Annotated in this window: 54 protein-coding genes, 1 tRNA gene and 1 pseudogene (2 of these 56 only partly in view); 40 read left to right on the plus strand and 16 right to left on the minus strand. The window is 69.8% G+C overall.

The annotated features are described in order from the left end of the window. The 4 genes from tmk to ABZS64_RS15950 form a co-directional block, all read left to right on the plus strand. Nucleotides 1-69, plus strand: partial view of a dTMP kinase gene (gene tmk / locus ABZS64_RS15935; protein ID WP_355828963.1) — the 3' portion only. Its footprint begins 2,889 nt before the window's first position; only the last 69 of its 2,958 coding nucleotides appear in the window; its start codon lies beyond the left edge, outside the window; the stop codon is at nt 67-69. 308 nt (nt 70-377) lie between these two features. Next, a complete protein-coding gene (locus tag ABZS64_RS15940; protein WP_355828966.1) occupies nt 378-1,583 on the plus strand; it encodes a DNA polymerase III subunit delta' in 1,206 nt (401 codons plus the stop codon). A gap of 76 nt (nt 1,584-1,659) precedes the next feature. Further along, complete coding sequence (locus tag ABZS64_RS15945; RefSeq protein WP_355828969.1) at nt 1,660-3,201, plus strand: alpha/beta hydrolase; 1,542 nt, start codon at nt 1,660-1,662, stop codon at nt 3,199-3,201. A gap of 249 nt (nt 3,202-3,450) precedes the next feature. Continuing rightward, a tRNA-Thr gene (locus tag ABZS64_RS15950) sits at nt 3,451-3,524 on the plus strand. Between the two features lie 371 nt (nt 3,525-3,895). Here the strand turns inward: ABZS64_RS15950 and ABZS64_RS15955 are convergent. Further along, nucleotides 3,896-4,204 carry a helix-turn-helix domain-containing protein gene (locus ABZS64_RS15955; protein ID WP_355828972.1) on the minus strand — a complete coding sequence of 103 codons (309 nt, stop codon included), beginning with the start codon at nt 4,202-4,204 and terminating at the stop codon, nt 3,896-3,898. 168 nt (nt 4,205-4,372) lie between these two features. Between ABZS64_RS15955 and ABZS64_RS15960 the strand changes: the two genes are divergently transcribed. Genes ABZS64_RS15960 through ABZS64_RS15980 form a run of 5 tightly spaced genes read left to right on the plus strand, consistent with a single transcriptional unit; the run spans nt 4,373 to nt 8,838 of the window. Next, nucleotides 4,373-4,693 carry a hypothetical protein gene (locus tag ABZS64_RS15960; protein ID WP_355828975.1) on the plus strand — a complete coding sequence of 107 codons (321 nt, stop codon included), beginning with the start codon at nt 4,373-4,375 and terminating at the stop codon, nt 4,691-4,693. A gap of 35 nt (nt 4,694-4,728) precedes the next feature. Further along, complete coding sequence (locus ABZS64_RS15965) at nt 4,729-5,931, plus strand: acyl-CoA dehydrogenase family protein (protein ID WP_355829256.1); 1,203 nt, start codon at nt 4,729-4,731, stop codon at nt 5,929-5,931. Then, nucleotides 5,928-6,800, plus strand: coding sequence for a hypothetical protein (locus ABZS64_RS15970; protein WP_355828978.1), 873 nt, complete (start codon nt 5,928-5,930; stop codon nt 6,798-6,800). The genes ABZS64_RS15965 and ABZS64_RS15970 overlap by 4 nt, the downstream gene beginning before the upstream one ends. Continuing rightward, a complete protein-coding gene (locus ABZS64_RS15975; RefSeq protein ID WP_355828981.1) occupies nt 6,797-7,768 on the plus strand; it encodes a ThiF family adenylyltransferase in 972 nt (323 codons plus the stop codon). The genes ABZS64_RS15970 and ABZS64_RS15975 overlap by 4 nt, the downstream gene beginning before the upstream one ends. Nucleotides 7,769-7,791: 23 nt before the next feature. Next, nucleotides 7,792-8,838 carry a TauD/TfdA family dioxygenase gene (locus ABZS64_RS15980; protein ID WP_355828984.1) on the plus strand — a complete coding sequence of 349 codons (1,047 nt, stop codon included), beginning with the start codon at nt 7,792-7,794 and terminating at the stop codon, nt 8,836-8,838. Between the two features lie 51 nt (nt 8,839-8,889). Here ABZS64_RS15980 and ABZS64_RS15985 read toward each other — a convergent pair whose 3' ends face one another. After that, the gene (locus ABZS64_RS15985; protein WP_355828986.1) at nt 8,890-9,375 is read right to left on the minus strand and encodes a MarR family transcriptional regulator; all 486 of its coding nucleotides are present in this window, start codon (nt 9,373-9,375) and stop codon (nt 8,890-8,892) included. 79 nt (nt 9,376-9,454) lie between these two features. Between ABZS64_RS15985 and ABZS64_RS15990 the strand changes: the two genes are divergently transcribed. Genes ABZS64_RS15990 through ABZS64_RS16000 form a run of 3 tightly spaced genes read left to right on the plus strand, consistent with a single transcriptional unit; the run spans nt 9,455 to nt 12,451 of the window. Next, complete coding sequence (locus ABZS64_RS15990; RefSeq protein WP_355828989.1) at nt 9,455-10,891, plus strand: MFS transporter; 1,437 nt, start codon at nt 9,455-9,457, stop codon at nt 10,889-10,891. A gap of 13 nt (nt 10,892-10,904) precedes the next feature. Beyond that, nucleotides 10,905-12,290: an amidase gene (locus ABZS64_RS15995; RefSeq protein ID WP_355828991.1), complete on the plus strand. Its 1,386-nt coding sequence runs from the start codon at nt 10,905-10,907 to the stop codon at nt 12,288-12,290. Then, nucleotides 12,287-12,451 (plus strand): hypothetical protein, encoded by a 165-nt coding sequence (locus tag ABZS64_RS16000; RefSeq protein ID WP_355828994.1) that lies wholly within the window; start codon nt 12,287-12,289, stop codon nt 12,449-12,451. The genes ABZS64_RS15995 and ABZS64_RS16000 overlap by 4 nt, the downstream gene beginning before the upstream one ends. A 179-nt stretch (nt 12,452-12,630) precedes the next feature. Here ABZS64_RS16000 and ABZS64_RS16005 read toward each other — a convergent pair whose 3' ends face one another. After that, on the minus strand, nt 12,631-13,644 hold the full coding sequence (locus ABZS64_RS16005) for a DUF3800 domain-containing protein (RefSeq protein ID WP_355828997.1): 1,014 nt from the start codon (nt 13,642-13,644) through the stop codon (nt 12,631-12,633). 181 nt (nt 13,645-13,825) lie between these two features. Between ABZS64_RS16005 and ABZS64_RS16010 the strand changes: the two genes are divergently transcribed. Next, the gene (locus ABZS64_RS16010; RefSeq protein WP_355829000.1) at nt 13,826-14,170 is read left to right on the plus strand and encodes a VOC family protein; all 345 of its coding nucleotides are present in this window, start codon (nt 13,826-13,828) and stop codon (nt 14,168-14,170) included. A 114-nt stretch (nt 14,171-14,284) separates the two neighbouring features. On the opposite strand, the gene ABZS64_RS16015 is transcribed toward ABZS64_RS16010, so the two are convergent. Next, nucleotides 14,285-15,160 carry a sigma-70 family RNA polymerase sigma factor gene (locus ABZS64_RS16015; RefSeq protein WP_355829003.1) on the minus strand — a complete coding sequence of 292 codons (876 nt, stop codon included), beginning with the start codon at nt 15,158-15,160 and terminating at the stop codon, nt 14,285-14,287. 133 nt (nt 15,161-15,293) lie between these two features. Beyond that, nucleotides 15,294-16,076: a hypothetical protein gene (locus ABZS64_RS16020; protein ID WP_355829006.1), complete on the minus strand. Its 783-nt coding sequence runs from the start codon at nt 16,074-16,076 to the stop codon at nt 15,294-15,296. Between the two features lie 284 nt (nt 16,077-16,360). Between ABZS64_RS16020 and ABZS64_RS16025 the strand changes: the two genes are divergently transcribed. The 3 genes from ABZS64_RS16025 (at nt 16,361) to ABZS64_RS16035 (ending at nt 21,058) form a co-directional block, all read left to right on the plus strand. Further along, nucleotides 16,361-19,255 carry a BTAD domain-containing putative transcriptional regulator gene (locus ABZS64_RS16025; protein WP_355829009.1) on the plus strand — a complete coding sequence of 965 codons (2,895 nt, stop codon included), beginning with the start codon at nt 16,361-16,363 and terminating at the stop codon, nt 19,253-19,255. 61 nt (nt 19,256-19,316) lie between these two features. Beyond that, on the plus strand, nt 19,317-19,826 hold the full coding sequence (locus ABZS64_RS16030; RefSeq protein ID WP_355829012.1) for a SigE family RNA polymerase sigma factor: 510 nt from the start codon (nt 19,317-19,319) through the stop codon (nt 19,824-19,826). A gap of 41 nt (nt 19,827-19,867) precedes the next feature. Further along, on the plus strand, nt 19,868-21,058 hold the full coding sequence (locus ABZS64_RS16035) for a hypothetical protein (RefSeq protein ID WP_355829015.1): 1,191 nt from the start codon (nt 19,868-19,870) through the stop codon (nt 21,056-21,058). A 15-nt stretch (nt 21,059-21,073) separates the two neighbouring features. On the opposite strand, the gene ABZS64_RS16040 is transcribed toward ABZS64_RS16035, so the two are convergent. Next, nucleotides 21,074-22,756, minus strand: coding sequence for a bifunctional 3'-5' exonuclease/DNA polymerase (locus ABZS64_RS16040; RefSeq protein WP_355829018.1), 1,683 nt, complete (start codon nt 22,754-22,756; stop codon nt 21,074-21,076). Nucleotides 22,757-22,804: 48 nt separating this feature from the next. Continuing rightward, nucleotides 22,805-24,082, minus strand: a complete 1,278-nt coding sequence (locus tag ABZS64_RS16045; protein ID WP_355829021.1) for a LuxR C-terminal-related transcriptional regulator — start codon at nt 24,080-24,082, stop codon at nt 22,805-22,807. A 145-nt stretch (nt 24,083-24,227) separates the two neighbouring features. On the opposite strand from ABZS64_RS16045, the gene ABZS64_RS16050 reads away from it, so the two are divergent. From ABZS64_RS16050 to ABZS64_RS16065, 4 genes are read left to right on the plus strand one after another with little or no spacing between them, the layout of a single operon-like run. Then, the gene (locus ABZS64_RS16050; RefSeq protein WP_355829259.1) at nt 24,228-25,136 is read left to right on the plus strand and encodes an NADP-dependent oxidoreductase; all 909 of its coding nucleotides are present in this window, start codon (nt 24,228-24,230) and stop codon (nt 25,134-25,136) included. Nucleotides 25,137-25,190: 54 nt separating this feature from the next. After that, the gene (locus ABZS64_RS16055) at nt 25,191-25,835 is read left to right on the plus strand and encodes a lipoprotein (RefSeq protein WP_355829024.1); all 645 of its coding nucleotides are present in this window, start codon (nt 25,191-25,193) and stop codon (nt 25,833-25,835) included. A 60-nt stretch (nt 25,836-25,895) separates the two neighbouring features. Further along, nucleotides 25,896-26,735, plus strand: a complete 840-nt coding sequence (locus ABZS64_RS16060) for a nitrilase-related carbon-nitrogen hydrolase (RefSeq protein WP_355829026.1) — start codon at nt 25,896-25,898, stop codon at nt 26,733-26,735. Nucleotides 26,736-26,767: 32 nt separating this feature from the next. Beyond that, on the plus strand, nt 26,768-27,898 hold the full coding sequence (locus ABZS64_RS16065) for a DUF2786 domain-containing protein (RefSeq protein WP_355829029.1): 1,131 nt from the start codon (nt 26,768-26,770) through the stop codon (nt 27,896-27,898). Between the two features lie 87 nt (nt 27,899-27,985). On the opposite strand, the gene ABZS64_RS16070 is transcribed toward ABZS64_RS16065, so the two are convergent. After that, nucleotides 27,986-28,453 (minus strand): hypothetical protein, encoded by a 468-nt coding sequence (locus ABZS64_RS16070; protein WP_355829031.1) that lies wholly within the window; start codon nt 28,451-28,453, stop codon nt 27,986-27,988. 166 nt (nt 28,454-28,619) lie between these two features. On the opposite strand from ABZS64_RS16070, the pseudogene ABZS64_RS16075 reads away from it, so the two are divergent. Then, nucleotides 28,620-29,018, plus strand: a pseudogene (locus tag ABZS64_RS16075) (SRPBCC domain-containing protein); the annotation flags it as partial. Between the two features lie 156 nt (nt 29,019-29,174). Then, on the plus strand, nt 29,175-29,411 hold the full coding sequence (locus ABZS64_RS16080) for a DUF397 domain-containing protein (protein ID WP_355829034.1): 237 nt from the start codon (nt 29,175-29,177) through the stop codon (nt 29,409-29,411). On the opposite strand, the gene ABZS64_RS16085 is transcribed toward ABZS64_RS16080, so the two are convergent. Further along, nucleotides 29,408-29,917: an ATP-binding protein gene (locus ABZS64_RS16085; RefSeq protein WP_355829037.1), complete on the minus strand. Its 510-nt coding sequence runs from the start codon at nt 29,915-29,917 to the stop codon at nt 29,408-29,410. The genes ABZS64_RS16080 and ABZS64_RS16085 overlap by 4 nt on opposite strands. 335 nt (nt 29,918-30,252) lie before the next feature. Here ABZS64_RS16085 and ABZS64_RS16090 point away from each other — a divergent pair, with 335 nt between their 5' ends. The 3 genes from ABZS64_RS16090 to ABZS64_RS16100 all read left to right on the plus strand — a co-directional run bounded on the left by ABZS64_RS16090 (nt 30,253) and on the right by ABZS64_RS16100 (nt 33,316). Continuing rightward, nucleotides 30,253-31,116 carry a helix-turn-helix transcriptional regulator gene (locus tag ABZS64_RS16090; RefSeq protein ID WP_355829040.1) on the plus strand — a complete coding sequence of 288 codons (864 nt, stop codon included), beginning with the start codon at nt 30,253-30,255 and terminating at the stop codon, nt 31,114-31,116. Between the two features lie 79 nt (nt 31,117-31,195). Continuing rightward, nucleotides 31,196-32,653 carry an aldehyde dehydrogenase family protein gene (locus tag ABZS64_RS16095; protein WP_355829043.1) on the plus strand — a complete coding sequence of 486 codons (1,458 nt, stop codon included), beginning with the start codon at nt 31,196-31,198 and terminating at the stop codon, nt 32,651-32,653. A gap of 114 nt (nt 32,654-32,767) precedes the next feature. After that, entirely contained in the window at nt 32,768-33,316 is a 549-nt protein-coding gene (locus ABZS64_RS16100; protein WP_355829046.1) for a DinB family protein, read from the plus strand. Between the two features lie 94 nt (nt 33,317-33,410). Here the strand turns inward: ABZS64_RS16100 and ABZS64_RS16105 are convergent, their stop codons facing one another. Next, a complete protein-coding gene (locus tag ABZS64_RS16105; protein ID WP_355829049.1) occupies nt 33,411-34,055 on the minus strand; it encodes a VOC family protein in 645 nt (214 codons plus the stop codon). A 40-nt stretch (nt 34,056-34,095) separates the two neighbouring features. Between ABZS64_RS16105 and ABZS64_RS16110 the strand changes: the two genes are divergently transcribed. After that, nucleotides 34,096-34,737: a PadR family transcriptional regulator gene (locus ABZS64_RS16110; protein WP_355829052.1), complete on the plus strand. Its 642-nt coding sequence runs from the start codon at nt 34,096-34,098 to the stop codon at nt 34,735-34,737. Nucleotides 34,738-34,836: 99 nt separating this feature from the next. On the opposite strand, the gene ABZS64_RS16115 is transcribed toward ABZS64_RS16110, so the two are convergent. Beyond that, nucleotides 34,837-36,264, minus strand: coding sequence for a glutamate decarboxylase (locus tag ABZS64_RS16115; protein WP_355829054.1), 1,428 nt, complete (start codon nt 36,262-36,264; stop codon nt 34,837-34,839). 153 nt (nt 36,265-36,417) lie between these two features. Here ABZS64_RS16115 and ABZS64_RS16120 point away from each other — a divergent pair, with 153 nt between their 5' ends. Continuing rightward, a complete protein-coding gene (locus tag ABZS64_RS16120) occupies nt 36,418-37,176 on the plus strand; it encodes a MerR family transcriptional regulator (RefSeq protein ID WP_355829057.1) in 759 nt (252 codons plus the stop codon). Between the two features lie 38 nt (nt 37,177-37,214). Here the strand turns inward: ABZS64_RS16120 and ABZS64_RS16125 are convergent, their stop codons facing one another. After that, entirely contained in the window at nt 37,215-37,580 is a 366-nt protein-coding gene (locus ABZS64_RS16125; protein ID WP_355829060.1) for a YbjQ family protein, read from the minus strand. Between the two features lie 196 nt (nt 37,581-37,776). Between ABZS64_RS16125 and ABZS64_RS16130 the strand changes: the two genes are divergently transcribed. Continuing rightward, the gene (locus ABZS64_RS16130) at nt 37,777-38,472 is read left to right on the plus strand and encodes a VTT domain-containing protein (RefSeq protein ID WP_355829063.1); all 696 of its coding nucleotides are present in this window, start codon (nt 37,777-37,779) and stop codon (nt 38,470-38,472) included. Nucleotides 38,473-38,506: 34 nt separating this feature from the next. Here the strand turns inward: ABZS64_RS16130 and ABZS64_RS16135 are convergent, their stop codons facing one another. Beyond that, nucleotides 38,507-40,156 carry a threonine/serine exporter family protein gene (locus ABZS64_RS16135; RefSeq protein WP_355829066.1) on the minus strand — a complete coding sequence of 550 codons (1,650 nt, stop codon included), beginning with the start codon at nt 40,154-40,156 and terminating at the stop codon, nt 38,507-38,509. A gap of 156 nt (nt 40,157-40,312) precedes the next feature. After that, nucleotides 40,313-40,807, minus strand: coding sequence for an inorganic diphosphatase (locus ABZS64_RS16140; protein ID WP_108151010.1), 495 nt, complete (start codon nt 40,805-40,807; stop codon nt 40,313-40,315). A gap of 86 nt (nt 40,808-40,893) precedes the next feature. Between ABZS64_RS16140 and dacB the strand changes: the two genes are divergently transcribed. The 6 genes from dacB (at nt 40,894) to folE (ending at nt 48,271) form a co-directional block, all read left to right on the plus strand. Then, the gene (dacB, locus tag ABZS64_RS16145; RefSeq protein ID WP_355829068.1) at nt 40,894-42,297 is read left to right on the plus strand and encodes a D-alanyl-D-alanine carboxypeptidase/D-alanyl-D-alanine-endopeptidase; all 1,404 of its coding nucleotides are present in this window, start codon (nt 40,894-40,896) and stop codon (nt 42,295-42,297) included. Between the two features lie 67 nt (nt 42,298-42,364). After that, nucleotides 42,365-43,510: a zinc-dependent metalloprotease gene (locus ABZS64_RS16150; protein ID WP_355829071.1), complete on the plus strand. Its 1,146-nt coding sequence runs from the start codon at nt 42,365-42,367 to the stop codon at nt 43,508-43,510. A 188-nt stretch (nt 43,511-43,698) separates the two neighbouring features. Further along, complete coding sequence (tilS, locus tag ABZS64_RS16155) at nt 43,699-44,772, plus strand: tRNA lysidine(34) synthetase TilS (RefSeq protein WP_355829074.1); 1,074 nt, start codon at nt 43,699-43,701, stop codon at nt 44,770-44,772. A gap of 38 nt (nt 44,773-44,810) precedes the next feature. After that, entirely contained in the window at nt 44,811-45,350 is a 540-nt protein-coding gene (hpt, locus tag ABZS64_RS16160) for a hypoxanthine phosphoribosyltransferase (RefSeq protein WP_355829262.1), read from the plus strand. A gap of 174 nt (nt 45,351-45,524) precedes the next feature. Beyond that, on the plus strand, nt 45,525-47,546 hold the full coding sequence (gene ftsH / locus ABZS64_RS16165) for an ATP-dependent zinc metalloprotease FtsH (RefSeq protein WP_355829076.1): 2,022 nt from the start codon (nt 45,525-45,527) through the stop codon (nt 47,544-47,546). Nucleotides 47,547-47,665: 119 nt separating this feature from the next. After that, the gene (gene folE, locus ABZS64_RS16170; protein WP_355829079.1) at nt 47,666-48,271 is read left to right on the plus strand and encodes a GTP cyclohydrolase I FolE; all 606 of its coding nucleotides are present in this window, start codon (nt 47,666-47,668) and stop codon (nt 48,269-48,271) included. Between the two features lie 67 nt (nt 48,272-48,338). Here folE and ABZS64_RS16175 read toward each other — a convergent pair whose 3' ends face one another. Then, complete coding sequence (locus ABZS64_RS16175) at nt 48,339-49,451, minus strand: alpha/beta hydrolase-fold protein (protein ID WP_355829082.1); 1,113 nt, start codon at nt 49,449-49,451, stop codon at nt 48,339-48,341. A gap of 147 nt (nt 49,452-49,598) precedes the next feature. Here ABZS64_RS16175 and ABZS64_RS16180 point away from each other — a divergent pair, with 147 nt between their 5' ends. From ABZS64_RS16180 to ABZS64_RS16205, 6 genes are all read left to right on the plus strand, one after another. After that, nucleotides 49,599-51,431, plus strand: a complete 1,833-nt coding sequence (locus tag ABZS64_RS16180; RefSeq protein WP_355829085.1) for a phosphatidylglycerol lysyltransferase domain-containing protein — start codon at nt 49,599-49,601, stop codon at nt 51,429-51,431. A gap of 96 nt (nt 51,432-51,527) precedes the next feature. After that, the gene (gene folP / locus ABZS64_RS16185) at nt 51,528-52,385 is read left to right on the plus strand and encodes a dihydropteroate synthase (protein ID WP_355829088.1); all 858 of its coding nucleotides are present in this window, start codon (nt 51,528-51,530) and stop codon (nt 52,383-52,385) included. Continuing rightward, a complete protein-coding gene (locus tag ABZS64_RS16190) occupies nt 52,382-52,828 on the plus strand; it encodes a nuclear transport factor 2 family protein (RefSeq protein ID WP_355829091.1) in 447 nt (148 codons plus the stop codon). The genes folP and ABZS64_RS16190 overlap by 4 nt, the downstream gene beginning before the upstream one ends. A gap of 193 nt (nt 52,829-53,021) precedes the next feature. Continuing rightward, nucleotides 53,022-53,381 (plus strand): dihydroneopterin aldolase, encoded by a 360-nt coding sequence (gene folB, locus ABZS64_RS16195; protein WP_355829093.1) that lies wholly within the window; start codon nt 53,022-53,024, stop codon nt 53,379-53,381. Further along, nucleotides 53,378-53,992, plus strand: a complete 615-nt coding sequence (gene folK, locus ABZS64_RS16200; RefSeq protein ID WP_355829096.1) for a 2-amino-4-hydroxy-6-hydroxymethyldihydropteridine diphosphokinase — start codon at nt 53,378-53,380, stop codon at nt 53,990-53,992. The genes folB and folK overlap by 4 nt, the downstream gene beginning before the upstream one ends. Nucleotides 53,993-54,040: 48 nt before the next feature. Then, on the plus strand, nt 54,041-54,529 hold the full coding sequence (locus tag ABZS64_RS16205) for a DUF3180 domain-containing protein (RefSeq protein ID WP_355829099.1): 489 nt from the start codon (nt 54,041-54,043) through the stop codon (nt 54,527-54,529). A 10-nt stretch (nt 54,530-54,539) separates the two neighbouring features. Here ABZS64_RS16205 and ABZS64_RS16210 read toward each other — a convergent pair whose 3' ends face one another. Next, nucleotides 54,540-55,246, minus strand: the 3' portion of a protein-coding gene (locus ABZS64_RS16210) for a betaine/proline/choline family ABC transporter ATP-binding protein (RefSeq protein ID WP_355829101.1). Its footprint extends 475 nt past the window's final position; the window shows 707 of its 1,182 coding nt (coding positions 476-1,182); the start codon falls outside the window, past its right edge; its stop codon occupies nt 54,540-54,542.

Consider the following 55,246-nt stretch of genomic DNA (forward strand, 5'->3'; position numbering starts at 1 on the left):
CCGACCTTGGCGGACGAACTGCTGGGCCCGCACGAGGACGACGAGAACGGCGGCCGGGGGCGGCGCTGAGGGGTGTGGGTCTGCGGGTCTTTGGGGTTGCCCGGTGCCGTGTCGGTGACCGTCTGGGGGCCGCTCCGGGGTTGCGCCGGGACTGCATGATTTACGGCGCGTCTCTGGCGTGACGGTGTGTGCGGGCGTCCCTGCGCCACAAATCACCTTTTACGTCCCGGCTCCACCCGCTGCGCGGCCCCCTTCTCGTGAACCCAGGCCGGTGCCCCGGTTCGGGAAGGGGGGAGGGGACAAACCCCAGCCTGCATCCCACTGTCAGACCCCTCCCCCACAATGGAGTCCCCATCAAGAAAGGCGGGTGACGGCCCATGACCGTATGGGACGACGTCGTCGGTCAGGAGCGCGTTCATGCGCAGCTCTCCGCCGCCGCTCGGGACGCCGACGCCCGCGTCACCGCCGAGGCTCGCGGGGAGCAGCCGCCGGACGCGTCCAAGATGACGCATGCCTGGCTGTTCACCGGGCCGCCGGGGTCGGGGCGGTCCACCGCCGCTCGGGCGTTCGCCGCGGCGTTGCAGTGCACCAGTCCCGACCGGGCTCTGGGCGGGGCGCCGGGCTGTGGGTTCTGCGACAGCTGTCACACCACCCTCGTCGGTACGCACGCCGACGTGCAAGTGATTCGTACGGACCTGCTCTCCATCGGCGTCAAGGACACCCGCGAGCTCGTCCGCCGTGCCCAGCTCTCCCCGGCCGTCGGGCGCTGGCAGGTGATCATCCTGGAGGACGCCGACCGCCTCACGGAGGGCGCGGGCAATGTCCTGCTGAAAGCCGTCGAGGAGCCCGCCCCCCGCACCGTGTGGCTGCTCTGTGCGCCCTCCATCGAGGATGTGCTGCCGACGATCCGTTCCCGCTGCCGGCATCTCGTCCTCCGTACGCCACCGGTAGCCGCCGTCGCCGACGTGCTGGTCCGGCGGGACGGGATCGAGCCCGATGTCGCCATGTCCGCGGCCCGCGCAACGCAGGGGCACATCGGCCGGGCCCGCCGCCTGGCGACGGACGAGCGGGCCCGGGCCCGTCGGGCGACCGTGCTGAAGATGCCGTTGCGTGTCGAGGACATCGGCGGTTGCCTCAAGGCCGCGCAGGAGCTGGTCGACGCCGCAGCCGAGGATGCCAAGCAGGTCGCCGAGGAGGTCGACGTCAAGGAGACGGAGGACCTGAAGGCGGCTCTCGGCGCGTCGGCCGGGGGGCGGATGCCGCGGGGGACCGCGGGGGCGATGAAGGAGCTGGAGGACAGACAGAAGCGCCGCAAGACGCGTACGCAGCGCGACAGCCTGGATCTCGCGCTCACCGATCTGACCGGCTTCTACCGCGATGTGCTCGCCCTCCAGATGGGTTCGGAGGTCGCGCTCGCCAATGTGGATGTAAGGGACTCACTCGACCGGATCGCCCGCGCCTCGACGCCCGAGGGCACCCTGCGGCGGATAGAGGCGGTGGTCGCCTGCCGTCAGGCCCTGGACAGCAATGTCGCGCCGCTGCTGGCGGTCGAGGCGATGGCTGTGGCACTGCGCGCGGGCTGAGCGGCTCAGATGTTGACCGGCTCACCCGTAAGGGCATGGGCAGGCACGGCCCCCACCCTGCGACTACGCTCCGAGGATGGACACCAGGCGCCTGCTCCGCACCTCCGCCCTCGCGCTGGCCACGGCCGGTCTACTCATCTCCGGCTGTACGGGCGGGAGTTCGTCGCCGAGTGCGTCCGCGTCCGCCGCACCCGGCCGGGCCGCCCCCGCCGCCGCGCTCAAGCCCTACTACGAACAGCAGTTGAAGTGGCGGCCGTGCGGTGTCCCCGGTTTCGACTGCGCCACGATGAAGGCCCCGCTGGACTACGCCGCGCCGGGCGACGAGTCCGTGAAACTGGCCGTCGCCCGTAAGAAGGCCTCAGGGCCCGGCAAGCGCCTCGGCACGCTGCAGGTCAACCCCGGTGGCCCCGGCGGATCCGCCGTCGACTATCTCCAGGGGTATGCGGGCATCGGCTACCCCGCCCCGGTCCGCGCCCGGTACGACATGGTCGCCGTCGACCCGCGCGGTGTGGCCCGCAGCGAGCCCGTCGAGTGCCTCAGCGGCAAGCAGATGGACGCGTACACCCAGGTCGACCAGACGCCCGACGACGCCGCCGAGACGGCTCGCCTCGCCACGTCGCTGAAGAATTTCGCTGCGGGCTGCAAGGGGCGTTCCGGCGACATCCTGCCCCATGTCTCGACCGTCGAGGCAGCCCGTGACATGGACATCCTGCGCGCCGTGATGGGCGACGAGAAGCTGTCGTACGTCGGGGCTTCCTACGGCACCTTCCTCGGCGCGACCTATGCCGAACTGTTCCCCGACCGCGTCGGCCGTCTCGTCCTCGACGGCGCGATGGACCCCTCGCTGCCGGCCCGTGAGATGAACCGCGACCAGACCGCGGGCTTCGAGACCGCGTTCCAGTCCTTCGCAGGGGACTGCGTCAAGCGGAAGGACTGCCCCCTCGGAACCACCTCTGCCGCGGACGCATCGGTCCGGCTCAAGGCCTTCTTCTCCGCGCTCGACGCCAAGCCCGTCGACACCGGCGAGAGCCGCAAGCTCGGTGAGTCGCTGGCCACGACCGGAGTGATCGCCGCGATGTACGACGAGGCCGCCTGGCCCCAGCTCCGTGAGGCCCTCGCCAACGCCCTGGCCGGGGACGGTGCTTCCCTGCTCACGCTGGCCGACAGCTACTACGAGCGCGAGGGTGACGGCACCTACGCGAACCTGATGTACGCCAACGCGGCCGTGAACTGCCTTGATTCGCCGCCCGCCTTCACCGCCCCCGAGGCGGTGGAGTCCGCACTTCCGGAGTTCGAGAAGGCCTCGCCCGTCTTCGGCAGGGGCTTCGCCTGGGCCTCGCTGAACTGCGCGTACTGGCCCACCCCCGCGACCGGCACGCCGCAACGCATCGAGGCGAAGGGCGCGGCCCCGATCGTGGTCGTCGGCACCACCCGGGACCCGGCCACCCCCTACAAGTGGGCGCAGGGGCTGGCAGGGCAGTTGTCCTCCGGGAGTCTGCTGACGTACGAGGGCGACGGCCACACGGCGTACGGGCGGGGCAGCGACTGCATCGACACGGCGATCAACACCTACCTGCTGGAAGGCACGGTTCCGCCGGAGGACAAGCGCTGCCGCTGAGCCGCTGCCAGTGGCCCGCGGTCGCCTTGAAGCCGCGGGGCACCAGCGCGTCCCTTCGGGGCAAAAAGAAACAGTATGCCGGATATGGCCCACCTGGGCCAGTATGCGGGGATCCGCTGCGAGGCATGCGCGTCGACAGAGCGTTCCGGGTGGCCCGGACGTGGTTCGGGGCACCTGAAACAACCCTGTAGACTTGGCGCCGCTGCTGATGCGAACGTGTCTTCGTCAGGACGCGTATATCCGCAGCTTGCCGCCTTAGCTCAGTTGGCCAGAGCAACGCACTCGTAATGCGTAGGTCTCGGGTTCGAATCCCGAAGGCGGCTCAGGTGAAGCCCAGGTCAGACCCATTCTGACCTGGGCTTCTGCGATTTCCGGCCTGATGGTTGGTCGCTTTGGGGGCGTTGGCCTGCGAAGGGCAGCGCAAGGGGAGCGCATGTGCGGCCACCGGTCGCCGGTTGCCTGCGTCGACAGCGTCTTGGTGGTCGGAGGAACGCAGCCGGGGCTGGGCGATATCCCAACACCGCCCAGCACGCGACCTCGAGACCCATCAGCACCGCTCCGCGACCATGATCCATCTCGCCAGGGCCGACCCCGGTCCTGCGAGGGCCGTTACCTCGGCGATGACCGGACGGCGGGTCAGGCCGGCGTCGTCGTCGCCCCCGTGCCGGCACCTGCGTTCAAGGCCGAGGCGGACTCACCTTCCGTCGAAGGAGCGATGGGCGGCCTCAATGAGAGGCGCGTACTCCACCGACCAGTCGACGATGTCCCGGACGATCTTGAGAAGGCCCTCACCTAACGGCGTCAGCAGATACGTCACCTGAGGTGGCCGGCTGTCGAGAACCCGGCGCTCGACGAGTCCGTCCCGCTCCAGCCGGACCAGGGTCTCGGAGAGGACCTTGGCCGAAACGTTTCCCACGGATGTCTTGAGGTCCGAGAAACGTGTGACCCCCGCCGCAATCTCCTGGCACGCGAGCATCGTCCAGCGTTCGCCTATGCGATCCATGATCTGACGGGCAGCGCATTCTCCTGCCACTTTCACTTGTCCCCCCGTGGGTTTGCTGAGTTACCGGAAAGTAACTATATGGCGGCGAGGTTCCTTGATCACGGTGAAGTGGCACGCGTGTTCCCCTCAGGATGGTGGCTCATCGAACGCCATTGCGAAGGGAACGCCATGCCGACCTCACCCGAGAAAGCCATCGAGTCGCTCAGCGCAGCTGCCCAGGCGACCCCGGCCTGGGGCGTCGCGGGTGCCACCGTGCGCTTCGTCATCAGCGGCCCGACGGCCGACGTGACCCTCGACCCGCAGGGGCAGGTGACCAATGCCACCCCCACCCACGTACTGCGGATCAGCTGGGCTGATCTGCAGGACATCGCCGCGGGACGGCGCAGCTTCCTCAGGTCCGTCACCGGCCGGCGCCTGTCCGCCCACGGTCCCGTGATGCAGACCTTCGCCTTCGGCCAGGCTCTGTCGACCTTCGCGCTCGAACGCTGAACTGCCGCCCCTGACGAGGAGATTCTGTGACTGCTATGCATTCCCCCGCCGACCACCCGCTGCTCGACAGCCACGAGGCGGCCGTCCTGCGGTCCGTGGTGGAGTTCGCCCGTGAGGTGATCGCTCCGGGTGCCGCCGAGCGCGACAGTATCGAGAAAGGGCAGGTGGACTGGGAGACCGTTCGTGCAGGTCAGCAGATCGGTCTGTTGCGCATGGCGATGCCCCGCGACCTTGGCGGCCTCGGCCTGAGCCAACTCGCCGTCGCTCTCGTCCTCGAAGAGCTGGCCGTCGCCGACCCCGGCATGGCGCTGGTCTTCGGTGCCACGGGTCTGTTCCAGACACCGATCCTGCTCTCCGGCAACGCCCGCCTGCAGGAGCGATACCTGCCGGCGTTCCTGGGCGACGAGCCGGTCCTTGCGTGCAACGCGGTGGCTGAGCAGCTGAACGGCACGGACCTCGTCCTGCCGCAGCATGCCCCGTTTGCGCAGAACATGACCAGCGCGAAGCTCTCGGGCGACACGTACCTCCTGAACGGCACCAAGCGTTACATCACCAACGCCCCGGTCGCCACCTACGCCACGGTCCTGGCGAACCTCAACGGTTCGCCCGGCTCGACCGGTCTGACGTGCTTCGTCGTCGACCTGGAGCAGGACGGCGTCACCCGCGGCGAGATCCACGACAAGGTCGGCTACCGCACCGCCCCGGCCGGCGAACTGGTCTTCACCGACGCCCGGGTCCCCGTGGAGAACGTCATTGGCGACGAATACGGCGGCTGGGACCTCAATGCCGCGGTCGGCAACGTGACCCGCGTGACCTGCGCGTCGGTCTCCACCGGCATAGCCCGGCACAGCTTGGAGCGCGCCATGGCGTGGTGCGGCGAGCGCAAGCAGGGCGGCAAGATGCTGTACGAGCACCAGATGTCCGCGCGCAAGCTCGCTGACATGGCCGCCCGTGTCTCCGCGTCCCGGGCGCTGTACCTCGACGCCGCCGTCAAGGCGGACAACGTCATCCCGACGCCCGCGTACGAGCCCGCGGTCGCCAAGCTGGTCGCGGACCGCGCCGCCATCGACAACGCCGACGCCGCCATGGCCCTGATCGGTGCCCAGGCGTTCCAGCGCGGCGACGGCATGGACCGTGTTCTGCGTGACGCCTACGGCCCCCGTATCTACGAAGGCACCCCCGAGGCGCTGGCGCTCGTCATCACCGGCGAGCTGTTCGACGTGTCGGAGACGCGATGACGGCAGCGGCCGCCGACCGGTACAAGGACGAGCTCCTGCGCGACCGTCACGGTCTGGAACTGCCGGACCTGGAAGGGGCGTTGACCGGCAATCCCGTCTTCCGGGCAGTCAGCCCGGAAGGGCTGCTGGTACTGACCTTACGCGGAGCGCAGCTGCCGACCCAACTGCTGGATCGGGTCTACCGGTTCCGCCTCATGCAGTACCTGCAACGCGGTTGGGCCAACGCCGCGGTCGTGGCGGAGCGTGGCCTGCGCGTCGAGCCGTACGACGAGGTGGCCCTGCGGGACTTCCACACCCTGGTCGTCGAGGCGGACACCGGGCGGCTGCGCGGCTACGGCACCCTGGCTGCTGCCCGCGATCTGGGCGAGACCGTGCTCGGCGACCCCGGCCACCGGCCGTTCGTCATTGAGCGGGACTACGGCTTCCGGCTGGCCGACCACCTGGGAGCCGCGACTTCCTCATCCCTGGTGTGGGAGGGCAAGCGCCTGGTTCGCGACTACGCGATGCCGAGGTCGCAGGCCGCGGTCTCGGTCCCCTGGTGGGTCTACCTTGCCTGGGCGGCCGCCTGCGCGGAGGTCCTCTCCCACGAGAACGGGGCGGTCGTCGGCGACGGAAAGTCGGACGGGGCCATCCATCAGCTGCGGCTGCTGGGTTTTGCCGCCCAGAGGCTGGATCTCGCGTCCCTGCCGCCGGACCCCGCTGATCTGTTCGCCCCTATGTGGAGCCAGGAGGAACGCTCGTACCCCTTCATTCTCCGGTACGCGGACACCCTGAAGCCGACGCTGGCCCACCTCGAAGAGGTGCTCATGTCGGGACAGGACGGTTCGGTGCGTGCCCGGCTCGTCGAGTTCATGGAGGCAAGGGCATGACCCTGCTGGACGTGTGCACCACAGAACAGGCGCGGGAGCTCGGCGAGGAGGCCTTCTACGCCTCTCTGACGCAGCGCAACAAGGGGCTCGTGTCCGCCGCGCTGCAGCGGAAGATCCGCGACGCCCGCCTGCTGATCGCCGGCTGCGGCTCCATCGGCGGCGCCACCGTACAGCCGCTCGGCCGCATGGGATACCGGCAGTTCGTGCTCGCGGACGTGGGGATGTACGAACTCAACAACCTCAACAGGCAGAACGCCACTGTCGACGATCTCGGCCAGAACAAGGCGTCGGTCGGTGCCCGTAACCTCCGCGCGATCAACCCGCACATCAAGGCGGAGGTCGTGCCCGAGGGGATCACCGCCGCGAACGTTGCGGCGCTGGTCGCGCAGGCGGACGTCATTGTCGACGGAGTCGACGTGACCACGGCCTCGGGTCTCGCCGCGAAGGTTCATCTGCACCGGGAGGCGTGCCGGCAGCGCAAGCCGCTGGTGACGGCCTGGGACATGGCGGGCATGCTCGCCGCTCAGTGCTTCGACTACCGGGTGGTCAGGAGCATCTTCGACGGGCAGTTGATGCCCGGTGACGAGGACCGGCTCGGTACCTGGGAAGTCATCTTCCGCATAGCCCCGCGCGGTTACATCCCCGGCGAGATGTACCGCGAGCTCAGGCGGGGGCTCAGTGCTCCGGACTACAGCGTCCCCCAACTCGTCGAGGCAGCCACTCAGTTCGGTGCGCTGGTCGCGCACATGGCCAATGTGCTGGTCGACGGGCGCACCCTGCCCCGTACCGTCGCGGTCGACATCCACCACGTCACCATGACGCGCGGGCGCCGGGTCGTCGACCACCTCGCGCGGCAGTGGGAGCGGGCCCGCTTCCTGAGGTACCTGCCCCCGGCGCAGGCGTGGAACGGGTTCGCCCCCGGCCCGGCCTATCGGGCCGGCCGCCGCTTCTCACTTCGTACGTCGTGAATGGCACAGGAGAGAAACGTTACATGAGCAAGGAGTTCACCTACGCCGATGCCCGGCTCGGGGGCATCGCGCTGACCAATGACGATTCGGAGCGCATCGCGCAGTCGGCGATGGCGGTCGCGGGGACGTACGAAGGGTGCTCCCTGCACGACACCGACCTGCTGCACGCCGTCGAGCTGGCGGCGGCCGCTCTGCCGGCGTCCGTGCGGCGGGAGTTGATCTCGTTCCGGGACAACGGCAACCCGAGCGGCTGCCTGCTGCTCACAGGTCTGCCGATCGGCGAGCTGCCGCCGACGCCCGACCGGACGGAGGACGAGCCGCCGTGGACGCGGATTCCCGTGGCGACGCTCGCCCAGCTCATGGTGATGTCCGTGCTGGGGCGCTCCATCTCGTACAGCGACGAGAAGGGCGGCGACCTGGTGCAGGACGTCTGCCCAAAGCATGGGGCGGAACGGCGCCAGGAGAACAGCGGCTCCGTCCTGCTGGAACTGCACACCGAGGACGGCTTCCACCCCTCCGCCCCCCACTTCCTGAGCCTCATCTGTCTCAGGGCAGACCACGACGGGGTCGCGGCCACCGTCACGGCCGGGATCGGCGACGTCCTGCCCTCTCTGGACGCTGAGACGGTGGCGGCGCTGCGCCGCCCCGAGTTCAGAATCCGCTTCAGCACGTCGTTCGTGCAGGACGAGTCGGCAGAGGTGCTCACGCCCCTCATGCCGGTGCTCTCCTCCGGGCCCGGATGCCCCGATCTCCGTGTCGACTTCAATGCGACGATCGCGACGACACCGCCGGCGCAAGCGGCCCTGGACCGGCTCGAAGATGCGATGCTGCTGTCGCTCAAGGGGCTGGTCCTTCAGCCGGGCGACCTCGTGGTCATCGACAACCGTCGGGCGGTGCACGGTCGCACCGACTTCACGCCGCGCTACGACGGCGACGACCGCTGGCTGCGACGGTCGTTCGTCGTCACGGACCTGCGCCCGGTCGGCGGCCGGCTTGAACAGGGCCGCAGTCACAAGCCCGTGACCCAGAAGCGCGTTCCTGCGCAGGAACGGCCGCTCACGGCCGTCTGACCTTGGCGCGCAGGCGTGATCCGGATTCCGGCGGGGCTGAGGACGATGCTCTCAGCCCCGCCGTCCGGCCCCGCTGACGACGGGGGATTTTCCGTCAGACGGGGAGTCGGGTTCGGACAGGGGATCCAGGTCGGGGAGGGGCCGGGACATCAAGGCGCGCGCGTTCGTGCTTTCTTCGGCCAGCTTCTCCAGCACGCCTTCCACCTCGGCGGCTGCCTTCTGGAACGCCTTGCGACCCGCAGGAGTGAGCCGTACCTGGGCGCCCCGGCCGTCGCCCGGTGACGGCTCGCGGTCCGCGTATCCCTCTTTGACCATCTGGGCCAGGAGCCGGGACACCTGCGGCTGGCTGCGGGAGGCCCGTGCGGTGAGCTCACCGAGGCGGATCCAGCCGTCCGTGCGCCCCATCACGTCCATGATCTCGTAGGCGCCTACGCACAGCCCGTGCCGGTCGGCCAGCGTGTGCTCGATCGCCTGGTTCATGCGCGTGCAGATGCGTACCAGGGACAGCCACTGGTCGCCGAGAGGAGTGTTCGCCACGCCTCGCAGTCTAGGATGGCGAACCGGCCTTGTCTATACATTCGCATGAATATAAATTGCTCACCGAAAGGAGACAACGATGACTGAGGCGATCTCCTCTATGGAGACAGAACAGAAGCAGGCTCAGGCGTCCTGGACGCCGATGGCCGTGGTGGGTGTGGCCCAGCTGATGGTCATGCTGGACTCGACGGTGGTGAACGTCGCGCTGCCGTCGATCGGTGCGCAGCTCCCGGCGGACGCATCGGCCCTGCAGTGGACGATCAGCGCGTACGTCCTGATGTACGGAAGCCTGCTGCTCTTCGGCGGCCGGGTGGCTGACGTGCTGGGACGGCGCCGGTCCTTCCTGACCGGACTGGTGGTCTTCGCGGCCGCGTCGGCCCTGTGCGGGCTGGCGGGTAGTCAGAACATGCTCGTCGCCGGGCGTGCGATTCAGGGCGTGGGCGCGGCACTGCTCTCCGCGTCGGCGCTGTCGATCGTGCTGGCGGTGTATCAGATCCCGCAGCAGCGGAAGATCGCACTGACGGCCTGGAGCGGACTGGGCGTGCTCGGCGCGACCATTGGCGTCGTCCTGGGCGGACTCATCGTGACGGCGGTCAGCTGGCGATGGGCGTTCCTCATCAACATCCCGGTCAGCTTGGCCGCCGGCGTCGCGGCGCTGCGTTCCCTGCCCGCCTTGTCCGCCACCGGAACCCGCAGCCTGCGCGTCCCCACGGCCGCGCTCGCCACAGCGGGCCTGGCCTCCCTGTCCTTCGGCCTGATCCGATTCCAGGACGGCACGACCACAACCGCGTGGGCCAGCATCGGACTGTCTGTGGTTCTCCTCGGCGTACTGACCGCGCTGGAACTCGGCAAGTCCGACCCGCTGCTGCCGCTGCACCTGCTGCGCATCCCGACGTACTGGCTCAGCAGCATCGGCCTGCTGCTCGCCGCCGCTGTGATGATCAGCAGCTCCTACCTGGCGAGCATCTTCTTCCAGCGCGCCCACGACATGAGCGCCTTCGCCGCCGGCCTCGCACTGCTGCCGATGGGACTGGCGTCGCTGGTGGTCGCCTTCGTCGTACCCAAGCTCGTCGGCGCCTTCGGCCCCGGCGGTGTGTATCTGATGGGAGCCACCGCCCAGCTCATCGGCACCGGGGTGCTCGCCACCGGGACGTCGAGCACCGCGCTGACCATCGTCGCGCTCGCCGTCATCGGAGCGGGCCTGCCGAGCTGCTTCGCCCCCCTGTACGGCATCGGCAGCTCCCACGTCCGCATGGAGGAGTCGGGCGTCGGCTCCGGGCTGCTGAACACCTTCAACCAGACCGGCTCGGCCCTGGGCATCGCAGTGATCGGCACGATCCTTGCGACCGTCGCGACCGACCGGAGCGAGGCGGGCTCGTCCGCCGCTGACGCGACCACCGCGGGTGTCGGCCAGGGCTTCCTCGCCCTCGCGGTCTGCGCGGTCCTCGCCGTCGGGGTCGCGCTCCTCCTGCGCGGACTCACCCGCGCGCCCAAGCCGGCCACCCAGCAGTCCTGAAGGGACCTTCATCATGACCACGACCAGCAGCCCGTCGGCCGCTCCCGGAGCGGTCGCATCCGATCCGGTCGAGGAGGCCATCGAGCGCTCGCGCAGCAGGGCAGACGATGTCTCCAAGCAACTGGGGATCTTCGTCACCCCGCTGCACGACGAAGCCTTGCGCGCCCACCGCGAGAATCCTCGCCGGGGTCCCCTGACCGGGGTGACCCTCGGGGTGAAGGACATCGTCTTCGAGTCCTCGGCCCCCACCACGGGCGGCAGCCACGTGTCCCTGGCCGACTGGCCGCAGGGGCAGTCTGAGGCCACTGCGGTGACCCGGCTCAAGGATGCAGGGGCGGTCGTGGTCGGCAAGACCGCCACCCTGGAGTACGCCCTCGGTATCCAGGACGGCACTGGCGCCGGGCCCGTCAGCCGCAACCCCTGGTCGCCCGACCGCTGGGCCGGCGGCTCCAGCGCCGGATCCGGCAGCGGCGTGGTGACCGGCTGCTTCGACGCCGCCATCGCCACCGACACCACAGGCAGCCTGCGCATCCCCGCCGCGTACACCGGCACGACCGGCCTCAAGGCCACCCGGGGGCGCGTGCCGACCTCGGGCGTCTACCCGCTGGCGTCGTCCCTCGACACGGTCGGGCCCGTCGCCGGGTCGGCCGACCTGTGCGCCCGGCTGCTCCAGGCCATGGCCGGGCCCGACCCGCGAGACCCGTGGGCTTCGTCCACCCCGGTCGGGGACTACGTCGCGGCCCTGGACGCGGACGTGTCCGGATTCCGGATCGGCGTGGACATGCTTGCCGAGCACGCGGACGGTGGCGTGGACCCGGCCCAGCCGGGCGTCTTCGAGCAGGCGCTGAAGGACCTGGAGTCCCTCGTGCTGAGCCGCTCCTCGGTGACCGTCCCCGCGTACCCCATGCTCAACGTGGTGGGGAATGTGATCATGCTCGCCGAGGCCCACGAGGTGCACCACGACGCACTTGTGGAGCACTGGGCGGAGTATGGGCGAGGAGCCCGCTGGGTGTTCTCCGCCGGCGAGTCGATCTCCTCCCGTGCCTACCTCCGGGCCCAGCGCGTGCGCGACGCGCTCACCAGGCAGGTCGAGGCGATGTTCGACGAGATCGACCTGTTGGTCGCGCCGACCTGCCACCTCGGCGCGCCGCCCCTGGACAGGATCCACCCGCTGGATCCGTCCACATACCTTGCTTCCATGCACACCACGGCCTGGAGCGTTACCGGGCATCCGGTCGCCGTCGTGCCGATCGGCTTCACTGGGGAGGGCCTGCCCCTGTCCATGTCGATAGTGGGCCCGCACTGGGCGGAGGAGCGGGTCGTCGCCCTCGCCGCCGCGTTCCAGCGCGTCACCCACCACCACCAGCAGCGCCCCGCCGCGCCGAAGGAGTCACGATGAGCATCAGCCAGCTGCACGACTTGACGGAGGAGGACCACGGGGCGGTGTCCGCGGCGTCCCACGTGGCAGAGCAACTCTCGGTCGCGCTGGCCCAGTTCCCGTGCGACGTGACCCACGTGATACGAGGGGCGCTGGCCCCGCAGGACACCCCGAGAGCCTGAGGCCGAGCACAGATGCCCGGAGGGCGAGGCATTCCCGGGCATTTGTGCCGCCTCCCCTCGGCTCACGGCAAGAACGAATCGCGGCCAGGGGAGCGCAAGGGGGACCGCCGGGCACAGCTCGGCATGATCTCTGGTGGCCTCGTCATGCGTAGGTCTCGGGTTCGAATCCCGAAGGCGGCTCAGATGAAGCCCAGGTCAGTCTCCACTGACCTGGGCTTCTTGTCTGGGGCCGCCGACGCGCGAGCAGGTCCCAGCAGGGACCAGCTTCGGTCGTCGCCCCAGATCGAGGACGCGTCCACATACGGCCGCAGCAGCGCCGTCAGCTCCGTGTCGCCCCGGCCGTTGAGCTCGTCGGAGGCTATTTTTCGCGCTACTCCGGCCAGGAAGTCGGCCAGCTGTACGCGCGGATCCGAGCGGGAATCGACGAGCCTCACACTGGTCAATCGGCATTGTGGCGACCGGAGATGCTCCTTGAGCCATGCGATGCGCTCTTCCGTCAGCGCGTTCTGCTCGTCGTGGACGAGGGAGATGGGCTCTCCGCCCTCACCCCAGTAAGCGACCGTCCGGACGACGGCAGGAATGAGGGGATCCAGCGCCGGAATCATCGCCGGATTTTCCAGGGTCTGCGCCCAGAAAGAGTCGGCGCGAGGACGGGCCTCGCGAAGCAATTCCATGATGTCGCCGACTCGGTGGCCTGCGGTCGCGGGTCGCAGGGCGTCCACCAGCTGGAAGAACGACTCGACCGGCGTCCTCGCGTCCCAGCGGTTCTTCGTGCGCATCAGGTTGTTGGACGACGACAGGAAGGCCTGCCACTGTTCGGGCCCGAACGTGAGGGGTCCCTCGCGGTAGAGGGTGAGAGCCATGGCGCCTGCCGGCCGGCCGTTCTCCCCGACGAGGAGGTCGACGAGCCGGCCGACGACGAAGAATGCCTTGTCGGTCAGATGGACATTGGCATTCCCATGGATCGGCCCCGACGGGCCCAGCATCCATTCAAGGGTCGATCGATGTTTGCCCCGGAGCAGATGATTCGCCTTGTATTCCTCCGCCGGGGAGCGGATCCTGTTCCGTATTTCCTGGATGGAATCCGCCGCCGGTCCAAGGGGCAGGTGCACGCCGGCATGGGCGAACACGTCGGTGTTTCCGCCGATGAGATTCTCCCCGTCGGAACCGGACTCGTCGCAGAAGACTTCCACCCTGACCAGTGTTGGCGATCCGTGCGGCATGCACCACAGGTTTTCGTACCCCTGGTTCGGCTCGTACCCCTTCCGACGGCTTCCTCGTGTGTCCGGCGGTCACAATCCTCCGCCGCGTCGTGTCATGGCAGTGCACGTACGAACTGAGCACAAGAAGCACAGGAAGCACGAGGAGCACGTCATGAACGAAGGCATCAAGACGATCATCTACCCCGTCAAGGACATCGAGCAGGCCAAGGCCCGCTTCACCGAGCTCCTGGGGGTGCAGCCGCTGATGGACGAGCCCTATTACGTCGGCTACCGCGTGGCCGGCCAGGACGTCGGCCTGGACCCCAACGGCCACAGCCTGGGAATGACGGGTCCCGTCGCCTACTGGCACGTCGACGACCTCAACGGCAGGCTGCAGGCTCTCCTCGGCGCGGGTGCGGAAACCCTGCAGGACGTGAAGGACGTCGGCGGCGGCAAGCTGACCGCCCTGGTGAAGGACGCTGACGGCAATGTCGTCGGTCTTATCCAGGAGGCCTGACGGCGCGCGGCCCGGAGCCGCGGAACGGGCCCGCAGCCCAGAGCCGCGGAACCGGCCCCCAGGCGGCCCGGTCAGTGCACCTGTTTCGTGCCGACCGGGCCGCCTCGTCGGCCGTCAGCCGCTCAGGACCTCCAGGTCCAGCCGGCCCAGGCCCTCAGGGTCGGCCAGGATGTCGATCGCGATGATCTTTCCGTCGGCCGCGATCGTGAAGCCGAAGACCACCCGGGGCTGTCCGCCCGGGGCCCACACCAGGCCCGCGCCGCCGTTGATGAGCGCCGGCTGTGCGGCCTGCGCGCGGCCCGAGAAGGTCTCGGCCACCGCCTGGGCGCCGCGCGCCGCGCCCGCTCCCGACAGGACGGCCGCGCTGTCGGCGCGCAGGACGACATCCGGGTCGAGCAGTGTCAGCAGTGCGTCGAAGTCGCCGCCGCGCGAGGCGGCGAGAAAGGCGTCGACGACTTCGCGCTGGCGGGTGACATCGGTTTCGGGGGCTGTCTCCGCGCCCTGGACCCGGCGGCGCGCGCGGCTGGCGAGCTGGCGGGTGGCGGCGGGGGTGCGCTCCACGATGGGGGCGATCTCGTCGAAGGGCACGGCGAACATGTCGTGCAGGACGAACGCGAGCCGTTCGGCGGGCGCCAGGGTGTCCAGTACGACGAGCAGCGCCAGGCCGACAGAGTCGGCGAGCACAGCCTGGTGCTCGGGGTCGGCGATGTGCTCGCGGTCCGCAACCGGGTCGGGCCGGTGCGTGTCCCAGGGGTCCTCGCGCCTGGTCGCGCGCTTGCGCAGCATATTGAGGCACATCCGCGCGACGACCGTGGTGAGCCAGCCGCCGAGGTTCTCCACCTCGCCGGTCTCGGGGCGGCTGAGCCGCAGCCAGGCTTCCTGGACGGCGTCGTCGGCTTCGCTGGACGAGCCGAGCATGCGGTAGGCCACCGCACGCAGCCGGGGGCGGTGCTCCTCGAAGCGCTCCGCCAGAAATTCGTTCTCGTCCATGGGACACATTCCTTTGTCGCTACGTGTCACAGGAGTGACCCGTGAAACAGAGCCGATGTGACAACTATGGGCACAGGGCCCCAGCCGCGCGTGGGAGGAATCGTGAAGCAGGGGGACGATGGGCCCCGATACGTCACAGCTGGACGAGCGCCCACACTCCCGCACCGGCCACCGCCGCGACGTATGCTGCCGACGCCGCCCGCACCACCCTCTCGCGGGTCGTCCCCGGCCACGACGTGAACGCCAGCACGCGGGCCAGGACCGGCAGGACCAGGATCGCGTGGAGTGAAACCCCGTGCAGCGGCTTCAGGGCATGCGTGGAGTGATACGCCGCCTGCTGGCTGTCGGCGCGGGTCACCACGACTCCGTACGCGATCATCGCCGCGCCCGACAGCAGGCCGACGAGCAGCACGGCGAAGCCCGTACGCAGCGCGAGTGCCATGCCCGCCGGGCCCTCGGGGCGGTGCCTGAAGGAGGCGATCGCGAACGTCGTCAGGATCACCACAAGCAGCACCCCGCCGACCGCGAGTGCCGTGGCGACCGCGCTGTCGAAAGGGGTCTCGCGGTTGAAGTGCGACGGCACGCCCCGCCAGGCCTGGACGGTGATCCCGGCGACTTCGACGACGCAGTCGGCGGCGAAGAGGGCCAGCAGTACGGAGCGGACGCGGCCGCCGATCCGCAGATACGACGTCACCCAGGTGATCGCGATCAGCGTCAGGCCGAAGGAGACCCCGAAGGTGAAGGGCTTGCGCCAGGAGACCGGGCCCGTCCAGGGACCGCCGTCGACGAAGAAGACCACCAGGTGGAAGAGGCCGGCGGCGACCAGCGCGGCGCCGGTCCCGTAGCAGAGGGTTTCGGCGGTGCGCGGGCCCGTTCGCCGGGGTGTGAGGGCGTGCCGGAGGTCTGCGGTGGTCATGCGGGAAGCATCCGCCGGGACGGGGTTCGACCGCGTCGTCCCGGCGGAGACACCCCTCGTACGACCAGGGGAGTAGCGAACGGCCAAGGGCCGTGGCCTGCTGCGGATCCGGCCGCGCCGGCGACACTCCCCCGAGTGTGGCTCTCCACGCCGAGCACCAACGGGGCCGGATCCGATGCATCGATCCAAACAGCCACCTCCAACAGATCGCTAACATGTGGCCAACGCTTGGCTCATTAACGACTGGCCGGGCGGTTGGCTCAAGGACGCGCGGGAGGTAGTGGATGCGGTTCGGGCTGCTCGGCCCCCCGGCCGTGCACGACGCCGACGGTCGGCCGCGCCCCCTCAGCAGCGCCAAGGTCCGTGCCCTGCTTGCCGCGTTGCTGCTGCGGCCGAACCGCGTCGTCCCCGTCGACGAGCTCAAGACCGCGCTCTGGGCCGACGAGCCGCCCGCGTCCGCCCACGCCTCCCTCCACAACCATGTGACCCGGCTGCGCAGACTCCTCGCCGAGGACGGCCGGCTGCGGGCCGTGCCGCCCGGCTATCTCCTGCGGGTCGAGCCGGGCGAGCTGGACACCGAGGTCTTCGAGGAGCAGGCGCGCACCGCCCGCGCCGCGCACGCCCGTGGCGACTGGGACACCGTCGCCGGGGCCGCCCGGGCCGGGCTCGCGCTGTGGCGCGGCAGTCCGCTGGCCGGGCTCTACGAACCGGACGAGGGTGTGCCCGCCTTCGTGCAGCGGCTGCGGGAGTCGCAGCTGCTCATGCTGGAGTGGCGCTACGACGCAGAGCTGGAGCTCGGCCGCCATGACGGGCTCGGTCCCGAACTGGCAGCGCTGGTCGCGGAGTTCCCGCTGCGGGAGGCCTTCCACCGGCAGCTGATGCTGGTCCTGCACCGGACCGGCCGGCAGGCGGAGGCGCTGGCCGCCTACCGGTCGCTGCGCAGCACGCTCGTGGAGGAGCTGGGCGTCGACCCGGGCCCTGCGGTGCAGGAGGCCCACCAGGAGGTGCTCCGTACGCCAGCGGCCGCGCCCGTGCTGCGTGCATCCGCGGCCGCGTCCGAGTCGCGGCCGCCGCGGCCCGCCCAACTGCCGCCCGCTCCCGGCCACTTCACCGGCCGTGACACGCTCGTCGCCGAGCTGCGAGCCGCCCTCACGCAGCACGCCACAAGCCCCGCCGTCGTCTCCGGGATGGCCGGAGTCGGCAAGTCCGCCCTCGCCGTGCATGTCGCCCATGCGCTGCGCGACGAATTCCCCGACGGGCAGCTCTACTTCAACCTGCACGGCGCCACCCCGGGCGTCACCCCGCTCGACCCCGGCCAGGCACTCGCCGCGATGCTGCGCGACCTCGGCGTCGACCCGCGGCAGATTCCCGACGACATGGACGCGGCATCGGCCCTGCTGCGCTCCACCCTCGCGCCCACCCGGACCCTCCTCGTCCTCGACGACGCGGCGTCCGCCGCGCAGGTGCGGCCGCTGCTGCCCGCCGGGCCCGGCTGCGCGGTCGTCGTCACCAGCCGTTCCCCGCTGACCGCGCTCGACGGCGCCGCCCGCTTCCCGCTCGCGCCTCTGACGGCCGAGGACAGCGGGACGCTGCTGCGGTCCGTCTCGGGACGCGGCCTCGACGAGGGCCTGGAGCGGCTCGTCGAACGCTGCGGCCGGCTGCCGCTCGCGCTGCGCGTCGTCGCGGCCCGCCTCGCCGCACGGCGCGCGCTCTCCGCCGACGTGCTGGCCGGGCTGCTCGACGCGGAGGCGGGGCGCCTCGACCATCTCGAGTACGACGACCTGAGCGTGCGCGGCTCGCTCGCCGTCGCGTACGACGGGCTCGACGCGGATGCCGCGCTCGCGCTGTGCCGCCTCGGCGCGGTGGACCTGCCCGAGTACGGCGCGCCCGCCGTCGCCCGGCTGATGGACACCGACGAGCGCCGCGCCGCCGCCGCCCTGGACCGGCTCGTCGATGTGGCCCTCCTGGAGGAGGTCTCGTACGGACGCTTCGTACCGCACGACCTCGTACGGGACTTCGCCCGGGAACTCGCCGAACGGGACGAGTCCGCCCGGTGCCAGGCCACCGAACGTGTCCTGCGCTGGTATGCCGAAGCCGCCCGCCAGACAGGCGTCGCCCTGCTCCCGCGCGGACCGGAGGCCGAGTTCCGGCTTCCCCTGCCGATCGGCGAAGCCGAGCCCTTCGGCACCGCCGAGAAGGCGCTGGCCTGGGGCGATCTCGAACTCGCCAATATCGTCGCGCTCACCGAGCGGTACGCGTCCGTGCGGTACGCGCCCGTCTCCAAGACGGTCCTGCTGCTGGTCCGGGCCTGCTTCACCTACCTCCAGCACCGGGGCAGGCCGCGCGAGCTGGCCGCCCTCAACCGGACGGCCCTGGACGCCGCGCGTGCCTCCGGCGACCCGGCGGCCGAGGGGCACGCCCTCAGCGACCTCGCCGGCATGAACTTCCTCACCGGCAGGCCCGAGCGGGCCCTGCCACTCAACGAGGAGGCGATCGCCGTCTGGCGCGCCCTCGGCAACGAGCGCCGCCTCCAGCGCAGCCTCGGCAATCGCGGCATGCTGCTGGAGAGCCTCGGCCGCCACGAAGAGGCAGCGAAGGCACTGGAGCTGAGCCTCACATACGCGCGCAGGCTCAGTGACGCGCACGCCGAGGCGATCGTGCTCAGCCACTTGGGCAATCTGTACGAGCACACCGATGCCCGTGCCGCGATCGCGTACCACGAGCGCAGCCTCGCCGCGGGGGTGCGGCTGGCGAGCGAGATGCTCCAGGAGACCGCGCACTGCAATATCGGCTACGCCCATCTCACCCTCGGCGAACCGGCCGCGGCGGCAGCGCACTTCGACGAGAGCCTGCGCATCCTCGGCGACGACGGCCACTGGCACGGCCAGTCCCAGACCCGCGTCGGCCGCATCCGCGCACTGCGTGGCCTCGGCCGCACCGAGGAGGCCGCGTGCGAATGCGCGCTGCTGCTGGAACGCGCCGAGTCCCGCGCCGACGCGTACATGGTGGGCCTCGCCCGGCACCAGCGCGGCCTGCTGCTGCACGCACAGGGGCGGGTGGACGAGGCGCGCGAGCAGTGGCGGCAGGCGGTGGCGACGCTGGAGGCGTTCGACGGGGCGTACGAGTCGACGCTGGGGGAGTTGCGGGAGCTGCTGGGAAAGCGGTCCGTGTCCGCGTGAAACATTCCGCCGGTGCCATCGCGTCAGAGAGGTGAAGGTCGGGCACGAGAACGGGAGAGACATGAGACGGTCCCGCACGGAGGACTTCCGGGAGTTCGCGGCCGGGCGCACCAGTCACCTCTTCCGCTCAGCGTGCCTGCTGACCAGTGGTGACACTCATCTCTCCGAGGACCTCGTCCAGGAGACCCTCGGCCGGATGTACGCGCTGTGGGGCCGTATCTCGCGGATAGACAACCCCGCGGGCTACGCCCAGACCGTTCTCGTACGCACCTTCCTCACGCATCAGCGGCGGCGGTCCGCCACGGAACGCCCGCTCGGCGAAGTCCCAGAAAGTGCTCTGCAATCCGGTGACGACCCGGTGCTGCGCCTCGCGCTGCTCGGTGCGCTCGGGCAGCTCGCGCCCAAGGACCGTGCCGTGGTGGTGCTGCGGTACTGGGAGGACCGCAGCGTCGAGGAGACCGCCGACGCCATGAAGGTCAGCTCTGCCGCCGTACGCACCAGATCGACGCGCGCGCTCGCGAAGCTCCGGGAGCAACTGGGCGGAAGTCTTGCCGAGTTCGCCGCCCACTAAGGCTCTCTGTCCTCTTATCGACCCAGAAGTGGTGGTTCATCATGCCCTTTGAAGACGAACTGGGCGATGCGCTGCGCCGTACCGGAGAGGCCTTCCGACCGGCGGGCGGCAGCACGCTGGTGGACGGCGGCCTGGCCCGTGGCCGCCGCAGGCTCGCTCGCCGCCGTGTCTCCGCGGTGGTCGGCAGTGCGCTGACCGTGGCGCTCGTGGCCTCGAGCGCGCTGTATGCAGGCGGAGCGTTCGACGACGGCACGGCGGACCGGGCCTCCGACCCGGTGCCCCCGGCCGGTTCGGGGCACTTCAACGTCACGGCCGACGCGATGAAGAACATCCTGCAGAACGGTGTGGAACGCGCGGGGATCGGCATCGTCCGCCCGAAACTGCAGGGCAGCGGCAGTTCCAGCCAGGCCAAGGCCGCGACAGCGTCCATCGTCTTCGAGGACGGCTGGGGCGGTGCGACCGTGACGCTCTCGGTCCGCCGTGTGGACCCGGCGGACAAGTCGCTCAAGAAGCTGATCACTTGCCCGCCCAAGCAGGGCTCGCCGTACGAGGAGTGCACCACACAGCAGGGCAACCGTGCCGTGAAGGGGTACACGGAGGCGGGCCGGGCGGGAGGTGTCAAGAAGTGGGCGGTCACGATGGTCGCGACCAACGGGTACCTCATCGAGCTGGCCACCCACAATGTGAAGGGGGAGAACGGGGAGGCGCCGGTGGGCCGCAACCCGCGGCTGAACCCTGGCAAGTTGCGCCATCTCGCGCTGTTCGTGGAAGGCTCGTTCACCACAGCCGGTGAGCCGAACGCGTTCGGTGTTGTGAAGCCGGGTTCCAGAGCTGAACCGGGCGACATACTGCCCATCCTCAAGTCCCTGTTGCCCAAGCGCCTCACCGTGTACTCCGAGGGCGCCACCGGCGCCGACGGGCACGTCGTGGTGGTCGACTCGAACACCGGAGACCGCACCTACATCGAGGCGCTGCGGATGGCCGCCGAGGACGCGGTCTGGACGGAGACCCGTCCGGACGGCATGAAGGTGGCGGCCGTCAAGAAGCCGGGCGCGTATCCGGGCGTTCTGCACTGGCAGGTCGACACCTTCCGGCCGAACGGTCTCTCGATCCAGGTCTCCGCCTACAACGCCCCGACTCCCAAGTCGCTCAAGAGCGGCAAACAGCTCCTGATCACGATGGAGGAGCTGAAGGCCATCGCCACTGACCCCGTGTGGCTCACGGCCCGGTAACCCTTCCGGACGCGGTCACTTCGCGTCGGCGTAGCACCGAACCACCGCCGTCGTGAACGGAAACCGCACCGGCGTCTCCCCGAAGGCGATCCGCCCGGCCAGCTCACCGGCCTCGCGGATCGCCTTCGCGACCTCGTCCGCCTCCTCGGCCGGGCAGTGCACGATCACCTCGTCGTGCTGGAAGAAGACCAGCTCCGCGCGCAAGCCCGCGGTGGCCTGCCGCAGCGCCGCCAGCATCAGCAGCGCCCAGTCCGCCGCGCTGCCCTGCACCACGAAGTTACGGGTGAAACGACCCCGCGCCCGTGCGTTCGACGAGGCGTAGCCGGGGGTGAACTCCGTGTCCGAGGAGGGGAGTTCCTCGCTCTCCTGCGGGATCCCGGCCTCGTCGTCGTCCCCCGACCCCGCCGCCCGCGGGCTCGTGCGCCCCAGCCAGGTGCGTACGAGCCGCCCCTCCTCGCCCGCCCGCGCCGCCTCGTCGACGTACGACACCGCCAGCGGGAATCTGCGTCTGAGCATGGCCAGGTTCTTCAGGCCGTCGCCCGAGGTCTGGCCGTAGATCGCGCCGAGCAGCGCGACCTTGGCGTGGTCGCGGTCGCCGGAGAACGCGCGGTCGGACAGCGCGGAGTACAGATCACCCTCGTGACCCGCGACGTCCATCAGGCCTCGGTCGCGGGAGATCGCGGCCAGCACCCGCGGCTCCATCTGGTCGGCGTCCGCGACCACCAGGCGCCAGCCCTCGTCCGCGACGACCGCGCGCCGGATCACCTTGGGGATCTGAAGTGCCCCGCCGCCATTGGTCGTCCAGCGGCCCGAGACCGTGCCGCCAGGCAGATACTCGGGGCGGAAACGGCCCTCGCGGACCCAGTCCTGGAGCCAGCCCCAGCCGTGGGCCGTCCAGATGCGGTACAGCTTCTTGTACTGGATCAAGGGCTCGACCGCCGGATGGTCGATCTCCTTCAGCTCCCAGCGCCGGGTCGACTTCACCTTGATCCCGGCCTGCGCGAACGCCTTCACCACATCCGCCGGCAGATCCGGGCGCACCCGACGCCCGAAGGCCGCGGACACCTCGTCCGCGAGCTCCGCGAGCCGGCGCGGTTCGCCCCCGCCCGCATACCGCTCGCCCAGCAGCTCGTGCAGGACGTCCCGGTGGACGTCCGCGCGCCACGGCAGACCGGCGCGGTTCATCTCCGCGGCCACCAGCATGCCCGCGGACTCGGCGGCCGTGAGCAGCCGCATCCGCCCCGGGTGCTCGGCGGCCTCGTGTCTTCGCTGCTGGTCGGCGTAGACCTCAAGGAGCGCTTCGAGCGGTACGGACACGGGCTGCGGCTCGAACAGCGAGGACTGCGAGCCCGGTTCGGCGGCGCGCTGCGGCGGATCGGGCGGTACGGGAGCGTTGCGCAGCCGGGCCCAGGCGGCCGCCGCCGACCGGGGCTCGCCGAGCCGCCCCTCGTGGCCGAGCAGCAGGAGCTCGGCGTCCTCGATGTCGTAACACCGCTCGACGCGGACCCCGGCCGCCAGCAGGCGGGGGTAGATCTCGGCGGTGGAGCGCCAGACCCATCTGCCGACGTCAGGGCGGGAGCGGACGGCCTCGGCCAGATCGGGTTCCTCCTGGACGGGCCCGGCGGGCATGCCGTCGGCGCCGAGGGGGACGAGCCGCGCCCCGTCGCCCTCCGCCGCCAGAGCCCATCGTTCGCTCATGGGACCGAGTGTCGCAGCCGAGTCTGACAACGGACCGGAGCCGTCCTCCTACGCCACCGCGTGGAACAGCGCCGACGCCTCGCCCCGGGACGCCACACCCAGCTTGGTCAGGATGTTCGCGACATGGAACTTCACCGTCGACTCGCTGATGTGCAGCTCCTGCGCGATCATCCGGTTGCGGTGCCCGCGGGCCAGATGCGTCAGCACCTCCAGCTCCCGGGCCCCCAGTGAGCCGAGCGGATCCGCGGACGCGGCCTGCGGCGCCCCCAGCGGGATCGTCGCCGTCACCGTGGTGCCCCAGCCGGGCACGGCGTCCACGTCGAGCCGCCCGCCCAGCACATCGAGGCGTTCGCCGACCCGGTGCGGGCCGAGCGTGCAGCTGGTGATCTCGCCGGGGCCGTCGTCCCGTACCGTCGCGCGCAGTTCGCCGTCGGTGAGATGCCAGCCGACATGGACCCGGCTCACACCGTCCTGGTCGAGCACGGTCAGCAGGACGGCCCGTACGACGGCGCGCGCCGCGTGCGCCACATCGGCGGCCAGCGGACGCGCCGAATCGGGTGCGCCCAGCTCCAGGCGGACCGGGCTGTAGCGCAGCATCGGCCGCAGTGAGTCCGCGAGCCGGGCGAAGGCCTGTCCGGCGGGCTCCTCGGCGACGGCCTGGTCGCGTTCGGTCTCGGCCCGCAGCTCGACCAGCGCGTCGACCGCCAGCTCGACGGCCGCGGTGCGCGCCGCCGTGTCGTCGAGACCCCGGCTGCGCAGCACACCGAGCAGCCCCGACAGCGCGGTCGCATGGGTCTCGGTCAGCTCGGCGATCACCCGGGCCCGCTCCCCGGCCGCCGCCCGCGACTGGGCCAGCGTGCCCGGCACGGCCTCGGTGGCGAGGCGGTCGAAGTGGCTGGTGACCAGGTCCCACATGGCCTGGACGACGGCGGTGTCCGACGCGGGGACGGGACTCAGGGGGGTGCCGTTCTCACCGCGTACCAGCACCAGCAGAGACCCGCGCGGCGTGGCGTCGCTGGCCACCGCGAGCACTAGGTGCTCGGCCCCGCCGATCGTGGCCGTGCCCTGCCAGGGCTGCCCGGCGGGTACGGAGGCGACCAGCGGATGGAGCTCGGCCGCGGTGATCCGCCCGGTCAGGGTCTGCTCGCCGTACGTCTTGAAGGGGGAGTGCGCGCAGTGCGTGGACAGCTCCGTCGCGGCCAGATGCGGGACGAGCCCGTTCAGGGTCGCGGACAGCCGCGGCAGGATCCCGCCGAGCGGCTGCCGGATCACCTCGTAGGCGGCGGCCAGGGCGGACGCGGCGGGCACGGATCCGGTCAATTCCATGACGGCCAGCGTACGGCCGCGGGCACCGAACACGGCTGTCCCTTCGGCCAGGTCGAACCGTCCGAAAGACTGGCCGGTCCTGGCCTGTCGGAGACCGAAGGTTGAGCCCAGTTGATCCCGACGGCAGGAGCCAGTCATGTCAGAGATGGAAGCGATCGTCTTCGAAGAGTTCGGCGGACCCGAAGTACTGCGCCTCGTACAGGCCGATGTGCCGCGGCCCGGCCCCGGCCAGGTGCGGGTGAGGATCAAGGCGGCGGGCGTCAACCCGCTGGACTACAAGATCCGTTACGGCTGGATGGAGCAGCAGTACCCGACCACGTTCCCCCGGACCCCCGGGCTGGAGTTCGCCGGAGTCGTCGACGAGGTCGGCGAGGGCGTCACGGGCGCCCAGGCAGGCGACGAGATCGTGGGGTGGACGACCACCGGCGCGTACGCCGAGTACGCCCTGGCAGAGTCCTTCGTGCCCAAGCCCGCCGGCCTCGACTGGGCGGAGGCCGCGGCGCTGCCCGTCGCGACCGAGACCGCCCAGCGGGTGCTCGACCTGCTCGGCGTGCACAGCGGCGAGACGCTGCTGCTGCACGGCGCCACGGGCTCGGTCGGCTCGGCGGCCGTCCAGATCGCGGTGGCGGCGGGCGTGACGGTCATCGGCACGGCATCCCCGTCCGGCCACGACTATCTGCGGGAGCTGGGCGCGACGCCGGTGGCGTACGGCGAAGGCCTGGTCGAGCGTGTGCGCACGGCCGCTCCCCAGGGTGTGGACGCGGTGTTCGACGCGGCGGGCAAGGACGCGCTGCCCGCCTCGGTCGAACTGCGCGGCGGCACGACGGACCGGATCATCACCATCGCTGACCCGGGCGCTGCGGCGCACGGGGTCCGCTTCTCGGCGGGCGGCACGGAACGCCCGGAGACCGCCCTGGCCGGGCATGTCCGGCTGGCAGCGGACGGCAGGATCCGGATCCCCGTCGTGGAGGCCTTCCCGCTGGGGGAAGCGGCCAAGGCCCACGCCCTGAGCGAGACGGGCCATGTGCGGGGAAAGCTGGTGATCATTCCCTGAGGACGATCTAGGATCGACCACGTTTGCTCGGAACTGACCCAGGGGTGGGGAATCGTGGTGCGAGGTCTGATACGCGGCGTGGGTGCGGGGCTGGTGACGGTGGCGCTGACCGGCTGTTCCTCGCAGGTGGCGGTGGACCAGCCGCTGGCCGAGGAGAGCGCCAAGGGCGTGGCGAAGGGGGACGGGAAGGGGGACGCGGCCAGGACCGCCGCGAAGGGCGGCACGGTCGGGGGTGCCGGTTCGCCCTGCGCCCTGCCCGTCTCGTTCGACCTCGCGGCGGACTGGAAGCCTAAGCCCGTCAAGGAGGACAAGCAGTTCGGCCCGACCAAGCAGGGCCCCGTCACCCTCCTCTGCGAGATCGACGCGAAGCCCGCCGGGCACATCGGCTTTCTGCGCGTCTGGACCGGGGGCCGCAGCGGCGACGATGCGCGCAAGGCCCTCGAAGCGTTCGTCGCCGACGGGGCGAAGAGCCGGGACAAGGTCGTGTACGCCCCGGCCGAGGCGGGCCAGTACGCCGCCACCGAGGTGACCTACCTCAACACCAACGAGTTCCTGGACGAGCCCAAGAAGGAGCGCGCGATCGCCTTCACGACCCCCAAGGGCGTGGTCGTCGTGCACCTCGGGGGCCTGGACTCCGAGGAGCACGACGCGATGCTTCCGGCGTACGAACTGGCGAAGAAGAGCGTCCACGGCGCCTAGGCCCTGTCCGGCGGGCCCACCGGAGGTGCCCGATCGCGCGACCGCTGTCAGGCTCGTTGTATGCGAGTGGCACTGGCACAGACCGACTGCGCACTGGGCGATGTGGACGCGAATCTCGAGACGGCCCGGGAGCAGATCGAGCAGGCCGTCGCCCAGGGCGTGGATCTCGTCGTCTTCCCCGAGCTGAGCCTGCACGGCTATCACCTGGGTGCGCTGCAGCGGGACACATCGGTGCAGGCGCGCGATCCGCGGCTGCTCAAACTGGGGACGTACGGCGCGGACGTGATGGCCGGGTTCCACGAGCACACCTCCCTGCGGGCGTACAACACGGCCGCGTACTACAGCGGCGGTGAACTCCTGCACACGCACCGGAAGTTGTATCTGCCCAACTATCTGGCCTGGGAGGAGCGCAAACACGTCAGCCCCGGCCAGCTGCTGCGCGCGTACGACCTGCCGAACGGTGCCGGTCGCGCGGCCACGCTCATCTGCAATGACGCCTGGCAGCCGGTGCTGCCGTGGCTCGCCGTGCAGGACGGGGCCGAGGTCGTGATCATCCCGGCGAACAGCGCGGCCAGCCTAGATCCGGAGGCGATGGACACCGGCCTGTACTGGGACAGCCTGCTCACCTACACCGCGCGGATGCTCCAGTGCTGGGTCGTCTTCGTGAACCGGGTGGGGAGCGAGAACGGCGCCTCGTTCTGGGGCGGTTCACGGGTGGTCGACCCGCGCGGGTCGGTGGTGGCCCAGGCACCCAAGTGGGAGCCCGGGCTGGTCACCGTGGACATCGACCTCCACGAGGCCCGGCGGCAGCGGCGGGCGGTACCGCTGGTGGCGGAGGCGCGGCTGGGGCTGATCGACCGCGAGGTGCGGCGCTTGATCGACGAGGGCGGGGACAGTTAGGGGGTGTCGTGCCCCGTGGGATCATCGGATACGTGAGCACGGTCGGGACGGTCGAGAAGGCGCTTGCCGTCGCGTTGTACGCCGACGGCCACGAAGGGCTCGACACCGGCGCCTCCCTGCTCGCCGCGGACCCCGCAGCGGACGCCGAACTGAGGCTGCGCGGCGAGGAGTTCGTACGCCGGGCCTGGGAGCGCGGCTGGCAGCCCGCCGATGTCGCACGGCTCGTACGGCGCGACCTCGACGAGGCGCACGAGCGGCTGGCCGCCGGGCTGATCACGGGGGAGAGCGGGCGGTACGCGCACCTCGCCCCGCGCTGGCGCGCCCAGCTCGACGAGCTGAAGCAGCCCCCTTACACCGCGGACCGCTTCTCGTACGCAACCGCCGTGCTTGAGCTGTACCGCCTGCTGGTCCGGCTGCCCGCGATCGAACCGGTCGGCCCGGTCCCCGGCGCACCCTTCTCCGCCGAGCCCGCGCCGCACGAGCCGCGCATGCTCAGCCGGATCCGGGCGCTGCTCGCCAAGGCGGAGGCGACGGGCTATCCGCAGGAGGCGGAGGCGCTCACCGCGAAGGCCCAGGAGCTGATGGCCCGGCACAGCCTGGACGAGGCGATGCTGGCCGCGCAGACCCACAGCCCCGACGCGCCCGCGGCCTGCCGCATCGGCGTGGACGCCCCGTACGAAACGGCCAAGGCGATCCTGCTGGACGCGGTGGCCTCGGCGAACCGCTGCCGCGGCGTATGGAACAGCGCCTTCGGCTTCTCGACGGTCGTCGGCTTCGACGGCGACCTGGAGGCGGTCGAGCTGCTCTACACCTCGCTGCTCGTCCAGGGCACCACGGCGATGACCCGCGCGGAGGCGACGCAGCGCGCGGGCGGCCGCAAGCGGACGAAGACCTTCCGCCAGTCCTTCCTGATGTCGTACGCCGCCCGCCTAGGCGAACGCCTCACGGCAGCGACGGATGCGGTGACGGCCGACGGCGGAGGCGACCTGCTGCCGGTCCTGGCCGCGCGGGACGTCGCGGTCACGGACCGCACGGAGCAGATGTTCCCCGCGACGACGACCACACGTGTGCGCGGAGCGACCGACGAGGCGGGCTGGGTCCACGGCAGAGCGGCGGCGGACACCGCGCATCTGGCGCGGGAGCGTGGGAAGTTGACCCCCTGAGACCGGCGCCCCGCACGACGACGGGCCGCGAACCCGTGAAGGGTCCGCGGCCCGTGGCTGACCTCGCAGGTCAGGACGTCAGGAGCGTCAGGGAGTCGGGATGCCGGTCGGCAGCCCCGTCGGGAGTCCCTTCGGCAGCTTGCCCGCGTCGGTCTTGGTGAGCGTGTCCTTGGCGCCGGCCTCCCACGAGACGACCAGCTTCGTACCGTCGTTGGACTCGATCGAGCCCATCGTGCGGTCGGTGTTCCCGTCGGCGCACTTCAGCGTCAGCATCGGCTTGCCGTGGTCCGCCACCTCGCCCGTGCAGACATGACCGTCGGCGACGACCGCCGCGGTCTTGCCCGAGACGGACAGCGCGACCGCCTTGCCGTCGGTGACACCGGACCAGGCGCCGTCGAGGCTCCCCTGGGAGCCGCCGCCTTCCTGGCCCGCCTCCGTCGACGTGGCGGAGGGCTTGTCCTTGCTCGCGTCGTCACTGTTGCTGCCACAGCCGGTCAGCGCGAGCGCGCCGACAAGACCCGCCGCGGCGACTGACATCCGTACGCGCTTGTGCACTTATCGGTCCCCCTAGTCGGTTTCAAGACCGCGCCAAGCTACCAGGAGGACTTGCGCACTCCCGGAAGGAACCCGGCGTGCGCCTGCTCACGCACCCGCACCCGCACCCGCGACAGGCTCAAGGGCCTCGGCGTCCCCGTACGAGCCTGACGAAGACCTCGCGACGATTCGGGTCGACCAGTTCCTGGCCCATCCGCCCGCCAAGGTCTGGCGCGCGCTGACCGAGCCCGAGCTGATCGCCCAGTGGCTGATGCCCGGCGACTTCCGGCTCCAGGTGGGGCATCGGTACACGATGACGTCGGTGCCGAGGCCGAACACCAACTTCTCCGGCACGGTCGAGGCCGAGGTGCTCGCGTACGAGACCGAGCGCATGCTCCGGGTCCGGTGGGCCGACGCGAGGGTCGCTCCGAACCCCGCCGACTGGACGATTACCTGGACGTTGGAGCCAGAACGGCGCGGGACACGTCTCTTCCTCGTGCACGAAGGATTCGACCCGGACGACCCGGCCCAGATGATGGCGCACAAGATCATGGGCGGCGGCCGGCGGTCGCAGGTCCTTCAGGCGCCGGGAGACGCTGGACACGCTCAAGCCGTAGCTGTAACCGAAGGAACACCCGGCGTGCACGTGCATCTGCTCGCGCTTTCGCTCATGCATCGGCATATGAACAGAGCTATGATCCGGGATAGTTGACACCTGCACCTTGCACCCCGGGAGCGACTTGTGCCCAACGTGTACAACGGCATGGCGGCCACGGAGCTGCGCGGTGTCGTCTGGCAGAAGAGCAGGCACAGCAACTCCCAGGGCTCGTGCGTGGAGTTTGCCAAGCTGCCCGGCGGAGACGTGGCGATGCGCAACTCACGGCACCCGGACGGCCCCGCACTCGTATATACGCCCGCGGAGATAGAAGCGTTGCTTCTGGGCGTCAAGGACGGGGAGTTCGACCACCTAGTGGGCTAGCGCAGGCGGAACAGCGCCCAGACCACCTTGCCGTGCAGCGACCCGGCGAGCGGGTGCCAGCCCCAGCTGTCGCTGAAGGAGTCCACCAGGAACAGGCCCCGGCCGGACTCGGCCGCGCCGCTGGGGTCCGGAAAAGGGGCGTCGTCGCTCTCGCCGGCCGTCCCGGGGCTGTCGTGGCTGGGGTCGCGCACCGCGCACACCAGCCGGGTCGTCCAGCGCATCAAGTGCAGCCGTACGGGCGGTTCCTGGGTCTCCCGGTGAGTGTCCGTGGGCAGCGCGTGCCGCAGTGCGTTGGTGACAAGTTCGGAAACAACCAGGGCGACATCGTCGAAACGGTCGCTCAGATCCCACTGGCCGAGAGTCGTCCTGGTGAACAGCCGTGCTCCGCGCACCGCTTCATAGCGGGCGGGCAGGGCGCACGAGGCGGAGCTGGAGACCGCGGCGGGATCGATGGGGGGAAGCCCCTGCCGTAACGGCTCGAGCATGGTCGATCCATTCATCCCCATGCGAGGCACTCCCGTAAATCGCGGCTGTGACGCTACAACACGAACGAGCACGCAGGTGCGCGAGGACCATGGTTCCGAATGCGTACGGCAGATGCAAGGGCAGATGCACGTGCACGCGCCGGACCTGTCCGACCCCGTGCCGGTTCTTGCTCATTTCTTCCACGAATCTCTTTCCAGCCCTTCCCAAGGCCGTCTCATTTCCGTAATCGAATGAGTACGGGCTGAAGCGTTTTGGTGGCAGAATCCCGGGTCTCGGGGTTCGGGGGTGCTCCGGTAAGGCGTACCTGTGAGTTGAGTCGAGGCGGATCCATGAGTCGATGGGGAGGGTTGGGGTCGTGACCGCAGGCGAGTCGAGCGGTTCGGTGGTACGGCGCATCCTGTTGGGCTCGCAGCTGAGGCGGCTGCGCGAATCACGCGGCATCACGCGAGAGGCTGCCGGGTACTCGATCCGGGCATCCGAATCCAAGATCAGCCGCATGGAGTTGGGACGGGTGAGCTTCAAGGCGAGGGACGTCGAGGATCTTCTGACGCTCTACGGAGTCGCCGACGAATCGGAGCGCGGGTCCCTGCTCGGTCTCGCCAAGGAGGCCAATGTCGCCGGCTGGTGGCACAGCTTCGGCGACGTACTGCCCGGCTGGTTCCAGACATATGTCGGCCTGGAAGGCGCCGCCTCGCTCATCCGTATCTATGAAGTGCAGTTCGTGCACGGTCTGCTGCAGACCGAGTCGTACGCCCATGCCGTCGTCTCCCGCGGTATCCCCGACGCCCCCGCCGCCGAGATCGACCGCCGTGTCGCGCTCCGCCTCGAACGACAGAAAGTCCTGGTCTCCGAGCGCGCTCCCCGTTTCCACGCCGTCCTCGACGAGGCCGCGCTGCGCCGCCCCTACGGCGACCGTTCCGTGATGCAGGGCCAGTTGAGGCATCTGATCGAGATCTCCGAACAGTCGAACATCACGCTCCAGGTGATGCCCTTCAGCTTTGGCGGGCACGCGGGCGAGAGCGGCTCCTTCACGATGCTGCGGTTCCCCGAGTCGGACCTCTCCGACGTCGTCTATCTGGAGCAACTCACCAGCGCCCTGTATCTCGACAAGCGCGAGGAAGTGGCGCAGTACGAGCGGGTGATGAGGCGTCTGCAGGAGGACAGTCCGGATCCGGCCGAGACCCGGGATCTTCTTCGGGGCCTGCTTCAACTGACTTGAAACACAAGTACGATGACGTGATATCAGGCATCTGCATGCATCTGCTTCTGCAGTCTTCTGCGGTAAGGAATCGGATCACATGTCCTTCTTCACCGAGCTGGCCCACCAGTACATCGATGGCGAGTGGAGGCCGGGAAGCGGCTCCTGGGACATCATCGATTTCAACCCGTACGACGGGGAGAAGCTGGCCTCGATACCCGTCGCCACCGCCGCCGAGGTGGACCAGGCGTACCGCGCCGCCGAGCGGGCGCAGGAGACCTGGGCCGCCACCAATCCGTACGCCCGCCGGCTGGTCTTCGAGCGCGCCCTGCGCATCATCGAGGACCGCGAGCAGGAGATCACCGAGACGATCATCGTGGAGCTCGGCGGTACGCATCTGAAGGCGGCCTTCGAACTCCACCTCGCCAAAGAGTTCCTGCGGGAGGCGGTGCAGCTCTCACTGCGGCCCGAGGGCCGGATCCTGCCCTCGCCGGTCGACGGCAAGGAGAACCGCGTCTACCGGCTGCCGGTCGGCGTCGTGGGCGTCATCAGCCCCTTCAACTTCCCCTTTCTGCTCTCCATCAAGTCGGTCGCCCCGGCGCTGGCGCTGGGCAACGCCGTTGTCCTCAAGCCGCACCAGAACACCCCGATCTGCGGCGGGTCCCTGGTCGCCAAGGTCTTCGAGGAGGCGGGCCTGCCCGCCGGGCTGCTCAATGTCGTCATCACCGACATAGCCGAGATCGGCGACGCGCTGCTGGAGCACCCGGTGCCGAAGGCGATCTCCTTCACCGGCTCCGACAAGGTCGGGCGGCATGTCGCCACGGTCTGCGCGGCCAACTTCAAGCGCGCCATCCTCGAACTCGGCGGCAACAGCGCGCTGATCGTCCTTGAGGACGCGGACATCGACTACGCGGTGGACGCGGCGGTCTTCAGCCGTTACGTGCATCAGGGCCAGGTCTGCATGGCCGCCAACCGGGTTCTCGTGGACCGGTCGGTGGAGAAGGAGTTCACCGAGAAGTTCGTCGCCAAGGTCAAGAGCCTCAAGGTCGGCGACCCCTCGGACCCCGGCACCCACATCGGGCCGCTCATCAACTCCACGCAGGCGGATGCGGTCACGGCGCTGGTCGACCAGACCGTCGAGGCCGGTGCGACCGCGCTGCTGCACGGCGGCTCCGATGGCAATCTGGTGAGCCCGTCGGTACTGACCGGCATCGAGGCCGACTCGCCGGTCCTCCAGCAGGAGATCTTCGGCCCGGTGGCGCTGATCGTGCCGTTCGACGGGGAGGACGAGGCGGTCAGGATCGCCAATGACACTCCGTACGGCCTGAGCGGCGCGGTGCACACCGCTGATATCGAGCGGGGTGTACGGATCGCCCAGCGGATCAACACCGGGATGATCCACATCAACGACAGCACGGTCCACGACGAGCCGATCGTGCCCTTCGGCGGCGAGAAGCACTCCGGCAGCGGGCGGTTGAACGGCGAGTCGATGATCGAGGCGTTCACCACCCAGAAGTGGATCTCGGTGCAGCACGGGCGCTCGCAGTTCCCGTTCTGATCCCGTTCCGGGGTTTCCCGGTCGCCGCCCCTCTTGCGGACAGAAGCTGACCGCAAGGGTCCGTAGCTTGGTCGTTGTCAGGACGGCACAGCCAAGCTCGGAAGGACGGACACCATGGTTACCCACGTTCCCGCAGAGGCTCAGGGCGACGAGCGCGGCGCGCTGCTCTCCTTCGTCGAGGCGCAGCGCGCCGCGATCCGCCGCTCAGTACTCGGACTGACCGAGGAGCAGGCGGCGAGCCGCCCGAGCGCCAGCGAGCTCTCGCTCTCCGGACTGCTCAAGCACGTCGCGGAGATGGAACTGAACTGGCTGCGGATGGCGCAGCAACGGCCGAACGAGAAGCAGCGCACCGAGGACACCTGGGGCGACAGCTTCCGCCTCGTCGGCGACGAGACGGTCCCGGGGACGCTGGCCTTCTGGGACACGGTGGCCAAGGAGACCGAGGACTTCATCCACTCGGTGCCCAGCCTGAACGACACCTTCCCGCTGCCCCCCGCGCCCTGGTTCCCGAAGGACGGTGCGGTGTCCATGCGCTGGCTGCTGCTGCACCTGGTCGAGGAGATCGGCCGGCACGCGGGGCACGCGGACATCATCCGCGAATCGCTGGACGGCAAGGGCGCGTTCGACCTTGTGGCCCTCGAGAGCGGCCAGGGCTGGGGCTAGGGCCTGTCGTTCGGATCTTGCCGGGCTCGCGTGCCCTGGCACGGCACCTCGCCAGACCCCGCTCACTGATCCGGCCTGATCGACCGGACAGGACCTAGGGGGCCTTTGCCACGGCGGCTCGTTCACGCAGACGGGCCGCCGTTTCGTCGTCGAAGAGCCGCTCGGCGATGTCCGCGCGCAACTCGAGGAGCTGGACGAGCTGTTCGGCCGTGGGCTGCTCGTCCTCCAGAGCGAGCACCCGGTCGATGATCTTCGCCGCGCCCGTCAGATCCTCCTTGGAGTCGGCGAACAGCGTCGCCAGGTGCAGGGCGCGGGCGAAGGTCCCCTTGGGCACGGGCCTGTGGTGCAGGTCCTCGCTGATCTGCTTCCCGACGCGGATGCAGTTGCCGCCGGGGTCGGTCATCAGGAACTGGCGTACTCCGTAGCTCATGTCCTTGAGCGGCCCGATCCGCGGCAGACCGCGGGTCGGGATCTTTCCGTACGCCGCTTTCAGCCCCGTCCGGAACGACTCGTAGAGCGTGTCCACGTCGTCGGTGAGGACGTAGCACGTGCTGATCGAGCCGGCGGGGTCGTACTTCCTCAGCCCGAAGAACTGCAGCTGGATGTCGCCGTGCTCGACTATGGCGTAGGCGTAGGGGCTCTTCTGGTGGAAGGTCACCTCGAAGCCGAGCGCGGTGTAGAAGTCGAGCACCGGCTGGAGGGTCTGGCACGGCAGGATCGGAATCGTCTTCTCGGCCATGCCAGCTACTCTAGTCAAAGTTGAATAGAAAGGTACGCGGATGTCAGCGATCCGGCTGCTGGTCCTCGGGGCCGTACGCCAGCACGGGCGGGCGCACGGCTACCAGGTCCGCAACGACCTGGAGTACTGGGGTGCGCACGAGTGGTCCAACGCCAAGCCCGGCTCGATCTATCACGCGCTGAAGCAGATGGCGAAGCAGGGACTGCTGCACGCCCACGAGATCGCGCCGTCCACGGCCGGGGGGCCGCCGCGTACCGAGTACGAGATCACCGAGAAGGGCAATGAGGAGTTCTTCCAGCTGCTGCGGGAGTCCCTGACGGCCTACGACCAGAAGATGGACGTGCTCTCGGCGGGGATCGGCTTCATCGTCGAGCTCACGAGGGAGGAGGCCGTGGCGCTGCTGAAGGAGCGGGTGCGCGGCCTGGAGGAGTGGCGGTCCTCGGTGACGGAGTACTACACGCCGGAGGAGGGGCCCGAGTCGATCGGGCACATCGGCGAAATCATGAACATGTGGGTGGGCTCGGCGGACTTCGGCGCGGAGTGGACGCGCGGCCTGATCCTGCGGATCGAGGAGGGGGCGTACGTGTTCGCGGGGGAGGGGGAGCGGTTCGTGGGGGTGCTGGGGGAGGGCGAGGAGAACCCGTACGCGACGGGTGAGCCGCATCCGGGAGACGACGCGTAGCCCGCGGGGCGCGGGCCTTGGACTTCGCCCGCGAGGCCGGCCACCGCAGAGCAACGACCAGCGCCCCGTGGCCCACGGCACCCACGAACCCTGGAAGCCTCAGTGGTGGAACGCCGACGCCGACGCCGTGTCCTTGGTCAACGGGTGTGCCTGGCTTCGCAGTTCCGGCAGCAGTTGCTTCAGATCGTCCATCAGTAGCTCGGCGAGGTCGGCCGAGAAGCCGTTGCGGATCACCACCCGCAGCACGGAGAGGTCCTCGCGATTGGCCGGGAAGGAGTACGCGGGCACCAGCCAGCCGCGTTCGCGCAGCCGCCGCGAGACGTCGAAGACGTCGAAGCTCTTCACATCCGGTGCGGTGGTCACCGCGAAGACGGGCAACTGGTCTCCACGGGTGAGGAGTCGGAACTCGTCCAGCGCCTCGAACCGGTCGGCGAGCGCGCAGGCGATGTCCCGGGAGGTCTGCTGGACTGCCCGGTAGCCCTCCCGGCCCAGCCTCAGGAACGTGTAGTACTGCGCGACGACCTGAGCGCCGGGACGCGAGAAGTTGAGGGCGAACGTCGGCATGTCGCCGCCCAGATAGTTGACCCGGAAGACCAGCTCTTCCGGCAGATCCTCGGGCGAGCGCCACAGCGCCCAGCCGACCCCGGGATAGACCAGGCCGTACTTGTGCCCGGAGGTGTTGATCGACTTGACCCGCGGCAGCCGGAAGTCCCAGACCAGGTCCTCGTCGATGAACGGCGCCACCATCCCGCCGGACGCCCCGTCGACATGGACGGGGATGTCCAGGCCCGTACGCTCCTGAAGCGCGTCCAGCGCGGCGCAGACCTCGGCGACGGGCTCGTAGGACCCGTCGAAGGTGGAGCCCAGGACGCTCACCACGCCGATGGTGTTCTCGTCGCACAGATCGGCCGCCGCCTGCGGATCGAGATGGAAGCGGTCGCCCTCCATCGGCACCAGACGCGCCTCGACCTCCCAGAAGTTGCAGAACTTCTCCCAGCAGACCTGGACATTGGTGCCCGTCACAAGATTCGGGCGGGCGGTCCCGGGATAACGGTCCGCGTTGCGCTTGGCCCAGCTGCGCTTGAGGGCCATTCCGGCGAGCATGCAGGCCTCGCTGGAGCCAGTGGTCGAGCAGCCGACCGCGGTGGCCGGGTCCGGGGCGTTCCAGAGGTCCGCGAGCATGGCCACACAGCGCCTTTCCAGCTCGGCGGTGCGCGGATACTCGTCCTTGTCGATCATGTTCTTGTCCCGGCACTCCGCCATCAGCACCCCCGCCTGCGGTTCCATCCAGGTGGTGACGAAGGTGGCGAGGTTGAGCCGGGCATTGCCGTCGAGCATCAGCTCGTCGTGGACCAGGCGGTAGGCCGTCATGGGCGGCACCGGGCCGTCGGGAAGCCGGTGCGTGGGCGGGGCGGATTCCATTCCACTGACAGGGTCGGCAGCCCCGTAGAAGGGATTCAGCGAGAGCCTGCGCAGCTCGCTGTCCTCGGGGGAGTCCGCGCCCGCGTGGCCCTTGTGGAGTGCCATCCGTCTTTCCGCCTTTCTTGGCGCTCACCGTCCATGGCGACATCAACGGCGACGATACGGACAAATGGGGCGGGAGGCTCGTTGGGCTTGCACCTCACGCAACGTGAGGCCGGAGGCTGAGACGCGTACCGAGAAACGAAGGAGCGGAAAGCGATGAGCTACTCCGTGGGACAGGTGTCCGCATTCGCCGGAGTGACCGTGCGCACGCTGCACCACTACGACGAGATCGGGCTGCTCCGCCCGAGCGGCCGCAGCCACGCGGGCCACCGGCGTTACGACGACGGCGACCTCGACAGGCTGCAGCAGATCCTGTTCTACCGGGAGCTCGGCTTCCCGCTCGACGAGGTCGCGGCGCTGCTCGACGACCCGGACGCGGACCCGCGCGAACATCTGCGCAGGCAGCACGAGTTGCTGACCGGCCGGATCGCCAGGCTGCAGGAGATGGCCGCCGCCGTCGAACAAGCCATGGAGGCGAAGAAGATGGGCATCAACCTCACGCCGGAGGAGAAGTTCGAGGTCTTCGGGGACAAGGACCCCGAGCAGTACGCCGAGGAGGCCGAGCAGCGCTGGGGCGGCACCGCGGCCTACGCCGAGTCGCAGCGGCGGGCCGCGGGCTACACCAAAGACGACTGGAAGCGCATGCAGGACGAGGTCGCCGACTGGGGCGCCCGCTACGACGCCCTGATGGCGGAGGGCGAGCCGCCGACCGGTGAGCGGGCCATGGACATGGCCGAGGAGCACCGGCAGCACATCACCAAGTGGTTCTACGAGTGCAGCTACGAGATCCACGCGGGGCTCGGCGAGATGTATGTGTCGGACGAGCGGTTCCGCGCGTTCTACGACAGCACCCGGCCGGGGCTCGCCGTCCATCTGCGTGACGCGATCCTCGCGAACGCAGTCCGCAACAGCTGAGCGGCTCCCGTGCGTCCTGGCTCGGACCTGGGGGCTCCTCAGCTCTTGGCCAGGACCACTGCAGTGCCGTACGCGCAGACCTCGGTGCCGACATCCGCCGCTTCCGTCACATCGAAGCGGAACATCAGCACCGCGTTGGCGCCGCGTGTGCGCGCCTGCTCGACGAGGCGCTCCATCGCCTGATTGCGGGTCTCGACCAGGGTCTTGGTCAGGCCCTTCAGCTCGCCGCCGATCATCGACTTGAGGCCCGCGCCGATCTGGCTGCCCAGATGCCGGGAGCGCACGGTGAGGCCGAAGACCTCGCCGATGACCTCCTGCACCTGGAAACCGGGTACGTCGTTCGTGGTGACGACCAGTACGTCGGACTGCGGACCCTGTCCGCCGCCGTAATCCTCGATGCCCATCTGCGTCCACCTTCCGTACGGGCTTGTGACGCACAGCTTTGTCCCAGACAGAGCACAGTGCATCCTGGGCGGGCGGACGGAACGTGGAGCAGATGCGATGCGTTGATAGCTTTGGGTGGCCGACCACGCCGGATCGACGGCTGTCGAACGGCCGAATCGACGATCGACCGACTATCGACTCAGGAGCCCGGACCTCGTGACTACCCTTGCGCTCGGACCGAGCTGGCTGGACCCGGACTATCTGATCACGACGTTCGGCCTCATCGGTGTCCTGCTCATCGTCTTCGCCGAGTCCGGCCTGCTCATCGGCTTCTTCCTGCCGGGTGACTCGCTGCTGTTCACCACCGGTCTGCTGGTGACGACCGGAAAGCTCAACGACCTTCCGCTGTGGGCGGTGTGCGCGCTGGTCGTGCTCGCGGCCGTCGCCGGTGACCAGGTCGGATATCTCTTCGGCCGCAAGGTCGGCCCCTCGCTCTTCAAGCGCCCCGACTCCCGGCTCTTCAAGCAGGAGAACGTCGAGAAGGCGCACGAGTTCTTCGAGAAGTACGGCCCCAAGTCGCTGGTCCTGGCCCGCTTCGTGCCCATCGTGCGTACGTTCACGCCGATCATCGCCGGTGTGAGCCGGATGAACTACCGCTCCTTCATCACGTTCAACATCATCGGGGGCGCCCTGTGGGGCGCGGGCGTCACCCTCCTCGGAGCGGCGCTCGGCAAGGTCGAGTTCGTCAACAAGAACATCGAAGCGATGCTGGTCCTGATCGTGCTGATCTCGGTGATCCCGATCGCGATCGAGTTCCTTCGGGCCCGCTCCAAGAAGAAGAAGGAAGCCGCCGTTTCCGGACCGGCGGCCGACCTGCCCCCGGCGCAGCGCGGCCGGCACGCCAAGCGCTGAGTCCGGCTTCCGGGCCGCCTGGCTCCCGGGCCGGTCAGAACCCGCGCGTCCGCTTGGCCGCGCGGCGCAGCGGGCCCTCCGCGCCCGGCATCCTGATGAACAGCCGGGACAGCTCGCCTCCCAGGTTCACCCCGATCGCGATGGCCAGCGCCAGGGCCGCGGCCTTGGTGAGCTGGGTGAGGCCCGCGTTCAGGTCGTTCCTGGCGATCTCGAGCAGTCCGAAGTACGTCGCGCTACCGGGCAGCAGCGGTCCGATCGCGGCGGTCACATACGGCAGCGCGGACGCGAACCGGTAGCGCGAGAGCACCTGCCCGAACAGGCCCACCAGACCGGCCGCCGCGGCCGTCGCGGCCACCGGCGAGACATGCGCGGTGTTCGCGAGCGCGCCGTACACCACCCAGGCGACGCCGCCGTTGATGGTCACCAGCAGCACCGTGTTCCGCTCCTGCTGGAGCAGCACGGCGAAACACAGGGACAGTGCCATCGCCGCCAGCGTCTGGACGACCGGCCGGTCGACGCTGTGGATGGCCGTCTCCGGGTTGAGGCCCGCGCCCAGCGCCAGGCCCAGATAGAGCACGCTCAGTACGCCGACGACGATGCCGACCACCAGATAGCCGACTTCGAGCAGCCGGGCGGCCGCGGTGATGTAGAAGCCGGTCAGACCGTCCTGTACGCCGGCGACCAGGGCCCGCCCGGGGATCAGCGCGAACAGACCACCGGTGATCACCGCTGAGGCGCGTACGTCCAGCGGCGACAGCGTCAGGGCGACGCCCATCGCGGCGGACGGCATGGCCGCGGCGACGAACTGGTAGAACTCCGGAAGCCCGCGCCCCGCGAACAGCCAGGCCAGCCGGTCGCCGAGCATGGCGCTGATCGCCGCCGCCAGGAACACCAGCGCATTGCCGCCGACCAGCACGGAGGCCGCACCGGCCAGCAGTCCGCCGGCCAGGGTGAGAGCCCAGCCGGGGTAGGGGTGCCGGTTGCGGCGGATCTCGGCGAGGCGCCGGTAGGCCTCCTCCAGGGAGACCTCGCTCTCTTCGGTGCTGATGTCGTGGACCAGCCGGTAGACCGCGGCCAGCCGCGTGTAGTCGGTGCCCCGGCGCCGTACGGTCCGGTTCGCCGTCACCGGGTCGTCGACGAGCGAGGGCTGGTACGTGATCGACAGCAGGGTGAAGGTGACGGTCGGCTCACAGCGGTCGAGTCCGTACGAACGCGAGATGGCGAACATCGCCGCCTCGACGTCCTCGGCACCCTCGCCGCCCGCGAGCAGCAGCTCGCCGATACGCAGCGTGAGGTCCAGCACGCGCGGTACGGCGGGACCGCCCTCCTCGTGCCGCTGCACGGCTTCCGGCACCGGCCGCTCGCCCACCGGCATCCGCAGCATCGCCCGCATCCGGTCCTGCCAGGGGGCGTCCTTCGTCAGCCGGACCACCGGGATGCCCTGGGCGGGAGTGAATGCGGGCGGCGAGTTCTTGGTGCTGTAGGTGCTCGGCGGGGCGAATGCGGAGCCCTCCGGCTCGGCCGGGCCCTCGGTGCCGATCCCCTCCGGAACGGCGAACTCCGAGGAGGGATGGTCCTCTTCGGGGACCTCCGGCTGACCGACCCCGGGCGGCGGGGTGAAGGCGCTGTGCGCCTCGTCGGACTGAGGCTTCCGGTCTTCCGGACCCTCCGGTTCCGCCACCACGTGCTGTCCTCGCTCCCTCTCGTGTCGCCGTGTCAGCTCAGTATGGGCATGCGCCGATCCTTCACGCGCCGCAGGTCTCCGGTCGCCGGACGCACTACGGGCGGGGCACCTTCGGTGCCCCGCCCGTCGTCAGCTCGATGCCGGCGTGCTACGCGCTCAGTGCGCGCCGCCCTGCGCCTCCAGGCGCTTGTAGGAGGCCTCGATCTCCGCCTCCGCCTCGGTGCGGCCGACCCAGTTCGCGCCCTCGACGGACTTGCCGGGCTCCAGGTCCTTGTAGACCTCGAAGAAGTGCTGGATCTCCAGGCGGTCGAACTCGGAAACGTGGTGGATGTCGCGCAGGTGCTCGACGCGCGGGTCGGACGCCGGCACGCAGAGCAGCTTGTCGTCGCCGCCCGCCTCGTCCGTCATCCGGAACATGCCGATCGCGCGGCACTTGATCAGGCAGCCGGGGAAGGTCGGCTCGTCAAGGATGACCAGCGCGTCCAGCGGGTCGCCGTCCTCGCCGAGGGTGTTCTCGACGAAGCCGTAGTCGGCCGGGTAACTGGTCGAGGTGAAGAGTCGACGGTCAAGGCGGATCCGACCGGTTTCGTGGTCCACCTCGTACTTGTTCCGCGAACCCTTCGGGATCTCGATGGTGACGTCGAACTCCACGGGTGGCTCCTCCATGATCAACACATACGTCTGGTGGTTAAGTGTCCCTCACGCAGGTGTGTGATCGCGAAAGGGGCTGGTGCGAGGTGCCAGAGGTCAGGACGTGGCAGCTCACCGCGGGCGCCGCCGTGGTCGGCCTCGCCCTCGCTGCCGGGGCGGTGGCCGCGGCGGGTCCCTGGGACTCCGGCCAGCGTAAGGCCGAGAGGGACTGGGCGGCTGCCCAGAGCCCCGTGGGTGGCGCACATCACGAGCGGCCCGGGCCGAAGGACCCGGCGCCCGCGCCCAGCGCACCCGGCGTGCTCGCCGCACTCGGCGCCCCCTCGAACGCCACGGCCAAGTCCTCGAACACCGCGCCCGCCGACCTCGCCAAGGTGCTCGCCCCGCTCCTCGGCGACTCCGGTCTCGGGACGGTCCGTACGGCCTGCGTCGTCGATCTCGCGACGGGCAAGCGGCTGTACGGGAAGGGGGCGTCGGACCCGATGACCCCCGCCTCCACCATCAAGATCGCCACCTCGGTCGCCGCCCTGTCCGCGCTCGGCCCCGACCACCGCATCCCCACCACGGTCGTCGCCTCCAAAGACGCCAGGCAGCTCACGCTCGTCGGCGGCGGAGACGCGAGCCTCGACACGGCAGGACTGCGGACGCTCGCCGACCGTACGGCGCGTGCCCTGCGCGACCGCGGAGTCGCCTCCGTGCGGCTGACGTACGACACCTCGCTCTACAAGGGCGCAGTCCGGCACCCCATCGGCCCCAACAGGAACATCGCACCGGTCAGCGCCCTCATGGTGGGCGAGGGACGGTACGACGAGCGGAGCACGGGTCCCTCGGACCGCAGCGGCGACCCGGCGGGCGACGCGGCCCGCGCCTTCGAGCGGTTGCTGAAAGACCGCGGCATCGCGAGTTCCGCCGCCTCCGCCCCCGGCCGCCCCGCCGCCGGGTCCGCCCTGCTCGCCAAGGTGCTCTCCGTACCCCTGTCGGCCCTGGTCGAGCGGACGCTGACCAACAGCGACAACGACATCGCCGAGGCCCTCGCCCGCCAGACGGCGATCGCCACCGGCGAGGAGCCGGGCTTCGAGGGCGGCGGACGGGCCGTCACCAAGCAACTGGCCAAGCTGAAGCTCCCGTTGACCGGCGCCCGCATCGCCGACGGCAGCGGCCTGAACCGGAACGACAGGCTCACCGCGGACCTGCTGACCGCGCTGCTGGCCCGCGCGGCAGACCCGGACCACCCCGAACTGCGCCCGGTCCTCACGGGCCTCCCCATCGCGGGCTTCAGCGGCACCCTGCAGAGCCGCTACACCGAGACCTCGCCCGGCACCGGCCTGGTGCGCGCCAAGACCGGCACCCTGACTGGCGTCAACACCCTCGCGGGCACGGTCGTCGCCCCGGACGGACGCCTCCTCGCCTTCGCCTTCCTGGCCGCGAACACCCCGTCCCAGGAGGCCGCCCAGCCCGCCCTGGACCGGCTGGCGGCCGCGCTGGCCTCGTGAGCCAATGGGCGAACCGGGCGTTGCCGACACCTGACCGCTCCCAGAGCCGACAACGTACGGTTGACGCATGACGAGCATCGGTGGTGCCGAGATGGTCGACTGGAACCTCGCCGTGGCGACCGCGACCCGCTTCGTGCGGCCCGGACCCGACGTGAGCCGTGACGAGGCGCGTGCCGTCGTCGCCGAGCTGCGCAGGCATGCCAAGGCGTCCGAGGAACATGTGCGGGGCTTCACCCGGATGATCCCGGAAGGCCATGAACCACAGGACACCCCCGTCCTCGTCGTGGACCGGGCCGGGTGGGTCAAGGCGAACGTCGCGGGCTTCCGCGAACTGCTGAAGCCGCTGCTGGACAAGATGCAGGAGCGCCGTTCCGCCAGCCCCGGCGGCGCGATGCTCGGCGCGGTCGGCGGCAAGGTCACCGGCGTAGAGCTGGGCATGCTGCTGTCGTTCCTGGCCTCGCGGGTCCTCGGTCAGTACGAGACCTTCGCGCCCGCCACCCGCGAACTGCCCGCAGGTGACCCCGCCGAATCGGGCAGCGGCGGCGGCCGCCTGCTCCTGGTCGCACCGAACATCGTGCATGTCGAGCGCGAACTCGAAGTCGACCCGCACGACTTCAGGCTCTGGGTCTGCCTCCACGAGGAGACGCACCGCACCCAGTTCACCGGCGTGCCGTGGCTGCGCGACCATCTCGAGGGCGAGATCCAGTCATTTCTCGGCGAGACCGAGGTCGATCCGATGACGGTCCTCGAGCGCTTCCGGGAGGCCGCCCAGTCGCTCTCCGGCGCCCGCCCCGAGGGCGAGGAGGACGAGAGCGGCCGCTCCATCGTCGAGCTGGTGCAGACGCCCACCCAGCGCGAGATCCTCAGTCGGCTGACCGCGGTGATGTCCCTGCTGGAGGGGCATGCCGACTACGTGATGGACGGCGTCGGACCCGATGTCGTGCCCTCCGTCGCCGAGATCCGCGAGAAGTTCCAGCAGCGCAGGGCACGGGGAGCGAGCCGTCTGGACCAGGCGCTGCGCAAGCTCCTCGGCCTGGACGCCAAGCTGCGCCAGTACCGCGACGGCGAGCGTTTTGTGCGCTCCGTCGTCGAGGAGGTCGGTATGGACGGATTCAACCGTGTCTGGACGTCCCCGAACACGCTGCCCACCAAGGCGGAGATCGCCAAACCTGCGGACTGGGTTGCGCGGGTGCACCGTAAAACAGAGTCGTGAGCGGGTGGCGTCCGACGGCAGAAGGACGCCCCCCTAATCACCCATCCGAGGGACCGTAGGCAATGGGTAGGCGTGCAATGCTCGGGTATCGGCCCGGTTCTGTCACCATCGACGCACTCTGAGTGACTGATCCTCCCGTCCCGACACCGACCGAGGCACCCCCCAACTTTTCACGAAGGGCACCGGACATGGGTCCCCATCCTGCGGTCGCGGCGATACGCCTGGCGGTCCGCCGCGTACTCCACGACGTACTCACCGAACACTCCGACCGGCTCGTGCGCTCCGTGGGCCACGCGGCCCCCGCGCGCTCCTGCGCGACCTCCTCGTTCCATCCCGCATCCACAGACGAGCAGCCGCTCGTCCTCGTGGCATGCTCCGGCGGCGCCGACTCCATGGCCCTCGCGTCCGCCCTCGCCTTCGAGGCCCGCAAGCTCTCCGTCCGGGCCGGTGGCATCACCGTCGACCACGGCCTCCAGGACGGCTCCGACCTCCGCGCCGCCGATGTCGCCGCCCGGCTCACCGCGATGCAACTCGACCCCGTCGAAGCCATTGCCGTACGGGTCGGCCGCGACGGCGGCCCCGAGGCCGCGGCCCGCGACGCCCGCTACGCCGCCCTCGACGATGCCGCGGGGCGCCACGGCGCTGCCGCCGTCCTGCTCGGGCACACCCGCGACGACCAAGCTGAAACCGTCCTGCTGGGTCTCGCCCGCGGCTCCGGTACCCGCTCGCTGTCCGGGATGGCGGCCGTCTCGGGGGCGGCCGGCCGTTACCGCCGCCCCTTCCTCCAGCTCGACCGGCAGACTGCCCGCAAGGCCTGCATGGCCCAGTCGCTGCCCGTCTGGGACGACCCCCACAACGCCGACCCGGCCTACACCCGCTCCCGGCTGCGCCACGAGGGCCTGCCCGCCCTGGAGAAGGCGCTCGGCAAGGGCGTCGTTGAGGCTCTGGCCCGTACCGCCCAGCTCTCCCGCGACGATGCCGACGCCCTGGACACCTGGGCCGCCGACGCGGACGCCTCCGTACGGGACGACGCCGGCCGCCTGGAGTGCGTGAAGCTGTACGCGCTGCCGCCCGCCGTGCGCCGCAGGATCCTGCGCAGGGCCGTCATCGAGGCCGGCGCGCCCGCCGGTTCGCTCTTCGCCCGGCACGTCGAGGAAGTCGACCGGCTGATCACGGGCTGGCGGGGCCAGGGAGCCATCAATCTGCCCGGCCGCGTCGAGGCGCGACGGCAGGGTGGCAGACTGGTCATTCGGCAAGGCTGACGCAGCAAACGAAAGTGACCCGCGTGAACGAGAAGGACATGGGCACCGACCTCCAGTCGGTGCTCATCACCAAGGAAGAGATCGACGCGAAGCTGGGCGAGCTGGCCGCGAAGATCGACGCGGAGTACGCGGGCAAGGACCTGCTCCTCGTCGGTGTCCTCAAGGGCGCCGTGATGGTGATGGCGGACCTGGCGCGTGCCCTGTCCACCCCCGTCACCATGGACTGGATGGCGGTGTCGTCGTACGGCGCGGGCACCCAGTCCTCGGGCGTGGTCCGGATCCTCAAGGACCTGGACACCGACATCAAGGGCAAGCACGTCCTGATCGTCGAGGACATCATCGACTCCGGCCTCACGCTCTCGTGGCTGCTGTCGAATCTCGGTTCGCGCGAGCCGGCCTCCCTGGAGGTCTGCACGCTGCTGCGTAAGCCGGATGCCGCAAAGGTCGCGATCGACGTGAAGTGGATCGGGTTCGACATCCCGAATGAGTTCGTCGTCGGCTATGGGCTGGATTACGCGGAGAAGTACCGCAATCTGCCTTTCGTCGGCACACTCGCGCCACACGTGTACGGCGGCTGACCCCACCGGGAACCCCAGACCCCTTCCCGCCGTTGGAGCATGCGGAGGGCGGGTTTGTCAGCCGTACCGTGCGGTCGCGGTCACAATGCTGGGGTACCGTCCGAAGAACAGTCTTTTCTCACAGCAGCATTTACCTACGGGCAGGAGGGACGGGGCGATTTCCGCCCCGTATGGATGGACGTGAAGCGATACTTCCGTGGGCCGGTCATGTGGATCGTGCTGGCCGTCCTCGCCGTGGTCGTGTTGATGCAGGTCGTCGGCTCGTCCGGCGGCTACAAGACGGTGGACACCGGCGAGGTCGTCCAGGCGATCGACAAGAACCAGGTCGACCAGGTCAAGCTGACCACCGGCGACGAACAGATCATCAAGGTTGATCTGAAGGACGGCCAGAAGGTCAAGGGCAGCGACAAGATCCAGGCGAGTTACATCGGCACCCAGGGTGCCGACCTGGCCGAGAAGCTGCAGACGAAGTACGAGGCCGGCGACATCGAGAAGGGTTACACCGTCTCGCCGTCGAAGCAGAGCCCGTTCCTCTCGGTGCTGCTCTCGCTGCTGCCCTTCGTCCTGATCGTCGTGGTCTTCCTCTTCCTGATGAATCAGATGCAGGGCGGCGGCTCCCGAGTCATGAACTTCGGGAAGTCCAAGGCCAAGCTCATCACCAAGGACACCCCGAAGACGACCTTCGCCGATGTGGCGGGGGCCGACGAGGCGGTCGAGGAGCTCTACGAGATCAAGGAGTTCCTGCAGGAGCCTGCCAAGTTCCAGGCGGTCGGCGCCAAGATCCCGAAGGGTGTGCTGCTGTACGGCCCGCCCGGTACGGGCAAGACGCTGCTCGCACGTGCCGTCGCGGGCGAGGCGGGCGTCCCGTTCTACTCGATCTCCGGCTCCGACTTCGTCGAGATGTTCGTCGGTGTCGGTGCCTCCCGAGTCCGCGACCTCTTCGAGCAGGCCAAGGCGAACGCCCCGGCGATCGTCTTCGTCGACGAGATCGACGCCGTCGGCCGGCACCGCGGTGCGGGTCTCGGCGGCGGCCACGACGAGCGCGAGCAGACGCTCAACCAGCTGCTCGTCGAGATGGACGGCTTCGACGTGAAGGGCGGCGTCATCCTGATCGCCGCCACGAACCGGCCGGACATCCTCGACCCGGCGCTGCTGCGCCCGGGCCGTTTCGACCGGCAGATCGCCGTCGACCGTCCGGACATGCAGGGCCGTCTGGAGATCCTCAAGGTCCACCAGAAGGGCAAGCCGGTCGCCCCGGACGTCGACCTGGGCGCGGTTGCCCGGCGTACGCCCGGCTTCACCGGCGCGGACCTGTCGAACGTGCTGAACGAAGCGGCGCTCCTGACGGCGCGCAGCGACAAGAAGCTGGTCGACAACCACGCCCTCGACGAGGCGATCGACCGCGTCGTGGCGGGCCCGCAGAAGCGGACCCGGATCATGTCGGAGAAGGAAAAGAAGATCACCGCGTACCACGAGGGCGGACACGCCCTGGTCGCGGCGGCCTCGCCGAACTCCGACCCGGTCCACAAGATCACGATCCTGTCCCGCGGACGGGCGCTCGGCTACACCATGGTCCTGCCGGACGAAGACAGGTACTCCACCACGCGCAACGAAATGCTCGACCAGCTGGCTTACATGCTGGGCGGGCGCGCGGCGGAGGAGCTCGTCTTCCACGACCCGACCACCGGTGCGGCCAACGACATCGAGAAGGCCACGACCACGGCCCGCTCGATGGTCACGCAGTACGGCATGACCGAGCGTCTCGGTGCGATCAAGTTCGGCGCCGACAACACCGAGCCGTTCGTGGGCCGTGAGATGGGTCACCAGCGCGACTACTCGGAAGAGGTCGCGGCGCTGGTCGACGAAGAGGTCAAGAAGCTCATCGAGACCGCGCACAACGAGGCGTGGGAGATCCTCGTCGAGAACCGCGACGTTCTCGACAACCTGGTCCTCCAGCTCCTCGAGAAGGAGACCCTCGGCAAGGAGCAGATCGCCGAGATCTTCGCGCCGATCGTGAAGCGCCCGGCCCGCCCGGCGTGGACCGGTTCCTCGCGGCGTACGCCGTCGACGCGGCCGCCGGTTCTCTCGCCGAAGGAGCTGGCACTGACCAACGGCGCCGTAGGCGCCAACGGCTCCGCCCCGACGGACGCCGCCCCGGCCATCGAGGCGGTCCCGGAGGAGCGTCCGGAAGGCTGATCCCGTCCGGCGCTGTGGTCACGCAGGGCCCGGAATGAATGCCGCGCCCCCCAGGTTTTAGCCTGGGGGGCGCGGCATTTCGTATGCCCGCACGCCAGAGCAAGAGGAACGAGGCACAGATGACCGACCCGGTGACGCTGGACGGCGAGGGCACGATCGGCGAGTTCGACGAGAAGCGGGCCGAGAACGCAGTGCGAGAGCTCCTCATCGCGGTCGGGGAGGACCCGGACCGCGAGGGCCTGCGGGAGACGCCGGGGCGGGTTGCCCGGGCGTACAAGGAGATATTCGCGGGGCTGTGGCAGGAGCCGGAAGAGGTCCTGACGACGACGTTCGACCTCGGGCACGACGAGATGGTCCTGGTGAAGGACATCGAAGTGTTTTCAACCTGTGAACATCATCTGGTCCCGTTCAGGGGTGTGGCGCATGTCGGCTACATCCCGTCGACCGACGGCAAGATCACTGGACTGTCGAAGCTGGCCCGCCTCGTCGATGTATTCGCCCGCCGGCCGCAGGTGCAGGAGCGGCTCACCACCCAGATCGCCGACTCGTTGATGGAGATACTGGAGCCGCGCGGAGTGATCGTCGTCATCGAGTGCGAGCACATGTGCATGTCGATGCGCGGCATCCGTAAGCCGGGCGCCAAGACGATCACTTCCGCAGTGCGCGGCCAGCTGCGCGACGTCGCGACGCGCAATGAGGCGATGAGCCTGATCATGGCTCGCTAGCCGGATTGCCGGTGGGCCCGGCGCCCGCCAGGGGCAGCGCACAAGACCCGGTGGCCCTTTCTGAGGCCTACGACGCGCTGAGCCGGCCGCTCAGCCACTCCAAGGCCGGCGGGATCTCACGCCGCCAGGTGTTGAAGTTGTGCCCGCCGCTGTCGAGCATGATCGACGAGACGCGCGCGGGAGCTTTCACCTTGTCGATGAACTGCAGGGTGTGCTTGAGGTTGCCCTCGCCGCCCTTGGAGCTGGTCACCAGGAACGACGACTTGCCCTGCGGGAGATGGTCCAGGCTCCACAGCAGATTGGACCGGTTCTTCCTCTCCTTGTCGCCGTGGAAGAGGTCGCCGGTCGTCGGGTCGTCGGCCGCCTTGTAGTACGCGGACAGGCCTGCGGACGCCCCGAACTGCTCGGGGTGGTGCAACGCGATCTTCAGGGCGCAGTAGCCGCCGGTGGAGTTCCCGATGAAGCCCCAGTTCCGCGGCTTGGTCCCCACGCGATACGTCTGCGAGATCGCCTTCGGCAGATCCTTGGCGAAGAACGTCTCGGTCTGCGGCCCGCCCGGTACGTCCACACACTCGGTGTCCCGCGGCGGCGCGACCGTCGGCCGCATCATCACAAGGATCATCGGCTGCATCTTGCCGTCCCTGGCCTGCATGAAGGCCGTCCTCGGGTACTTCAGCCCCTTGAGCAGGTTCTCGGCGGTCCCGGGGTATCCGGTCAGCACAACGGTTGCCGGAAAGGTGCTTTTCGCGTATTTCGGCTGAAAGTACTCCGGGGGCAGATAGACATAGGCAGGGCTGTCAATCCTGGATTTCTCGCCCGCTACGACGATCTTCTGTATCTGACCGCCCGTCGCGGGCCGCGTGCTGCCCGGTACATCCAGCTTCTTCCTCTCGACGACCTTGATCCGCTTTCCGCCGGCCGAGTGGTCGACGACCACGCCCATGTCCTGTTCCTGGCCGAAGAGGTCGGACCAGGAGCCGTAGAAGAGGAACGAGTTGTTCGCGGCGAGTCCGACCGCGGCGAAGAGCGCGAACTGGGTGGCGATCAGCAGGCCGATCCTGCCGGTCACGGCACGCCAGCTGCCCCGCGCGAACCGCGGCCAGAGCCAGATCGTGGCGGCAAACAGCAGCACGGCCACGAGGATGGCCAAGGCCAGAACTTTGTTACTGGTCAGACCCATGAGTCGCGTGAGCTTTCTTCCTTGAGAATTTCCTGTGAATGAGTGAACCCACCCCCCGAAAGTCCCGTCCTAGAGAGCGCAAATCGTCCGGAGCCCGCTGAACAGCGGAGCACGGACACAGGATCTCTCGCGGAGTCACGGGAAGCGATGTCTGCAACGGTAGATGGGGACAAATCAGGATTGGTTCCGGATCGGGTACGTCGCGTTCTGCGCGGCCCCCGACCGGAAGTAGTTCCTTCTCTGGTCGGCACGGCCTGCACACTCGTCGGCCTGATCGACATTGCCGCGGGGGTCTTCCCCCGGTTCCGGCACAGCCGTATGCACTCCCTCGCCGAGGTGCTGCCGGGGGCCACCGGGCCCTTCGCTGCGGCACTCTCACTGAGCGTCGGTGTGCTGCTCCTGCTGCTCGCCCACGGGCTCAAGCGGCACAAGCGCCGTGCCTGGCGGGCCGCGGTGATCCTGCTGCCCGTCGGGGCCGTGGGGCAGTTCGTCTACCGCCACTCGGTGATCGGCGCGCTGGTCTCGCTGGTGCTGCTGACGCTGCTGCTGCGCCACCGGAGTGAATTCGCCGCGCTGCCCGACCCGCGCAGCCGCTGGAAGGCGCTCGCCAACTTCATCCTCATGGGCGCCGGCTCCCTGGGCCTCGGCCTGGTCATCGTCAGCGTGCACCCCCACAACGAGGTCGGCAGCCCCAGCCTGACGGACCGTCTGGAGCATGTCCTGTACGGGCTCTTCGGCTTCGAAGGTCCCGTCGACTACGCCGACGGGGTGTCCTGGACGGTCGGCTACTCCCTCGGCGCGCTCGGTCTGCTGACCGCCGTCACCACCATCTATCTCGCCTTCCGCCCGGAGCACCCGGCGGCGCGTCTCACCGAGGACGACGAGCGCCGGCTGCGGGACCTGCTGACGCGGCACGGCGGGCGGGACTCGCTGGGGCACTTCGCGCTCCGCCGCGACAAGGCCGTTGTCTTCTCGCCGAGCGGCAAGGCCGCGGTCACCTACCGCGTCGTCTCCGGTGTGATGCTCGCCAGCGGCGACCCGATCGGCGACGTCGAGGCCTGGCCGGGCGCGATCGAGCGCTTCATGGACGAGGCGAAGGCGCACTCGTGGACCCCGGCGGTGATGGGCTGCTCGGAGACCGGCGGTGAGGTCTGGACCCGGGAGACCGGCCTGGACGCGCTGGAGCTCGGGGACGAGGCGGTGGTGGATGTCGCGGATTTCTCGCTCACCGGGCGCGCGATGCGCAACGTACGCCAGATGGTGAAGCGCATCGAACGCAATGGGTACACCACGCGCGTACGGCGCGCCCGTGACCTGCCCGACGAGGAGCTCGAGGCGATCCGCCGGGCCGCGGCGGACTGGCGGGGCACCGACACGGAGCGGGGCTTCTCGATGGCGCTGGGCCGCATAGGCGACCCGGCAGACGGCGACGCGGTGATCGCGACGGCGCACAAGGAGGACCCCGATTCTCCGTACGGCGACCTGAAGGCGATCATCCACTTCGTCCCGTGGGGGCCGGACGGGATGTCCCTGGAACTGATGCGCCGCGACCGCTCGGCCGACCCGGGCATGAACGAGCTCCTGATCGTCGCCGCGCTGCAGGCCTCGCCGGACCTGAAGATCGAGCGGGTCTCGCTGAACTTCGCGATGTTCCGCTCGGCACTCGCCCGCGGCGAGAAGATCGGCGCGGGGCCGGTGCTGCGGATGTGGCGCGGGCTGCTGGTCTTCCTCTCGCGCTGGTTCCAGATCGAGTCGCTGTACAAGTTCAACGCGAAGTTCCAGCCCCGCTGGGAGCCCCGCTTCGTGGTCTTCCGCAACACCCGCGACCTGCCGCGGATAGGTTTCGCGGCGATGCAGGCGGAGGGCTTCGTGAACGTGGCGCTCCCTCGCCTCTTCCCCCGCCGGCGCCCCCCGCGCCAGCCCCGCCCGTGTGCCCACATGACGGTCCACCAGGCGGAACACGAGGTCCGCGCGGCGTGACGCCGTGACGGCCGGCCCCGCCGCCCCGCCCGCCGATGCGGGGCGGCGGGGACCCGGCGTGACTTCCGCCCCGCCCCGCGGGCCTAGGCTGGGCCTATGAGTACGTTGCGCGGACGAGGCACGGCCACCGGCCTGCCGGAGTGGGATCGCTGTGCGGTCATGGGGGTCGTCAATGTGACGCCCGATTCCTTCTCCGACGGCGGCCGCTGGTTCGACACCACCGCCGCGGTCAAGCGCGGCCTCGATCTCGTCGCCGAGGGCGCCGACCTCGTCGACGTCGGCGGCGAGTCCACCAGGCCCGGCGCCAGCCGCGTCGACGAGGACGAGGAGCTGCGCCGCGTCATCCCCGTCGTGCGCGGCCTCTCCGCCGAAGGCGTCACCGTCTCCGTCGACACCATGCGCGCCTCCGTCGCCGAACAGGCCGTTGCCGCCGGCGCCCTGCTCGTCAACGACGTCAGCGGCGGCCTCGCCGACCCCCGTATGGTCCCCGCCGTCGCGGCCACCGGCGTCCCCTTCGTCGTCATGCACTGGCGCGGCTTCAGCCAGGACATGAACTCCCGCGCCGTCTACACCGACGTCGTCACCGAAGTCGTCACCGAACTGCGCGCCCGCATGGACGCCGTCGTCGAAGGTGGCATCGCCCCCGAGCGCATCGTCATCGACCCCGGCCTCGGCTTCGCCAAGCAGGCCGAGCACGACCTCGCCCTCGTCGCCCACCTCGGCGAGCTGCGCGCGCTCGGCCGCCCCCTCCTCGTCGCGGCATCCCGCAAGCGTTTCCTCGGCCACGTACTGGCGAAGGAGGGTGCCCCGCCACCGGCGCGCGAGCGGGACGCCGCCACCGCCGCCGTGTCCGCCATCGCGGCCCACGAGGGCGCGTGGGCCGTACGCGTCCACGAGGTGCGCGCCACGGCCGACGCCGTCCGCGTCGCCCGCGCCGTCGAGGGCGCCCGGTGAGCCGTACCGACGTAGAGCTGGTCGAAGCGGCGAACACCACGTTCTACGAGACGATGGAGCGCGGTGACTTCGAGGAGCTCTCCAGTCTCTGGCTGGACGAGGGCATCTCGTGCATCCACCCCGGCTGGCCGGTCCTCAGCGGCCGCGGCGAAGTGCTCCGCTCGTACGCCCTGATCATGGCGAACACCGAGTACATCCAGTTCTTCCTCACCGACGTGAAGGTCAGCCTCTCCGGTGACACCGCGCTCGTGACGTGTACGGAGAACATCCTCAGCGGCGGCCCCGCCGAGGAGAGCGGCGAGCTCGGGCCCCTCGTCGGCCAGCTCGTCGTCGCCACCAACGTGTTTCGTCGCACATCGGACGGTTGGAAGATCTGGTCACATCACGGATCACCCGTTCTGGCGGAAAGCGACGACGAAGAGGACGACGAGACCCCCTCATAAGTGGGTAGGCGTGGCTTCGGGGATTGGAAATCCGCGCTCCGGGTAGGGGCGGCTACCACGCCTCGCGGGGTCCCCGTCCACAGCCCCCGTTGGCGGGCGATGTCCGTGCTCGCAGGTAGATTCGATTGTGGACACCGTGCCGCCCGCACGCGGCACTGTGCCCGCAAGACCAACGACAGCAGGAGTGATTCGCGTGGATCGTGTCGCGCTGCGCGGCCTCAAGGCTCGCGGGCACCATGGCGTCTTCCCACGGGAGCGCGAGGAGGGCCAGACCTTCATCGTGGACCTGGTGCTCGGCATCGACACCCGCCCCGCGGCGGCGAGCGACGACCTGGCGAAGACCGTGCACTACGGAATTGTGGCGGAGGAGGTCGTGGCGGTCGTCGAGGGCGAGCCCGTCGACCTGATCGAGACGCTGGCGGAGCGGATCGCGCAGCAGTGCCTCAAGCACGACGGCGTCGAAGAGGTCGAGGTGGTCGTGCACAAGCCGGACGCGCCGATCACGGTGCCCTTCGACGATGTGACCATCACGATCACCCGGAGCCGAGTATGACTGTGTTTTCTTCGAACGGGACGCAGAGCGACCCGACCGTGCAGCCGGTGCCCGCCTCCGTGGTGGAACAGGTCGACGCGGCCGATGTCACCCTGTCCAATCCGAAACGGGCGGTGATCTCGCTCGGCTCCAACCTGGGCAACCGCCTGGAGACCCTCCAGGGCGCGATCGACGCGCTCGAGGACACCCCGGGCCTGCGGGTCAAGGCTGTCTCTCCGGTGTACGAGACGGAGCCGTGGGGCGTCGAGCCCGGCAGCCAGCCCTCGTACTTCAACGCGGTGGTCGTGATCAAGACCACGCTTCCCCCGTCCTCCCTGCTGGAGCGCGGCCAGGCCATCGAGGAGGCCTTCGACCGGGTCCGCGAGGAGCGCTGGGGTCCGCGCACGATCGACGTCGACATCGTGGCGTACGCCGATGTGGTCTCCGACGACCCGTCGCTCACGCTGCCCCACCCGCGCGCCCACCAGCGCGCGTTCGTGCTCGCGCCGTGGCACGACGTGGAGCCGGAGGCGCTGCTGCCGGGCCTGGGGCCGGTCGCCCAGTTGCTGGCCGACGTCGCCCAGGACGGTGTGCTTGCACGGGCCGACCTGGAACTCCGTCTCCCCGAGTAGTCGTTAGGCTCTTCGGACACGCAGGACAGGTGAAGGGCGGCGCTCTCGGTGAAGCAACTACGGCTCGGTGTACTGGCCGGTCTCTTCGCCGCGGCGGGCGTGCTGTCGTGGGGCGGCGCCCGCCTCTGGGAGGCGTTCGGCACCCTGCCGAGCGTGCCGCTGGCCGCGCCGATCGTGCTGGCGGTGATCGCGGTCATCCTCACCGCGACGGCGCTCTCGATCCGCGCCCGCCTTCGGGCCCAGCGTGAACGCCGCCCGGGCGCGAAGGGCGTCGAGCCTCTGATGGCGGCGCGAGCAGTGGTCTTCGGCCAGGCGAGCGCGCTGGTGGCGGCGCTGGTCTCGGGCATGTACGGCGGTACGGGCGTGTACCTGCTCGGCTCCCTGGACATCCCCGCGCGCCGGGACCAGGCGATCTACGCGGGCTTCTCGGTGGTGGCGGGCATCGGCGTGATCGCGGCGGCGTTCTTCCTGGAGCGGGTCTGCAAACTCCCCGAGGACGAGGACAACGGGACGGGCACCGCCTCGACGACTCCCTGAGGTAACTGCCTCAGCGCTTCGTCACGGCAGAGACCGATTCGACCGATTCAACCGATTCGATGGACTCCAGGGCGACTTCCGTACGAGGGATGTCCTGCGCGTCCGCGTCGATCGAGCGGCGCAGCGCCTCGTGCAGCCGCGCCGGGGTGAGGACGCCGAGGAAGCGCCCGGTCTCCTCCTCGTCGATGACGGCGATCCAGCCCGCGTCGTGCTGGAGCATCGTGGCGAAGGCCTGCTTGAGCGATGCGCCGACGGGCAGCCAGGCCTCCATCCGGCGGGCGTGTTCGCGTACGGAGCCGCTCTGCTGCGCCTGCGCTTCGGAGATCCAGCCGTGCAGCTCACCCGATGCGTCCAGAACGACGGCCCAGCGTGAGCCGAGCTTGCGCGGCAGCTTGTCGTCGAGGCGGACGACGGGCGGCTGGTCGAGATCGCTTTCCTCGATGCGGGTGACCGACAGCCGCTTGAGGCCGCGGTCCGCGCCGACGAAGTCCGCGACGTACTCGGTGGCGGGGGTGCCGAGCACCGCGGCCGGTGCGTCGAACTGCTCGATCCGCCCCTGTCCGTAGACGGCGATACGGTCACCGAGGCGGACGGCCTCCTCGATGTCGTGGGTGACGAAGAGCACGGTCTTGCGGACCTGGGACTGGAGCCTGAGGAACTCGTTCTGCAGATGCTCGCGCACCACCGGGTCGACCGCGCCGAACGGCTCGTCCATCA

The sequence above is a fragment of the Streptomyces sp. NPDC005408 genome, from assembly GCF_040606445.1.
Lineage (GTDB): Bacteria > Actinomycetota > Actinomycetes > Streptomycetales > Streptomycetaceae > Streptomyces.

What these genes read in the sequence shown, in the direction of transcription:
- ABZS64_RS15940 (WP_355828966.1), top strand. Translation starts at nt 378, where the DNA reads ATGACCGTATGGGACGACGTCGTCGGTCAGGAGCGCGTTCATGCGCAG.
- ABZS64_RS15945 (WP_355828969.1), top strand. Translation starts at nt 1,660, where the DNA reads ATGGACACCAGGCGCCTGCTCCGCACCTCCGCCCTCGCGCTGGCCACG.
- ABZS64_RS15955 (WP_355828972.1), bottom strand. Translation starts at nt 4,204, where the DNA reads ATGGATCGCATAGGCGAACGCTGGACGATGCTCGCGTGCCAGGAGATT.
- ABZS64_RS15960 (WP_355828975.1), top strand. Translation starts at nt 4,373, where the DNA reads ATGCCGACCTCACCCGAGAAAGCCATCGAGTCGCTCAGCGCAGCTGCC.
- ABZS64_RS15965 (WP_355829256.1), top strand. Translation starts at nt 4,729, where the DNA reads ATGCATTCCCCCGCCGACCACCCGCTGCTCGACAGCCACGAGGCGGCC.
- ABZS64_RS15970 (WP_355828978.1), top strand. Translation starts at nt 5,928, where the DNA reads ATGACGGCAGCGGCCGCCGACCGGTACAAGGACGAGCTCCTGCGCGAC.
- ABZS64_RS15975 (WP_355828981.1), top strand. Translation starts at nt 6,797, where the DNA reads ATGACCCTGCTGGACGTGTGCACCACAGAACAGGCGCGGGAGCTCGGC.
- ABZS64_RS15980 (WP_355828984.1), top strand. Translation starts at nt 7,792, where the DNA reads ATGAGCAAGGAGTTCACCTACGCCGATGCCCGGCTCGGGGGCATCGCG.
- ABZS64_RS15990 (WP_355828989.1), top strand. Translation starts at nt 9,455, where the DNA reads ATGACTGAGGCGATCTCCTCTATGGAGACAGAACAGAAGCAGGCTCAG.
- ABZS64_RS15995 (WP_355828991.1), top strand. Translation starts at nt 10,905, where the DNA reads ATGACCACGACCAGCAGCCCGTCGGCCGCTCCCGGAGCGGTCGCATCC.
- ABZS64_RS16000 (WP_355828994.1), top strand. Translation starts at nt 12,287, where the DNA reads ATGAGCATCAGCCAGCTGCACGACTTGACGGAGGAGGACCACGGGGCG.
- ABZS64_RS16010 (WP_355829000.1), top strand. Translation starts at nt 13,826, where the DNA reads ATGAACGAAGGCATCAAGACGATCATCTACCCCGTCAAGGACATCGAG.
- ABZS64_RS16015 (WP_355829003.1), bottom strand. Translation starts at nt 15,160, where the DNA reads ATGGACGAGAACGAATTTCTGGCGGAGCGCTTCGAGGAGCACCGCCCC.
- ABZS64_RS16020 (WP_355829006.1), bottom strand. Translation starts at nt 16,076, where the DNA reads ATGACCACCGCAGACCTCCGGCACGCCCTCACACCCCGGCGAACGGGC.
- ABZS64_RS16025 (WP_355829009.1), top strand. Translation starts at nt 16,361, where the DNA reads ATGCGGTTCGGGCTGCTCGGCCCCCCGGCCGTGCACGACGCCGACGGT.
- ABZS64_RS16030 (WP_355829012.1), top strand. Translation starts at nt 19,317, where the DNA reads ATGAGACGGTCCCGCACGGAGGACTTCCGGGAGTTCGCGGCCGGGCGC.
- ABZS64_RS16035 (WP_355829015.1), top strand. Translation starts at nt 19,868, where the DNA reads ATGCCCTTTGAAGACGAACTGGGCGATGCGCTGCGCCGTACCGGAGAG.
- ABZS64_RS16040 (WP_355829018.1), bottom strand. Translation starts at nt 22,756, where the DNA reads ATGAGCGAACGATGGGCTCTGGCGGCGGAGGGCGACGGGGCGCGGCTC.
- ABZS64_RS16045 (WP_355829021.1), bottom strand. Translation starts at nt 24,082, where the DNA reads ATGGAATTGACCGGATCCGTGCCCGCCGCGTCCGCCCTGGCCGCCGCC.
- ABZS64_RS16050 (WP_355829259.1), top strand. Translation starts at nt 24,228, where the DNA reads ATGGAAGCGATCGTCTTCGAAGAGTTCGGCGGACCCGAAGTACTGCGC.
- ABZS64_RS16060 (WP_355829026.1), top strand. Translation starts at nt 25,896, where the DNA reads ATGCGAGTGGCACTGGCACAGACCGACTGCGCACTGGGCGATGTGGAC.
- ABZS64_RS16085 (WP_355829037.1), bottom strand. Translation starts at nt 29,917, where the DNA reads ATGGGGATGAATGGATCGACCATGCTCGAGCCGTTACGGCAGGGGCTT.
- ABZS64_RS16095 (WP_355829043.1), top strand. Translation starts at nt 31,196, where the DNA reads ATGTCCTTCTTCACCGAGCTGGCCCACCAGTACATCGATGGCGAGTGG.
- ABZS64_RS16100 (WP_355829046.1), top strand. Translation starts at nt 32,768, where the DNA reads ATGGTTACCCACGTTCCCGCAGAGGCTCAGGGCGACGAGCGCGGCGCG.
- ABZS64_RS16105 (WP_355829049.1), bottom strand. Translation starts at nt 34,055, where the DNA reads ATGGCCGAGAAGACGATTCCGATCCTGCCGTGCCAGACCCTCCAGCCG.
- ABZS64_RS16110 (WP_355829052.1), top strand. Translation starts at nt 34,096, where the DNA reads ATGTCAGCGATCCGGCTGCTGGTCCTCGGGGCCGTACGCCAGCACGGG.
- ABZS64_RS16115 (WP_355829054.1), bottom strand. Translation starts at nt 36,264, where the DNA reads ATGGCACTCCACAAGGGCCACGCGGGCGCGGACTCCCCCGAGGACAGC.
- ABZS64_RS16120 (WP_355829057.1), top strand. Translation starts at nt 36,418, where the DNA reads ATGAGCTACTCCGTGGGACAGGTGTCCGCATTCGCCGGAGTGACCGTG.
- ABZS64_RS16125 (WP_355829060.1), bottom strand. Translation starts at nt 37,580, where the DNA reads ATGGGCATCGAGGATTACGGCGGCGGACAGGGTCCGCAGTCCGACGTA.
- ABZS64_RS16150 (WP_355829071.1), top strand. Translation starts at nt 42,365, where the DNA reads ATGACGAGCATCGGTGGTGCCGAGATGGTCGACTGGAACCTCGCCGTG.
- tilS (WP_355829074.1), top strand. Translation starts at nt 43,699, where the DNA reads ATGGGTCCCCATCCTGCGGTCGCGGCGATACGCCTGGCGGTCCGCCGC.
- hpt (WP_355829262.1), top strand. Translation starts at nt 44,811, where the DNA reads ATGGGCACCGACCTCCAGTCGGTGCTCATCACCAAGGAAGAGATCGAC.
- ftsH (WP_355829076.1), top strand. Translation starts at nt 45,525, where the DNA reads ATGGACGTGAAGCGATACTTCCGTGGGCCGGTCATGTGGATCGTGCTG.
- folE (WP_355829079.1), top strand. Translation starts at nt 47,666, where the DNA reads ATGACCGACCCGGTGACGCTGGACGGCGAGGGCACGATCGGCGAGTTC.
- ABZS64_RS16175 (WP_355829082.1), bottom strand. Translation starts at nt 49,451, where the DNA reads ATGGGTCTGACCAGTAACAAAGTTCTGGCCTTGGCCATCCTCGTGGCC.
- ABZS64_RS16180 (WP_355829085.1), top strand. Translation starts at nt 49,599, where the DNA reads ATGTCTGCAACGGTAGATGGGGACAAATCAGGATTGGTTCCGGATCGG.
- folP (WP_355829088.1), top strand. Translation starts at nt 51,528, where the DNA reads ATGAGTACGTTGCGCGGACGAGGCACGGCCACCGGCCTGCCGGAGTGG.
- folK (WP_355829096.1), top strand. Translation starts at nt 53,378, where the DNA reads ATGACTGTGTTTTCTTCGAACGGGACGCAGAGCGACCCGACCGTGCAG.